The 54,698-nt window shown below is 69.3% G+C and carries 57 protein-coding genes and 1 pseudogene (2 of these 58 running past the window's edge); 32 read left to right on the forward strand and 26 right to left on the reverse strand.

Annotation, left to right across the window (positions count from 1 at the left end; translation table 11 throughout):
• Positions 1–875 carry the 3' portion of a carboxypeptidase regulatory-like domain-containing protein gene (locus BMZ45_RS11670; RefSeq protein WP_217643193.1) on the forward strand. It extends 979 nt beyond the left edge of the window, so 875 of the gene's 1,854 nt are visible here — the last part of the coding sequence; its start codon lies off the left edge, out of view; the stop codon is at positions 873–875.
• Here BMZ45_RS11670 and BMZ45_RS11675 read toward each other — a convergent pair.
• The 7 genes from BMZ45_RS11675 to asnS are packed head-to-tail and all read right to left on the reverse strand — an operon-like array spanning position 872 to position 5,270.
• A complete protein-coding gene (locus BMZ45_RS11675) occupies positions 872–1,399 on the reverse strand; it encodes a hypothetical protein (protein ID WP_091636615.1) in 528 nt (175 codons plus the stop codon). The genes BMZ45_RS11670 and BMZ45_RS11675 overlap by 4 nt on opposite strands.
• A gap of 13 nt (positions 1,400–1,412) precedes the next feature.
• On the reverse strand, positions 1,413–2,198 hold the full coding sequence (locus tag BMZ45_RS11680) for an SDR family oxidoreductase (protein ID WP_056174585.1): 786 nt from the start codon (positions 2,196–2,198) through the stop codon (positions 1,413–1,415).
• Between the two features lie 37 nt (positions 2,199–2,235).
• A complete protein-coding gene (locus BMZ45_RS11685; protein ID WP_091636618.1) occupies positions 2,236–2,859 on the reverse strand; it encodes an FMN-binding negative transcriptional regulator in 624 nt (207 codons plus the stop codon).
• Between the two features lie 7 nt (positions 2,860–2,866).
• Positions 2,867–3,175 carry a hypothetical protein gene (locus tag BMZ45_RS11690; RefSeq protein ID WP_175489075.1) on the reverse strand — a complete coding sequence of 103 codons (309 nt, stop codon included), beginning with the start codon at positions 3,173–3,175 and terminating at the stop codon, positions 2,867–2,869.
• Between the two features lie 14 nt (positions 3,176–3,189).
• Positions 3,190–3,495: a hypothetical protein gene (locus BMZ45_RS11695; protein ID WP_056174588.1), complete on the reverse strand. Its 306-nt coding sequence runs from the start codon at positions 3,493–3,495 to the stop codon at positions 3,190–3,192.
• Between the two features lie 7 nt (positions 3,496–3,502).
• Positions 3,503–3,856: a hypothetical protein gene (locus BMZ45_RS11700; RefSeq protein WP_091636625.1), complete on the reverse strand. Its 354-nt coding sequence runs from the start codon at positions 3,854–3,856 to the stop codon at positions 3,503–3,505.
• Between the two features lie 13 nt (positions 3,857–3,869).
• A complete protein-coding gene (gene asnS, locus BMZ45_RS11705) occupies positions 3,870–5,270 on the reverse strand; it encodes an asparagine--tRNA ligase (protein WP_091636628.1) in 1,401 nt (466 codons plus the stop codon).
• Between the two features lie 128 nt (positions 5,271–5,398).
• Here asnS and BMZ45_RS11710 point away from each other — a divergent pair, with 128 nt between their 5' ends.
• The 3 genes from BMZ45_RS11710 to BMZ45_RS11720 all read left to right on the forward strand — a co-directional run bounded on the left by BMZ45_RS11710 (position 5,399) and on the right by BMZ45_RS11720 (position 8,892).
• A complete protein-coding gene (locus BMZ45_RS11710; protein ID WP_217643194.1) occupies positions 5,399–6,484 on the forward strand; it encodes a DUF2891 domain-containing protein in 1,086 nt (361 codons plus the stop codon).
• 90 nt (positions 6,485–6,574) lie between these two features.
• Entirely contained in the window at positions 6,575–6,913 is a 339-nt protein-coding gene (locus BMZ45_RS11715; RefSeq protein WP_056174597.1) for a HesB/IscA family protein, read from the forward strand.
• A gap of 218 nt (positions 6,914–7,131) precedes the next feature.
• Positions 7,132–8,892: a DUF885 domain-containing protein gene (locus BMZ45_RS11720; RefSeq protein WP_091636633.1), complete on the forward strand. Its 1,761-nt coding sequence runs from the start codon at positions 7,132–7,134 to the stop codon at positions 8,890–8,892.
• Between the two features lie 153 nt (positions 8,893–9,045).
• On the opposite strand, the gene BMZ45_RS11725 is transcribed toward BMZ45_RS11720, so the two are convergent.
• From BMZ45_RS11725 to ykgO, 10 genes are all read right to left on the reverse strand, one after another.
• Complete coding sequence (locus BMZ45_RS11725) at positions 9,046–10,251, reverse strand: TraB/GumN family protein (RefSeq protein ID WP_091636634.1); 1,206 nt, start codon at positions 10,249–10,251, stop codon at positions 9,046–9,048.
• Between the two features lie 124 nt (positions 10,252–10,375).
• The gene (locus tag BMZ45_RS11730; protein WP_139215475.1) at positions 10,376–11,116 is read right to left on the reverse strand and encodes a hypothetical protein; all 741 of its coding nucleotides are present in this window, start codon (positions 11,114–11,116) and stop codon (positions 10,376–10,378) included.
• 173 nt (positions 11,117–11,289) lie between these two features.
• Entirely contained in the window at positions 11,290–12,216 is a 927-nt protein-coding gene (locus BMZ45_RS11735) for an alpha/beta hydrolase (RefSeq protein ID WP_091636639.1), read from the reverse strand.
• Positions 12,217–12,238: 22 nt separating this feature from the next.
• Entirely contained in the window at positions 12,239–12,850 is a 612-nt protein-coding gene (locus BMZ45_RS11740; RefSeq protein WP_091636642.1) for a TetR/AcrR family transcriptional regulator, read from the reverse strand.
• Positions 12,851–12,979: 129 nt separating this feature from the next.
• A complete protein-coding gene (locus tag BMZ45_RS11745; protein WP_254776618.1) occupies positions 12,980–13,528 on the reverse strand; it encodes a GNAT family N-acetyltransferase in 549 nt (182 codons plus the stop codon).
• A complete protein-coding gene (locus BMZ45_RS11750; RefSeq protein WP_091636644.1) occupies positions 13,525–14,412 on the reverse strand; it encodes a carbon-nitrogen hydrolase in 888 nt (295 codons plus the stop codon). The genes BMZ45_RS11745 and BMZ45_RS11750 overlap by 4 nt, the downstream gene beginning before the upstream one ends.
• A gap of 95 nt (positions 14,413–14,507) precedes the next feature.
• Complete coding sequence (locus BMZ45_RS11755; RefSeq protein WP_056174610.1) at positions 14,508–14,924, reverse strand: hypothetical protein; 417 nt, start codon at positions 14,922–14,924, stop codon at positions 14,508–14,510.
• Between the two features lie 26 nt (positions 14,925–14,950).
• On the reverse strand, positions 14,951–15,982 hold the full coding sequence (locus BMZ45_RS11760; protein ID WP_091636647.1) for an agmatine deiminase family protein: 1,032 nt from the start codon (positions 15,980–15,982) through the stop codon (positions 14,951–14,953).
• Between the two features lie 21 nt (positions 15,983–16,003).
• Entirely contained in the window at positions 16,004–16,339 is a 336-nt protein-coding gene (locus BMZ45_RS11765) for a hypothetical protein (RefSeq protein ID WP_056174615.1), read from the reverse strand.
• 185 nt (positions 16,340–16,524) lie between these two features.
• Positions 16,525–16,650, reverse strand: a complete 126-nt coding sequence (ykgO, locus tag BMZ45_RS11770; protein ID WP_010342887.1) for a type B 50S ribosomal protein L36 — start codon at positions 16,648–16,650, stop codon at positions 16,525–16,527.
• 189 nt (positions 16,651–16,839) lie between these two features.
• Here ykgO and cmk point away from each other — a divergent pair, with 189 nt between their 5' ends.
• The 8 genes from cmk (at position 16,840) to galU (ending at position 25,315) form a co-directional block, all read left to right on the forward strand.
• The gene (cmk, locus tag BMZ45_RS11775; RefSeq protein ID WP_091636650.1) at positions 16,840–17,526 is read left to right on the forward strand and encodes a (d)CMP kinase; all 687 of its coding nucleotides are present in this window, start codon (positions 16,840–16,842) and stop codon (positions 17,524–17,526) included.
• A 199-nt stretch (positions 17,527–17,725) separates the two neighbouring features.
• Positions 17,726–19,417, forward strand: a complete 1,692-nt coding sequence (rpsA, locus tag BMZ45_RS11780) for a 30S ribosomal protein S1 (RefSeq protein WP_056174620.1) — start codon at positions 17,726–17,728, stop codon at positions 19,415–19,417.
• 162 nt (positions 19,418–19,579) lie between these two features.
• Positions 19,580–19,882 carry an integration host factor subunit beta gene (locus BMZ45_RS11785; protein WP_091636652.1) on the forward strand — a complete coding sequence of 101 codons (303 nt, stop codon included), beginning with the start codon at positions 19,580–19,582 and terminating at the stop codon, positions 19,880–19,882.
• 185 nt (positions 19,883–20,067) lie between these two features.
• Positions 20,068–20,322: a lipopolysaccharide assembly protein LapA domain-containing protein gene (locus BMZ45_RS11790; RefSeq protein ID WP_091636654.1), complete on the forward strand. Its 255-nt coding sequence runs from the start codon at positions 20,068–20,070 to the stop codon at positions 20,320–20,322.
• A gap of 3 nt (positions 20,323–20,325) precedes the next feature.
• Positions 20,326–21,501 (forward strand): lipopolysaccharide assembly protein LapB, encoded by a 1,176-nt coding sequence (lapB, locus tag BMZ45_RS11795; protein WP_091636657.1) that lies wholly within the window; start codon positions 20,326–20,328, stop codon positions 21,499–21,501.
• Between the two features lie 4 nt (positions 21,502–21,505).
• A complete protein-coding gene (locus BMZ45_RS11800; protein WP_091636659.1) occupies positions 21,506–22,486 on the forward strand; it encodes a hypothetical protein in 981 nt (326 codons plus the stop codon).
• 16 nt (positions 22,487–22,502) lie between these two features.
• Positions 22,503–24,416 carry a polysaccharide biosynthesis protein gene (locus BMZ45_RS11805; protein ID WP_091636662.1) on the forward strand — a complete coding sequence of 638 codons (1,914 nt, stop codon included), beginning with the start codon at positions 22,503–22,505 and terminating at the stop codon, positions 24,414–24,416.
• Positions 24,416–25,315 (forward strand): UTP--glucose-1-phosphate uridylyltransferase GalU, encoded by a 900-nt coding sequence (gene galU / locus BMZ45_RS11810; protein WP_091636665.1) that lies wholly within the window; start codon positions 24,416–24,418, stop codon positions 25,313–25,315. The genes BMZ45_RS11805 and galU overlap by 1 nt, the downstream gene beginning before the upstream one ends.
• Before the next feature lie 187 nt (positions 25,316–25,502).
• On the opposite strand, the gene BMZ45_RS11815 is transcribed toward galU, so the two are convergent.
• Both BMZ45_RS11815 and BMZ45_RS11820 read right to left on the reverse strand, forming a co-directional pair.
• Positions 25,503–25,907 carry a YkvA family protein gene (locus BMZ45_RS11815; protein ID WP_091636668.1) on the reverse strand — a complete coding sequence of 135 codons (405 nt, stop codon included), beginning with the start codon at positions 25,905–25,907 and terminating at the stop codon, positions 25,503–25,505.
• Between the two features lie 120 nt (positions 25,908–26,027).
• The gene (locus BMZ45_RS11820; RefSeq protein ID WP_091636670.1) at positions 26,028–26,468 is read right to left on the reverse strand and encodes a hypothetical protein; all 441 of its coding nucleotides are present in this window, start codon (positions 26,466–26,468) and stop codon (positions 26,028–26,030) included.
• An 83-nt stretch (positions 26,469–26,551) separates the two neighbouring features.
• Here BMZ45_RS11820 and BMZ45_RS11825 point away from each other — a divergent pair, with 83 nt between their 5' ends.
• From BMZ45_RS11825 to BMZ45_RS11835, 3 genes are all read left to right on the forward strand, one after another.
• A complete protein-coding gene (locus BMZ45_RS11825) occupies positions 26,552–27,841 on the forward strand; it encodes an NAD(P)/FAD-dependent oxidoreductase (RefSeq protein WP_091636673.1) in 1,290 nt (429 codons plus the stop codon).
• 14 nt (positions 27,842–27,855) lie between these two features.
• Positions 27,856–28,197, forward strand: coding sequence for a tRNA-binding protein (locus tag BMZ45_RS11830; protein ID WP_091637229.1), 342 nt, complete (start codon positions 27,856–27,858; stop codon positions 28,195–28,197).
• Between the two features lie 211 nt (positions 28,198–28,408).
• Positions 28,409–28,696 (forward strand): hypothetical protein, encoded by a 288-nt coding sequence (locus tag BMZ45_RS11835; protein WP_091636676.1) that lies wholly within the window; start codon positions 28,409–28,411, stop codon positions 28,694–28,696.
• 172 nt (positions 28,697–28,868) lie between these two features.
• On the opposite strand, the gene BMZ45_RS11840 is transcribed toward BMZ45_RS11835, so the two are convergent.
• The 3 genes from BMZ45_RS11840 to BMZ45_RS11850 all read right to left on the reverse strand — a co-directional run bounded on the left by BMZ45_RS11840 (position 28,869) and on the right by BMZ45_RS11850 (position 33,213).
• Positions 28,869–30,074: an acetyl-CoA C-acyltransferase gene (locus tag BMZ45_RS11840; RefSeq protein ID WP_091636678.1), complete on the reverse strand. Its 1,206-nt coding sequence runs from the start codon at positions 30,072–30,074 to the stop codon at positions 28,869–28,871.
• 26 nt (positions 30,075–30,100) lie between these two features.
• Positions 30,101–32,476: a 3-hydroxyacyl-CoA dehydrogenase/enoyl-CoA hydratase family protein gene (locus BMZ45_RS11845; RefSeq protein WP_091636681.1), complete on the reverse strand. Its 2,376-nt coding sequence runs from the start codon at positions 32,474–32,476 to the stop codon at positions 30,101–30,103.
• Between the two features lie 116 nt (positions 32,477–32,592).
• Positions 32,593–33,213 (reverse strand): TetR/AcrR family transcriptional regulator, encoded by a 621-nt coding sequence (locus BMZ45_RS11850; RefSeq protein ID WP_091636684.1) that lies wholly within the window; start codon positions 33,211–33,213, stop codon positions 32,593–32,595.
• A 219-nt stretch (positions 33,214–33,432) separates the two neighbouring features.
• Here BMZ45_RS11850 and ndk point away from each other — a divergent pair, with 219 nt between their 5' ends.
• The 11 genes and pseudogenes from ndk (at position 33,433) to BMZ45_RS11905 (ending at position 44,654) form a co-directional block, all read left to right on the forward strand.
• A complete protein-coding gene (ndk, locus tag BMZ45_RS11855) occupies positions 33,433–33,858 on the forward strand; it encodes a nucleoside-diphosphate kinase (protein ID WP_055906769.1) in 426 nt (141 codons plus the stop codon).
• A gap of 108 nt (positions 33,859–33,966) precedes the next feature.
• Positions 33,967–35,148 (forward strand): 23S rRNA (adenine(2503)-C(2))-methyltransferase RlmN, encoded by a 1,182-nt coding sequence (gene rlmN, locus BMZ45_RS11860; RefSeq protein ID WP_091637230.1) that lies wholly within the window; start codon positions 33,967–33,969, stop codon positions 35,146–35,148.
• Between the two features lie 10 nt (positions 35,149–35,158).
• Positions 35,159–35,983, forward strand: coding sequence for a type IV pilus biogenesis/stability protein PilW (pilW, locus tag BMZ45_RS11865; protein ID WP_091636687.1), 825 nt, complete (start codon positions 35,159–35,161; stop codon positions 35,981–35,983).
• On the forward strand, positions 35,983–36,798 hold the full coding sequence (locus tag BMZ45_RS11870; protein WP_091637231.1) for a helix-turn-helix domain-containing protein: 816 nt from the start codon (positions 35,983–35,985) through the stop codon (positions 36,796–36,798). The genes pilW and BMZ45_RS11870 overlap by 1 nt, the downstream gene beginning before the upstream one ends.
• A 114-nt stretch (positions 36,799–36,912) precedes the next feature.
• A complete protein-coding gene (locus tag BMZ45_RS11875) occupies positions 36,913–37,542 on the forward strand; it encodes a YfgM family protein (RefSeq protein WP_091636690.1) in 630 nt (209 codons plus the stop codon).
• Between the two features lie 14 nt (positions 37,543–37,556).
• Positions 37,557–38,777, forward strand: coding sequence for an outer membrane protein assembly factor BamB (gene bamB / locus BMZ45_RS11880; protein WP_091636692.1), 1,221 nt, complete (start codon positions 37,557–37,559; stop codon positions 38,775–38,777).
• Positions 38,778–39,084: 307 nt separating this feature from the next.
• On the forward strand, positions 39,085–40,485 hold the full coding sequence (gene der, locus BMZ45_RS11885; RefSeq protein WP_091636695.1) for a ribosome biogenesis GTPase Der: 1,401 nt from the start codon (positions 39,085–39,087) through the stop codon (positions 40,483–40,485).
• 67 nt (positions 40,486–40,552) lie between these two features.
• Positions 40,553–41,161: a molybdenum cofactor guanylyltransferase gene (locus tag BMZ45_RS11890; RefSeq protein ID WP_091636698.1), complete on the forward strand. Its 609-nt coding sequence runs from the start codon at positions 40,553–40,555 to the stop codon at positions 41,159–41,161.
• 8 nt (positions 41,162–41,169) lie between these two features.
• Positions 41,170–42,384: a molybdopterin molybdotransferase MoeA gene (gene glp, locus BMZ45_RS11895; RefSeq protein ID WP_091637232.1), complete on the forward strand. Its 1,215-nt coding sequence runs from the start codon at positions 41,170–41,172 to the stop codon at positions 42,382–42,384.
• 52 nt (positions 42,385–42,436) lie between these two features.
• Positions 42,437–43,573 (forward strand): annotated as a pseudogene (gene moeB / locus BMZ45_RS11900) (molybdopterin-synthase adenylyltransferase MoeB); the annotation flags it as partial.
• Positions 43,574–43,649: 76 nt separating this feature from the next.
• Positions 43,650–44,654 (forward strand): DUF2272 domain-containing protein, encoded by a 1,005-nt coding sequence (locus BMZ45_RS11905; protein ID WP_175489050.1) that lies wholly within the window; start codon positions 43,650–43,652, stop codon positions 44,652–44,654.
• Here the strand turns inward: BMZ45_RS11905 and BMZ45_RS11910 are convergent.
• From BMZ45_RS11910 to BMZ45_RS11920, 3 genes are all read right to left on the reverse strand, one after another.
• Entirely contained in the window at positions 44,651–45,454 is an 804-nt protein-coding gene (locus tag BMZ45_RS11910; protein ID WP_254776619.1) for an alpha/beta hydrolase, read from the reverse strand. The two genes, BMZ45_RS11905 and BMZ45_RS11910, sit on opposite strands and share 4 nt — an antisense overlap.
• A gap of 119 nt (positions 45,455–45,573) precedes the next feature.
• A complete protein-coding gene (locus BMZ45_RS11915) occupies positions 45,574–46,644 on the reverse strand; it encodes a threonine aldolase family protein (RefSeq protein ID WP_217643195.1) in 1,071 nt (356 codons plus the stop codon).
• On the reverse strand, positions 46,641–46,952 hold the full coding sequence (locus BMZ45_RS11920; protein ID WP_091636710.1) for a DUF1244 domain-containing protein: 312 nt from the start codon (positions 46,950–46,952) through the stop codon (positions 46,641–46,643). The genes BMZ45_RS11915 and BMZ45_RS11920 overlap by 4 nt, the downstream gene beginning before the upstream one ends.
• 69 nt (positions 46,953–47,021) lie before the next feature.
• Between BMZ45_RS11920 and folD the strand changes: the two genes are divergently transcribed.
• From folD to guaA, 4 genes are all read left to right on the forward strand, one after another.
• Positions 47,022–47,897: a bifunctional methylenetetrahydrofolate dehydrogenase/methenyltetrahydrofolate cyclohydrolase FolD gene (gene folD, locus BMZ45_RS11925; RefSeq protein ID WP_254776620.1), complete on the forward strand. Its 876-nt coding sequence runs from the start codon at positions 47,022–47,024 to the stop codon at positions 47,895–47,897.
• A gap of 249 nt (positions 47,898–48,146) precedes the next feature.
• On the forward strand, positions 48,147–49,604 hold the full coding sequence (gene guaB, locus BMZ45_RS11930) for an IMP dehydrogenase (protein WP_091636714.1): 1,458 nt from the start codon (positions 48,147–48,149) through the stop codon (positions 49,602–49,604).
• Between the two features lie 3 nt (positions 49,605–49,607).
• Positions 49,608–49,931, forward strand: a complete 324-nt coding sequence (locus tag BMZ45_RS11935; protein WP_091636716.1) for a hypothetical protein — start codon at positions 49,608–49,610, stop codon at positions 49,929–49,931.
• The gene (gene guaA / locus BMZ45_RS11940; protein ID WP_091636718.1) at positions 49,928–51,496 is read left to right on the forward strand and encodes a glutamine-hydrolyzing GMP synthase; all 1,569 of its coding nucleotides are present in this window, start codon (positions 49,928–49,930) and stop codon (positions 51,494–51,496) included. Before BMZ45_RS11935 ends, guaA begins: the two co-directional genes overlap by 4 nt.
• A 247-nt stretch (positions 51,497–51,743) precedes the next feature.
• On the opposite strand, the gene BMZ45_RS11945 is transcribed toward guaA, so the two are convergent.
• Positions 51,744–53,279 (reverse strand): MFS transporter, encoded by a 1,536-nt coding sequence (locus tag BMZ45_RS11945; RefSeq protein ID WP_091636720.1) that lies wholly within the window; start codon positions 53,277–53,279, stop codon positions 51,744–51,746.
• Between the two features lie 272 nt (positions 53,280–53,551).
• Here BMZ45_RS11945 and BMZ45_RS11950 point away from each other — a divergent pair, with 272 nt between their 5' ends.
• On the forward strand, positions 53,552–54,433 hold the full coding sequence (locus BMZ45_RS11950) for a LysR family transcriptional regulator (RefSeq protein ID WP_091637234.1): 882 nt from the start codon (positions 53,552–53,554) through the stop codon (positions 54,431–54,433).
• Positions 54,434–54,495: 62 nt separating this feature from the next.
• A protein-coding gene (gene tadA / locus BMZ45_RS11955) for a tRNA adenosine(34) deaminase TadA (protein ID WP_256374554.1) crosses the window boundary here: on the forward strand, positions 54,496–54,698 show its beginning. Its footprint extends 277 nt past the window's final position; only the first 203 of its 480 coding nucleotides appear in the window; its start codon is at positions 54,496–54,498; the stop codon falls past the right edge of the window.

Here is a 54,698-nt window from a genome sequence, read left to right on the forward strand (position 1 = left end):
GCAACGGCCTGGGCGTGGCCCTACGCGCGACCGGGCCCTTGTCCGACGGCACGCGCGCGCAATGGCGCGCGCTGGGCTTCAGCGTCGACGCCGGCCGCGATGCCGCCAACGCCAAGCTCGCGCTGGACGGCGGCGCCGACGAAGACGCGATCCGCGCACGCCTCGGCCCCGGCAGCGCCGACGCGCCGCGCGCGCGCGACGAGGCCGTGCCGGAGACGCCAGTGCTGAGCCGGCGCGTGCTGCGACTGGAATCGCCGCAGACCCAGACCCTGCTGCGCGATGCCGGCGGCGTCGCCTTGGCGGTGTGGCGCGAGCAAGGGCGCGGCCGCGTCGCCCTGTGGACGCTGACCGACAGCTTCCGCCTGGCCCTGGCCGGCCGTGGCGATCTGCATGCGCGTTTGTGGAACGACTTGCTGGCCACGGTGGCGCGTGCGCAGAGCGGCGGCGCGCCGGACATCGATACCGAAGCGCGACCGCACCGGCGCATGCGCCTGTGCGGTCTGAGCGCGGGCGCGCGCGTGTCCGCGCCGGACGGCAGCGAGCTGGTGTTGCCGATCGATCCGGCCAGCGGCGCGGCGCGCTGCGCCGCTTACTGGCCGCGCCTGCCGGGCTGGCACACGTTGCGCCAGGGCGAGCGCGCCTGGCCGTTCGCGGTGCGCGCCGCCGACGAAGCGCCGGGCCTGCGCGCGAGCGCCTTGCAGGCCGATACGCTGGCGCTCGCCGCGCAGCCGTCTTCGCGCTCCGACGCCGCGGATGCGTCCGCGAACGCGCATCGCGGTCCGTCCTGGCCCTGGTTCCTGGCCTGGCTGCTGTTCAGCGCGGTGTTGTGGTGGTTCGAGCGTTCGCGCTTTGGACGCATGCAGGCGGCGGTCTAAGCGGGGTCGAGTATTTCGACGCCGTTGGATGCCGATAAACGAAAGGACTGCCAGCCACCGGGCGGATCCCACTCACCGCACCCGACGATCTCGGTAGCGGTCACGCTTTCCACGACGACGCCGTCGATGCCGAGCATCGCGCTGCGCCATTCCAGCACGCCGTCGCGATCGAAGCTGAAGAGGCGCTGCGCGGATGCGACGAGCAGGCGCGCCTCGCCGGCGCTCAAGTTGCCGAAGTAGCTGTCGAGCTCAAACTCGCTCGTGCTGCGATCGCGTAGATCGATGAAATGGACCCGGTGGCCGCTGCCGATTACGAGGTAGTGCGACCAGATCGCGTGAGCTTCGAAGCCGTAGTAGTCGTCCCGATGCTGATACAGATCGACGCGCGCGAACGGACGATCCTCCGCACAGACCACGAAGACTTTGTCGGCCTCATTCGCGGTTGTGCTCGTGCGACCGACGCGGATCGGCTCCATCGCCTGCCAGGGCGTATCGAGATGACGGCCGAGCGCAACGGAGTACATGTCGGGTCGCGGCTCAGATCGATTGCATGCGTCCGCCGTCCACCGCCAGGCTCACGCCGTTGACGTAGGCGGCGGCGGGCGAGGCCAGGAAGGCGATGCTGGCAGCGATCTCCGCGGGCTGGGCGAAGCGGCCGGCCGGCACGGTCTTGCGCATGGTTTCGATGATCGCCTCTTCGGATTGCCCCGAGCTGCGAGCTCGGTCGCCGATGATCTGGGTGATGCGGCCGGTCTCGGTGTAGCCGGGCAACACGTTGTTGACGGTGATGCCGAACGGCGCGAGTTCGCGCGACAGGGTCTTGGCCCAGCTCGCGACCGCGCCGCGGATCGTGTTGGACACGCCCAGGCCGACGATGGGTTCCTTCACCGAGGTCGAGATCACGTTGACGATGCGACCCCAGCGCGCCGACTGCATGCCGGCCAGTACCGCCGCGACCAGGGTCTGGTTGGCGAGCAGGTGGCGGTTGAAGGCATCCAGGTAGGCGTCGAGCTGGGCGCTGTGGGCGGGTCCGCCGGGCGGGCCGCCGCTGTTGTTGATCAGGATGTGCACCGGCCGACCGGCGGCGAGGGCTTCGACCTGCGCGCGCAGGCCCGCGGTGTCGGAGACGTCGGCGGCGATCCAGCCGTGCTGCTGCGCCGCGCGCGTGGGCAGTGCCGCGACCACCGCCTGCAGCGCATCGGGCCGGCGCGCAAGCACGGTGACGTCGGCGCCGAGCAGGGCCAGCTCGTGCGCGGCGGCGCGACCGATGCCGTCGGAGCCGCCGCATACCAGGGCGTGTTTGCCGGTGAGATCGAGGTCCATGGCGGTGCTCCGGTTGCGATACGGCGTGGGAGAGGGATCAGGCGTCGGGCAGGCCGGCGCGCATCAGCGCGGCGACCTCGGCCGCGTTCTCGCTGCCCAGCGCGTCCAGGCGCTCGGCCACCGCGACCCGGTTGGCGAGCGGGTGGTTCTGGCTGAGCTTGAACTTGAGCGTGGCGCGTTCGACCTCGAAACGGAAACCGACGATGCCGCGCAGTTGCCGGCGCAGCGCCTCGCGCTCGACCTCGAAGCGCCAGTCGCTGCCGACCTCGGCTTCGTGACGGACGCTGAGATCGTCGACCAGGCGCGCGAGCTCGGCTTCGTCGTCAAAGGTGTCCAGACGCCCCTGCAGATGCGCGACCGCGTAGTTCCAGGTCGGCACGCGCGCGGCTTCCTCTTTGTCGGTGTACCAGCCCGGCGAGATGTAGGCATGCGGCCCATGCACCACGGCCAATGCGGGCCCGGCGTGCTGGGATTGCGGATTCGGCTTGGCCCAATGGCCGCGCAACTGGATGCGCTGGCCGTCGCGGCGATAGAGCACCGGCAAATGCGACACCGTGGGCTCGCCGTCGCGCACGCTGATCAGGCTGACGAAGTTGTCGCGCGCGAACAGCGCGTCCAACGCGGCCAGGTCGGTCTCGGCGAAGGCGCGCGGCAGGTACATGCGCGGCTCAGTGCCGCTGCGGCAGCTTGCGCACCATCAACTCGCGCAGCGTCTCGTCGTCGTCGGCGCGCGGCGGGGTCAGCTCGTCCACCGCGAAACCGCGCTCGGCCGCATCTTCGTCGTCCAGACCGTCCAGCGACACGAACTCGGCGTCCATCAGGGCCGCGCGGGCCGTGTCCTCGCTGTCGTAGGCCAGGGTGTTGCCGTCGCTGTCGAAGACCTCGGCGGTGCCGGCCTCGCGCACGCGCAGGCGCGCCCAGATCACGGTGCGGCCCAGGGTGGCCAGCCACCACTCTTCGCGCAAGGTTTCGTTCATGGGATTCTCGTCGTTCATGGCAGCACCGTGGACAGCGCCCACAGCAGGCCGGCGCAGACCAGGCCGGCGATGATGGTCAGCAGCGACAGCCGGGCCGGATTGGCCAGGCCGTCGAGGTTGCGGTCGTTGGCGCTGCGATAGCCGCGACCCAACAGCCAGCGCCAGGCCGAGGGATTGGCGAACGCGCCCGCGCCGAGCTCGCGCTGCAGGTCCGGATGGCGGTCGCGGATGTGCACCAGCGACAGCGGCCAGAAAATCACGAAGGCGCAGAAGCCGGCGATGGCGACGGCGACGAACAGCAGGGCAAGAAACAGGATCACGGGCTACTCAGGATTGCGGTGCGCGGTATTCGCCGATGACTTCGATCGGCCCGACGATGTGGTCGTTGAGCTGCTCCAGCTCCTCGGCCGGTACCCACCATTCGGTGTGGTGCGCGCCGCCGACCTTCTGGATTTCGTAGCGCGCCATGAAATCCGCATCGACTTCGAAACGGGTCACGTAGCCGACGCCGCTGTCCTTGATGTTCCACTGGGTGGCGATGTCGATCGCGTACTGCTCGTTGGTCACCGGATAGAAGATCGGCTGCTCGGGCAGGCGCGGCGGCCAGCGCCGGAAGCCGCTGGCCTCGACCAGAGCCAGTTCCTTCGGGCCGGTCGGGCGATACAGGGTCACCGTGGTCATGGCGCGCGGTGGCTCAGAACTCTGCGCTGCCCGGCGCGCGCGGGTAGGGGATCGCGTCGCGGATATTGCTCAGGCCGCAGACGTAGACCACCAGGCGCTCGAAGCCGAGGCCGAAGCCGGCGTGCGGCACCGTGCCGTAGCGGCGGAAATCGCGGTACCAGCCGTAGTGGGCCGGGTCCAGGCCGAACTGGGCCATGCGCGCGTCGAGTACGTCCAGGCGTTCTTCGCGCTGGCTGCCGCCGATGATTTCGCCGATGCCCGGCGCCAGCACGTCCATCGCGGCGACGGTCTTGCCGTCGTCGTTGAGGCGCATGTAGAAGGCCTTGATGTGCTCGGGGTAGTTGGTCACCACCACCGGGCGGCCGACGTGCTGCTCGGTCAGCCAGCGCTCGTGCTCGGTCTGCAGGTCCAGGCCCCATTCGACCGGGAAGTCGAACTTCTGCCCCGACTTCTGCAGCAGGCCGATCGCATCGGTGTAGTCGATGCGCTCGAACGGCGCGTTGACGAAGGCTTCCAGGCGGGTGATCGCATCGGGCTGGACGCGCTCGGCGATGAAGGCCAGGTCGTCGCCGCGCTCGTTGAGCGCCGCGCGGAACATGTACTTGAGGAAATCCTCGGCCAGGCGCGCGTTCGCGGCCAGGTCGTTGAAGGCGACCTCCGGCTCGATCATCCAGAACTCGGCCAGATGGCGGGTGGTGTTGCTGTTCTCGGCGCGGAAGGTCGGACCGAAGGTGTAGACCTTGCTCAGCGCCAGCGCGTAGGCCTCGGCGTTGAGCTGGCCGGACACGGTCAGGAAGGTTTCCTTGCCGAAGAAATCGCGCGAGAAATCGACCTCGCCGTCCTTGCCGCGCGGCAGGTTGGCCAGATCCAGCGTCGAGACGCGGAACATCTGGCCCGCGCCCTCGGCGTCGGACGTGGTTATGATCGGGGTGCTGATCCAGTTGAAGCCGTTCTCGTGGAAGAACCGGTGCGCGGCCTGGGCCAGGCTGTTGCGGATGCGGGTGACCGCGCCGAACAGGTTGGTGCGTGGGCGCAGGTGGGCGAACTCGCGCAGGTATTCCAGCGTGTGCTGCTTGGGCTGCATGGGGTAGGTCAGCGGCTCTTCGACCCAGCCCACCACCTCCAGCGCGCTGGCCTGGATCTCGTAGCTCTGGCCCTGGCCTTGCGAGGCCACCAGGGTGCCGGTGGCGATCACCGAGCAGCCCGTGGTCAGGTGCTTGACCTCGCTGTCGTAGTTGGCCAGCGTCGCCGGCGCCACCACCTGGATCGGCGCGAAGCAGGAACCGTCGCTGACATTGACGAAGCTGAGCCCGGCCTTGGAATCGCGACGGGTCCGCACCCAGCCGCGCACCGTGACTTCACCGCCCGCCGGGACCTTGCCTGCGAGTGCCTGTTCGACGCTGACCACCGTCATGGGATTCCTGCCTCGGAACGCTGTTCGATAAGAACCGGGGATGATAGCGGATCGGCGCGGCCCGAAGCGCCGGCGGCGCCGCTACACTCGGCCCAGAATCGGGCCCGGATCGGGCAGGGGAGCGGGACATGGGACGTGGCTGGATGGGGGCGCTGCTGTGGCTGTGCGCCGCGAGCGCGTGGGCGCAGGCGCCGGTGGCGCTGGACGAGACCCGCGCCGCGCGCTTCGCCAAACTGGCGCTGGACTGCGTGCAGCGCGAGTATCCGAACAAGCTCTCGCACCAGTTGCGCAGCGACGCCGACGCGTTGCCGCCGCGCACGCTCTATCCGGCCTTCTACGGCTGCTACGACTGGCACTCCTCGGTGCACGGGCATTGGCTGCTGGCGCGGCTGCTGCAGCGCTATCCGCAGGCCGAGTTCGCCGCGCCCGCGCGGCGCGCCCTGGCCGCCAACCTGACCGCGGCCAACATCGCCGGCGAACTGGCCTATCTGCGCGCCGGCAGCGACGAATCCTTCGAGCGTCCCTACGGCCTGGCGTGGCTGTTGCAACTGGGCACGCAGCTGCGCGGCTGGGACGATCCGCAGGCGCGGCAGTGGGCCGCGGCGCTGGAGCCGCTGGAGCGCGAGGCCGCCGGGCGCCTGCTGCGCTGGCTGCCCAAGCTGACCATGCCGATCCGGGTCGGCGAGCATTCGCAGACCGCGTTCGCGTTCGGCCTGGCCCTGGACTGGACCCAGGCCAGCGGCGATGCGCGGCTGCGCGAGGCGCTGCTGGCGCGCGTGCGCCAGTTCCATCTGAACGATCGCGACTGTCCGATCGCCTACGAGCCCTCCGGCCAGGACTTTCTCTCGCCCTGTCTGGCCGAGGCCGATCTGATGCGACGTGTGCTGCCGCCAGCCGAATACGCGCGTTGGCTGAAGGCTTTCCTGCCCGGCATCCCGCGCAAGGCCGACGCCGGCTGGCTGACCCCGGGCGTGGTCCTGGACCCCACCGACGGCAAGCTCGCGCACCTGGACGGGCTGAACCTGAGCCGGGCCTGGATGCTGGAAGGCATGGCGCGCGGCCTGCCGCCGGGCGACCGCCGCATACCGGCGCTGCGCGCGGCCGCCGCGCGCCATCGCGACAGCGGCCTGGTCGCGGTCAGCGGCGCGCATTACGCCGGCGCGCACTGGCTGGGCAGTTTCGCGACTTATCTGCTGGCTCCGCCCGAAACTTGAAACGCTGCGTCCCGGGGCCATATCGGTAGGGCCCAGGCCGTCGCCACGGCCTGCCTGTTACCATGACCGCCTAGCAACGAGAGTCCCCCGATGTCCGTCAGCCTCGCCCCCGCCGCCCTCGAACGCGTCCGCCATTTCCTGGCCGAGGCGCCCGATGCCCTGGGCCTGCGTTTCGGCGTGACCCGCACCGGTTGCTCGGGCTGGCAGCACATCGCCGACCTGGCCCGCGACCAGCGCCCGGGCGACACCGTGTTCGAACAGGACGGCGTGCGCATCTACGTCGATCCGATCAGCCTGCCGCTGGTCGACGGCACCCGCATCGAGTTCATGAAGCAGGGCCTGGGCGAGCAGTTCGTGTTCCAGAACCCGAACGTGAGCGCCGAGTGCGGCTGCGGCGAGAGCTTCACCACGGCCGCCGACGCGGCCTGAGCCTGCGCGGCCCGGCCGGGTCGCGACCTCCCCCTGACGGTTCCGATCCCGCGCCGTGCGCGGCGGGTCGCGTCGTCTCGACCGCGACTGAAACCTCGCCCGCCCGCGCGGAGACCCGGCCTGTCCGAATCGGTCCGATAGTGCCGACATTGACTTTCGGCCTAGCGCCGATGCGCAAGTCGCGGGCTAGACTCGGGATCCGCTTCCAGGGGATCGTCATGTTCCGCAAGCTCGTGTTCGCCGCGCTCGCCGCGGCCGTGTTCGTGGTCGCGCCGGCGCGCGCGCAGACCGCCGACGCCCGCCTCAAGGCCTATTTCGAGGCCGAATGGGAGCGCGGCCTGGTCGAGAGCCCCGAAGGCGCCAGTTACAACGGCGACAACCGTTTCAACGACCGCTGGACCGATCGCAGCCTGGCCGCGATCGCCCAACGCGAAGCCGCCGATCGCGAGGCCTTGACCCGCCTCAAGGCGATCGACCGCGCCGCCCTGTCGGCCGACAGCCAGCTCGATTACGACACCTACGCCTGGAACCTGGAGCGCAACATCGAGCGCCAGAAGTTCCGCGAGTACCTGCAGCCGGTCGGCCACCAGGGCGGCGTGCAGACCGCCGACGGCATCGCCGAGGTGCTGCCCTTCGCCAGCGTCAAGGACTATCGCGACTGGCTGGCGCGCTTGAACGCGCTGCCGGGCGTGATCGATCAGACCAGCGTGCTGATGCGCGAAGGTCTGAAGCAGGGCAGCACGCCGCCGCGCGTGCTGATGCAGCGCGTGCCCGCGCAGATCGCCTCGCAGATCGTCGACGATCCCGCCAAGAGCGCGTTCTACCGCCCGTTCCTGCGTTTCCCGGCCACGGTGCCCGAGTCCGAACGCGCCGCGTTGCAGGCCCAGGCCAAGCAGGCGATCGCCGAGCGCATCGTGCCCGCGTACCGCAAGTTCGCCGCCTTCTTCAACGACGAGTATCTGCCCAAGACCCGCACCGGCATCGCCGTGGCCGAGCAGCCCGACGGCAAGGCCTATTACGATTTTCTGGCGCGCTACTACACCACCACCGACCTGAGCGCCGAGCAGATCCATCAGACCGGTCTGCAGGAAGTCGCGCGCATCCGCGCGCAGATGGAGCAGGTCAAGGCCGAGGTCGGCTTCAAGGGCACGTTGCCCGAGTTCTTCGCCTATCTGCGCAGCGATCCCAAGTTCTTCTACAAGACGCCGCAGGATCTGTTGACCGCGTATCGCGCGCTCTCCAAGCGCATCGATCCGGAGCTGGTGAAGGTATTCCACACCATCCCGCGCCAGCCCTACGGCGTGCGCCCGATTCCGGACAATATCGCGCCGGATACGACCACCGCCTACTACCAGCCCGGCGCCGTCGACGGCAGCCGCGCCGGCTTTTACTACGTCAATCTGTACAAGCCGGAGGTGCGCCCGAGCTGGGAAATGATGGCGCTGTCGCTGCACGAGGCCGTGCCCGGGCATCACTTCCAGTTCGCACGCGGCCTGGAACTGCCGGAGCGGCCGATGTTCCGCCGCACCGCGTACTTCGTCGCCTACGGCGAAGGCTGGGGCCTGTACGCCGAGCAGCTCGGTTACGACATGGGCCTGTACGACGACCCCTACGATCGCTTCGGCCAGCTCACCTACGAGATGTGGCGCGCGGTGCGCCTGGTGGTCGACACCGGCATGCACGCCAAGGGCTGGAGCCGCGAGCGCGCGATCGCCTACTTCAAGGACAACGCCGCCAAGACCGACCAGGACATCGTCAACGAGGTCGATCGCTACATCGGCACGCCGGGCCAGGCGCTGGCTTACAAGATCGGCCAGCTCAAGATCTCGGCGCTGCGCGCCAAGGCCAAGGCCGCGCTGGGCGAGCGTTTCGACCTGCGCGCGTTCAACGACGAAGTGCTGGCGACGGGCTCGGTGCCGCTGCAGGCGCTGGAGGCGCATATCGACGCGTGGATCGCGGCGGAGCAGGGCAGGCGCTGAGCTCGCTGGCTACTGGGGAAGAGCAAATCCCCCTCTATCCCCCTTTTTCAAAGGGGGAAGGCGAACCGGTGCGATACGGGGCGCTCCGAAGTTGATGGTTCCCCCCTTTGAAAAAGGGGGCTAGGGGGATTTGCTCCACCCGCTCTCAACCGATCAACCGATGAGCTTGCCCAACATCCGCAACCCGCCCGTCCACACGCCGATCGCGGTGCCCAGGCTGGTCAGGAAGAAGTTCAGCAGCACGCGCGCGACCCGATTGCGCCACCAGCCGCGCCAGGTCTGGACGTCGTCGCGCAGGGCCATGAAGTCGGCGTAGGTCGGCTTGCGTACCCAGGCCTCGGTGAGCGCGCTGAGCGTGCCCGAGGCCAGGGCCGGATGCAGCGGGGTGATCGGCGAGGCCACGAACGCGACCAGGATGCTGAGCGGATGGCCGCCGGCGACCGCGCAACCGATCGCGCCGAGCACGCCGGTGGCCAGCACCCACTGCAGCAGCAGGTCGGAGCCGACGTCGATGCCGCCGCGCCAGAAGCCCCAGGCGAAGCCGCCGAGCACGAACGCGGACAGGAAGATGGTGAACCAGGGCACGCTGCTCTTCTGCGGCAGCGACTCGAGTTCCTCGCGCACCGTCGCCGGCGCGCGGGTTTCCTCGCGCAGATGCTGGGCCAGGCCCTGCAGGTGGCCGGCGCCGACCACGGCCAGCACTTCGCGCGCGTCGCCGTGCGATTCGCGCAGACGCGCGGCCATGTAGCGGTCGCGCTCGGCGATCACGCTTTCGTACAGCTGCGGGCTTTCGCTGGCGAATTCGCCGAAGCTGGATTCGAGCATGTCGCCCTGCTTGAGCTTCTCGATCTCCTCCTCGCCGACTTCCTCATCGACGAACAGCGCCGCCAGCAGGCCGCCGCCGAGCTTGGCCCGGCCCCACCAGCCCAGCTTGCTGGAGGCCCGCTTGAAGGTCAGACCGACCTCGCGGTCGATCAGGTGCACCGGCAGCTCGCGCTGGCGCGCTTCCAGCACCGCGCGCTTGAGCTCGGCGCCGGGCTCGATGCCGAGCTGCTCGGCGAGCCGGCGCTGGTAGGCGGCCAGGGCCAGGTTGGCGGCGAACAGCGCGGTCTTGCCGGTGCGCAGGACCTGGATCAGGTCCAGGCGCGCGAGCGCGTCGGGGTCGGTGAGCGCCTGCAGGCGCTGCGGGTCCAGCTCCACCGCGACCGCGTCGTAGGCGCCGCTGCCGATCGCGTCGCGCACCGCGTCCACGCTGGCCTGCGATACGTGCGCGGTCCCGAGCAGGGTGTAGCGGACGCCGTCGCGTTCGACGATGGCATGGGGTTGGCCGTGCAGGCCGTCGCTGATCGGTGCATTCATTCGGTGATTGGGCGCCGTACGGGGGCTGGCACAGGAAGGCCGGCAGGATAGAGGCTGGGGGGAATAGCGGCAAACTGCGTAGGTCCGACCGCGGCCGGGCCGGGAAGTGCCCGGCCCGGCGCGATCATTGCTCGCGCGCGGCGAACGGCGCCCGGTACCAGAACACCAGGCCCAGCGCGAGCAGGGCCGCGCCGATCCAGCGCAGCCAGCGCGGCCAGGCCGGCGCCGGCCGCAGCAGGTCGAGCTGGTCCACGAACAGGGTCTCGCAGGCGCCGTTGCCGGTGTCGTCGCGCGACAGCGAGGTGCCGCGCACGAAGTTCATCCCGGCCTGGTGCTTGTACACCGCGAGCTGGCCGCGCAGGCGCACCTGATCGCCCACGCGCAGCGCGCGGATGCGCTCGGCGATGTCGCTGCGTTCGGTCAGCAGATGATTGTTGGACAAGGCGCGGGTGTGCGCGGGCCCGATCGCGGCGTCGCCGCTGTAGCGGAAATTGCAGGTCCACTGGCCGTTCCAGAACGCCATGCGCTCGTAGGCGCCGTCGCTGGCGTTGGCGCCCCACACCAGGCACAGGTCGGCGACGTTGAGATGGTCGTTGGCGCGGGCGTGGAAGCTGTCCCAGAACGTGTCCGAATCGTGCCGGCTCACCACCAGGCCGGTGATGTCGTAGTCGGCGACCGGTTCGATGCGGTAGTCGACGTCGCCGGCGCGCACCGAGAACGGCGCCTCCTCGACCGCGCGTTGCCGCGGTTCGGTCAGGACCTCGGGCAGCAGCAGGCCGTGCTCGGGCACGGTGTCGCGCTTGAGGTAGCCGAACGCGAGCAGGCCGGCGCCCAGGATCAGCATCAGGCGGACCGGGGAGATCACGGGCGCGCGCTCCTGCGTGCGTCCGAGCGCGCGCGCCGGGCGTGGGTGTGCGTAGCCGAATTCACCGCGTCTTCCCCTGGTTTCGCCGCGGCCTGCGGCCGCCAGCGCGCAGAGTAGAAGCAAGCGCGGCGCCGGAACAAGAGCGGCGCCGCGACCGGCCCGCGGCGAGGCGCTCAGGCCCAGCCGTAAGGCAGATTGGGGCTGGACACCATGCGATCGCCGACGCATTCGCCGTGCAGGAAGCGCAGGCCGGCCTCGATCACGCTGCGGTCTTCGAGCACGCGCTTGTGGCCCAGGCCGCTGGTGCTGAGCAGGCGCGAGTCGGGCCAGTAGCGTGCGTAGCGCTCGCCCTCCGACCAGGGCACTTCGCGGTCGCCCAGGTCGTGCACGATCAGGGCCGGGCTGGCGATCGCCGGCGCGTTGAGATGGGCCTGCTGTTCCTCGAAGCCGATGCCGATGCGCGCTTCGAAGTAGGCGAACATGCGCCGGCACAGGTGCTCGCCGATCCAGACCAGATCGGCGAAACGGTAGGCGGCCGCGACCGGATCGGCGGCGGGCGCGATCAGCACCGCGCGTTCGGCGCGCAGGCCGCGCGCCATCGCCAGCAGGGTCGCCGCCCCGCCCAGCGAATGGCCGATCACCGCCGCCGCCGGGCCGTAGTGGCGGCCGACCGCGAGCAGGTGGTGGGTGAAGTCGGGCAGGGTGCTCTGGCGGCCGGGGCTTTTGCCGTGCGCGGGCTGGTCGAACGCGACCACCGCGTAGCCGTCGCCGCGCAGGCGCTCCAGCCAGGGCGCGATGCGGGTGCCGTGGCTGGACCAGCCGTGCGCGAACAGCACATAGGGCTGACGCTGCGGGTCGCCCCAGACGTAGGTGACGATGCGGTGGCCGTCGACCTCCAGCTCGCCTTCCTGGGCGCCATTGCTGGGCGCGGCCAGCGCACGGCTGCGCGAGGACGCGAACGGGGTGCTGAACAAGCGGGCGGCGCGCTGCACGGCCGCCTCGGGCGCGAACCGGCTGCCGATCAGGAAGCCCAGGCGTACGCCGTAGAGCTTAATAAAACTACGAACGGTCGTGCTAATTTTAGAGATGAGCGGGTACATGGCGGAGCCTCTCTGCGCGAGCTCAGGCGGTGGGGGAGGAGTAGGAACGGATCAGGCGTTCGAACGCGCGATGGCCGCGCTCGACGCTGGCTTCGAAGCCGAACAGGCCGGCGTCGTGGTGCACGACCAGGGCCAGCCCGTAGATCTCGAACGCCAGCTGGTGGGCGTCGGTGCCGGCTTGCAGTTCGCCGGCGTCGACCGCCATCTGCACTGCGCGCGCGATGTCGTTGCGCCAGCGGGTTTCGTGTTGCAGCACGCGATCGCGCAGCACGCCGGGGCGGTCGTCGTACTCGTTGACCGCCGACAGCAGCACGCAACCGCCGGAGGTGTGGCGGGCCCAGTCGAACCAGGCGGCGATGATCGCGCGCAGGCGCGGCAGGCCGCGCTTGGCCTTCAGCGCCGGCAGCAGCACGTACTCGAGGAAGCGCTGGCCGGCGGCGTCCAGCACCGCCAACTGCAGGTCCTCGCGCGAGCCGAAGTGGGCGAACACGCCGCTCTTGGACATGCCCACGGCCTGCGCCAGCGGACCGATCGACAGGCTCTCCAGGCCACCGCCAATGGCGATGCTGTAGGCCCGGTCGATGATCGCGTCGCGGGTGGCGGCGCCTTTGCCGGTGGCGGTCAGATTGGACATGGCCTAGAAAATAGCACGTTCGTTCGTTTTATGCCTACCGCTCGTCGGCAAGCTTAGGCCCAAACGGCACGTTCAGAGTGTGCCGATCGGCGGGGTTCGAACCGCGCGGCTCGGCTCGGCCGGCCCGGATCAGGCCGATTCCGGCGGCGCGGCGCCATCGCCCGGCCCCAGCGGCCGCAGCATCTGCACCGTGTCCAGCCAGCGCCCGTGCTTGCGGCCCAGGCCCTGGAACACGCCGACGGTGCGAAAACCCAGGCGCTCGTGCAGCGCCACCGAGGCGGCGTTGGAGCCGTCGCCGATCACCGCGACCATCTGGCGGTAGCCGCGCGACTCGCAGTCGGCGATCAGCGCCTGCAGCAGGGCGCGGCCGACGCCGCGGCCCTGGCAACCGGGCTGCACGTAGACCGTGTCCTCGACCGTCCACCGGTAACCCTCGCGGCTGCGGTAGCTGCTGGCGTAGGCGTAGCCGGCGAAGGCGCCGTCGAGTTCGGCGACCAGATAGGGATAGCCCTGGGCCAGCAAGGCCTGCCAGCGCCGCGTCATCTCGGCCAGGTCGGGCACGGCGTATTCGTAGGTGGCCACGCCTTCGCGCACTTCCAGCGCGTAGAGGGCGGCGATCGCCGGCAGATCGCCGGCGACGGTGGCGCGGATCAGCGGCGCGGCGGCCACCGCGCTCAATCGCGGTAACGCTTGAGCAGGTCGCCGTAGGCGTCGATGCGGCGGTCGCGCAGGAACGGCCAGATCCGGCGCACGTGTTCGCTGCGCTGCATGTCGACCTCGGCCATCAGGATCTCGGGCTCGGCCTGGACCGACTGGGCCAGGAACTCGCCCTGCGGGCCGAGCACGTGGCTGGTGCCCCAGAAGTCGATGCCGGCCGCGTCCATCGGCGAGCGCTCGTGGCCGACCCGGTTGCAGCTCAACACCGGCAGGCCGTTGGCGACCGCGTGGCCGCGGTGGCTGAGCACCCAGGCGTCGCGCTGGCGGTCCTTCTCGGCCTGCTCGTCGCTGGGGTCCCAGCCGATCGCGGTCGGATACAGCAGCAGCTCGGCGCCGGCCAGGGCCATCAGACGCGCGCCTTCCGGGTACCACTGATCCCAGCACACCAGCACGCCGAGGCGGCCGACCGAGGTCTGGATCGGCTCGAAGCCGATGTCGCCCGGGGTGAAGTAGAACTTCTCGTAGAAGCCCGGATCGTCCGGGATGTGCATCTTGCGGTACTTGCCGGCGGTGGAGCCGTCGGCGTCGAAGACCACCGCGGTGTTGTGGTACAGGCCGGCCGCGCGGCGCTCGAACAGCGAGCTCACCAGGACCACGCCGTGCTGCTTGGCCAGCGCGCCCAGGCGTTCGGTACTGGGGCCGGGGATGGTCTCGGCCAGGTCGAACTCGGCCACCGACTCGTGCTGGCAGAAGTAGGGACCGTTGTGCAGTTCCTGCAGCAGCACCAGCTTGGCGCCGCGCTTGGCGGCTTCGCCGACGCGGTCCTCGATGTTGGCGAGGTTGGCCTCGCGCGAGCCGTGGTCGCGGTCCTGGATCAGGGCGACGGGGAGGGTGGTCTTCTTCATGGGCGGATTCGTATGGGCGGGCCCGGCAAGCCCGAGCGGCGGCGTAGCCTGGCATTGTAAGGCTTGCGGGTCTGCGACAGCCCGAGTAGCGGTCGCTATTGCTGGGCCGCCTCGGGCGGCCAGAGGGCCGGACGCCCCGCACGCAGGAAATCCAGCAACTCGTCTTGCGATACGCCCTGATTGACCCAGCGTAAAGGCTGGGCCCGCAGCACGGAGTGCGCATAGGCCAAGGCCTGCGCCGGCTCGTCCGCGACCATCGTCGGCTCAGGCTGTGCCTCGTAAAGGTCGTGCAGATCGCACAGCGCGTAGAGGTCCAGAGATGTTTCGCTGAGCGATCCGCCGACATCGGCGGCGTGATACTCGCGGACTTCGATCCCGGCCTTTGTCGGGCACAACTCGATCCAGCGCACCGATCGTTCGCCGAGTGGGCCGACGCTGCCGCCCATGAACTGTTCCAGCGTCGCACCCCGTCTCAGGGTCGACTCCAGGAAGGCCGGCGCGAGGTGACGCATTCCGCGGCGCCGGCTGCCGGAATCGCTTAGACCAGCCCGGCCGGCAGCTGCATGGTGATGCAGTGCAGGCTGCCGTTCTGCCAGATCAGCGGGCGGCAGGGCACCGCCACGATCTCGCGGTCGGGGAAGGCCTGGGCCAGCACCGCCTGGGCGTCGGCGTCGGCGGCATCGCCGTAGGCCGGCATCAGCACGGCTCCGTTGACGATGAGGAAGTTGGCGTAACTGGCCGCCAGCCTTCGGTTTTCGTCGATGATCGGCTGCGCCCACGGCAGCGCGAACAGGCGATAGGGCTCACCGTCGCGGGTGCGCAGCGCGGCCAGCTCGGCGGCCATGGCCTGCAGTTCGGCGTAGTGCGAGTCGCTCCGGTCGTCGCAGCCCTGGTAGACGATCGCGTCCGGGCCGGCGAAGCGGGCCAGGGTGTCGATATGGGCGTCGGTGTCATCGCCCTCGAGGTAGCCGTGGTCCAGCCACAGCACGCGGTCCTGGCGCAGCCAGTCGGCCAGCTTGGCGGTGATCTCTTCGCGGCTGGCGTCCGGATGACGCTCGTGCAGGCACTGCCAGGTGCTCAGCAGGCTGCCCGCGCCGTCGGTTTCGATGGCGCCGCCTTCCAAAGCAAAATCAATGCTTTGGCGATCACTCTTCGAGAATATTCCCAAGTCGTGCAGGCGCTCGACCAGCAGATCGTCCTGGCTGGCGTCGAACTTGCCGCCCCAGCCGGTGAAGCGGAAATCGAGCAGGCGGAAGCCGTCGCCGGCGCGCAGGCTGATCGGGCCGGAGTCGCGCAGCCAGGTGTCGTCGTAAGGCGCTTCGACGAAGCGCACCCGGTCCATGTCGATACGGGCCGAGGACAGGCGCGCGCGCGCATAGGCCTGCACGTCGTCGTCGGCGACACAGACGATCGCCGGCTGGAAGCGGGTGATCGCCGCGACCAGGGCGATGTAGGTCTCTTCAACCTCGCCCAGGCGATCGGCCCAGTCGGTGTCGGCGTTCGGCCAGGCGATCAGGACCGCGGACTGGGGTTCCCACTCCGCGGGGAAGCGCAATGCTTGCTCGGTCAAAACACGGTCTCGTTCGGCGGCTCAGCGCACGGGCGGCTTGGGCCCGATCTCTTGCGCGTCGGCCTTGTTGGCGACCACGTCGACCACCTTGTTCTTCTCGAAGTACACGGTGAACGCCGGGTAGACCCAACGGTTGATGGTGGGCCACTGGCGCTTCTGGCCGCCGCGCGGGTCCAGGCGTTCGGCCGGGGCGCCGTAGCGGGCCTCGACCTGGGCCATGGTCTGGCCGCGGACGGGCATGGCCGCCTTGTTCTCTTCGGACACGCGCTCGATCAGCAGGGTGTCGGCGGAGGCGGCGGTGGACAGGAGCAGCAGGGCGGCAAGCGCGAGTACGGCAGGAGCGGTGCGGGACGTCATGGGTGCAACCTCGCTGGAGGACGCGAGATTGTACGCACAAGCCCCGATGCCACGGCAGCACGCGGCCGTCACGTTTTCGCGATTCGGCCGGGCCGGCGAGGGCGCCGGCGCGCAACGCAGAAAGGCCGCCTCGCGGCGGCCTTCCAGTCGAGCGGTTCGAGGCGCGAACGCCGCGAACGGGCTTCTTAGCGCTGACGCGCCTTGAAACGCGGGTTCGACTTGCAGATCACGAAGACCTTGCCACGGCGGCGAACGACTTTGCAGTCGCGGTGACGGGCCTTCGCCGACTTCAGGGAGGACAGGACCTTCATGACAGACCTCGGCAACAGGATTGGAATAGACAGCCCGCGATCATAGCGGGTAAATCCCACTACGATCAAGTGTTTGCGCGAAATAAATTGCAGCCGGGCCGAATCGGGCCCTGGCGCGCGCCCGGATCGGGGCGGTTTCCGCCGCCGCGATGAACAGGGAAGGGGCGGCGTCCTTGCATAATAGCCGGCATGACGACCCCTCACGACAGCAGTATCCCCGTCCTCACCATCGACGGTCCCTCCGGTTCCGGCAAAGGCACCATCAGCCGCCTGGTCGCCCAGGCCCTGGGCTGGCATTACCTGGATTCCGGCGCCCTCTACCGCGCGGTCGGCGTGGCCGCCGGCTGGGCCGACCTCGACCTGGCCGACCCGGCCGCCCTGGTCCGCTGCGCCTTCGACACCCGGATCGGCTTCCGCGACGACGAGCGCGGCGAGCTGCGGGTGCTGGTCAACGACCAGGACGCCACCGACGAACTGCGCACCGAGACCGCCGGCGCGGCCGCCTCGGCCATCGCCGCCATCCCCGAGGTCCGGGCCGCCCTCAAGGACCGCCAGCGCGCCTTCCGCCAGCCGCCGGGCCTGGTCGCCGACGGCCGCGACATGGGCACGGTGATCTTCCCGGACGCCCCCTACAAGGTGTTCCTGACCGCCAGCGCCGACGAAAGGGCGGAAAGGCGCTATAAGCAGTTGAAAGACAAAGGGGTTTCCGTTACTTTAGACGGTCTGCTGCGGGAGATTCTCGCCCGCGACGCCCGCGATGCACAGCGAGCGGTGGCACCGCTGCGCCCGGCCGACGACGCCGTGCGCATCGACACCACCGGCCTGGGCATCGCGCAGGTGGTCGAACGCGTGCTGGCCTTGTTGCCGGCGCGCTGACGTTTCCGCAAACGCGGATCGAACGCGGCAGTACGCAACAAAAACCAGCCCCGTCGCATCCGCGACGGGATCCACAACGACACATGGTGCAGACCATCGCGCCACATAACGGGTGGGTCGACCACGTGCTGCTTGCGTCGCTACGACAGCGACGATGCCAGCCGGTGCGGCCCGTGTGTTCAACCGAGTAAATCAACCAATGACCGAATCATTTGCCGAGCTGTTCGAATCTAGCCAGCAATACCTGGCCAAGCTGAAGCCGGGCGCTATCGTCGTCGGCGTAGTCGTGGAAGTCCGCGGCGACGTCGTGGTGATCAACGCCGGCCTGAAGTCCGAAGGCATCGTGCCGATCGAACAGTTCCGTAACGACGCCGGCGAGATCGACGTTGCCGTTGGCGACGAAGTCAAGGTCGCCCTCGACTCGATCGAGAACGGCTTCGGCGAAACCGTGCTGTCCCGCGAGAAGGCCAAGCGCGCGATGGTGTGGGACGAGCTCGAAGAGGCGCTCGAAAAGAACGAAACCATCACCGGCCGCATCAGCGGCAAGGTCAAGGGTGGTTTCACCGTCGACATCAAGGATGTCCGCGGCTTCCTGCCGGGTTCGCTGGTGGACGTGCGCCCCGTGCGCGACTCCGCCTACCTGGAAGGCAAGGAACTCGAGTTCAAGCTCATCAAGCTCGATCGCAAGCGCAATAACATCGTCGTCTCCCGCCGTGCGGTGGTCGAGAGCGAGTACAGCGTCGAGCGCGAGCAGCTGATGGAGAAGCTGCAGGAAGGCGCGATCCTGAAGGGCGTCGTCAAGAACCTCACCGATTACGGTGCGTTCGTCGACCTCGGCGGCATCGATGGCCTGCTGCACATCACCGACATGGCGTGGAAGCGCGTGCGTCACCCGTCGGAAGTCGTGGAAGTCGGCCAGGAGCTGGACGTCCGCGTGCTCAAGTACGACCGCGAGCGCAACCGCGTCAGCCTCGGCCTCAAGCAGCTGGGCGAGGATCCGTGGGACAACATCGCGCGCCGCTACCCGGCCGACACCCGCGTGTTCGGCAAGGTCAGCAACGTCACCGATTACGGCGCGTTCGTCGAGATCGAGCCGGGCGTCGAAGGCCTGGTCCACGTCTCCGAAATGGATTGGACCAACAAGAACGTCAACCCGTCCAAGATCGTGCAGGTCGGCGACGAAGTTCAGGTCATGGTGCTGGACGTCGATGAAGAGCGTCGTCGTATCTCGCTGGGCATGAAGCAGGTCACCTCGAACCCGTGGGAGACCTTCGCGGCCATCCACAAGAAGGGCGACAAGGTCGAAGGCCAGATCAAGTCGATCACCGACTTCGGCATCTTCATCGGCCTGGACGGCGGCATCGACGGCCTGGTCCACCTGTCCGACATCAGCTGGAACACCACCGGCGAAGACGTGGTCCGCAACTACAAGAAGGGCGACACGCTCGAAGCCGTCGTCCTGGCCGTGGATCCGGAGCGCGAGCGCATCAGCCTGGGCGTCAAGCAGCTGGAGCAGGACCCGATGGGTCAGTACGTCGCTTCCAACGCCAAGGGCTCGATCGTCAAGGGCGTGGTGAAGGAAGTCGACGCCAAGGGCGCCACGATCGAACTCGCCGACGGCATCGAAGGCTACGTCGCCGCGCGCGACATCGCCAAGGAGCGCGTCGAGGACGCCAGCCAGTACCTCAAGGTCGGTCAGGAAGTCGAAGCCAAGATCGTCGGCACGGACCGCAAGGGCCGTTCCATGCAGCTGTCGATCAAGGCCAAGGACGAAGCCGAGCAGCAGGAGGCCCTGGCCGACTACAACCGTTCGGCTTCGGATGCCTCCAGCGGCACCACCAAGCTGGGCGCGCTGCTGCGCGAGCAGCTGAGCGGCAACAAGTCCGAGTAATACCAGCGTCGAGGCGCGCCGTTCCGGGCAACCGGATCGGCGTCGCCGCAGTACCGCGGAGGCGGCCCGGCCGAGCCGGGTCGCCTTCGATTTGTGGCACCGTCGCGGCGCCGTCGTCTCGGCACCGTCCCGACATCCCAGTACAGAGCTTGCGCAGCGCCCATGACCAAGTCCGAACTCATCGAGATCCTTTCGCAGCGTCAGGCCCACCTGAAGGGCGACGACGTGGATCTGGCGGTGAAGGCCTTGCTCGAAATGATGGGCGGCGCGCTGTCGGTGGGCGAACGCATCGAGATCCGCGGCTTCGGCAGCTTCTCCTTGCACTTCCGTCCGCCGCGCCTGGGCCGCAACCCCAAGACCGGCGAGTCGGTGGCATTGCCCGGCAAGCATGTCCCGCATTTCAAGCCCGGCAAGGAACTGCGCGAACGCGTCAGCGGCGTGGCGCCGCTGGACGACGACGCCTAAGAGCGAGAAACGAGCTTGGAGGAGTGAGTAGAGAGAGTAGGGCGACCGCGCCCGCTCGCCGCTCGCCTGTTGATTTCGTTTGGCTGGCCCCGGTGCCCGCTGCCGCTCTGTCTCGCCACTTACTCCTCTCCGCTCACTTCTGGCCTTAAGCTAGAGCGACATCGCGGACGTTGGACCCATCCCCCATGCGCCTGATCCGTTTCCTCATCGCCTTCGTCTGCCTTGCGGCCGGCGCCACCGTCGGCGCGCTCAATCGCCAGATCGTGCCCATCGACCTGGGCTTCGGCACCTTTCCGACCACCTTGGGCGTGGCCCTGATCGTGTCGCTGCTGATCGGCGTGCTCGCCGGCGGCCTGGCGATCACCGCCAGCCTGGTGCTGCCACTGCGCCGCCGTCTGGCGCGCGCCGAGCGCGCCGTCGCCACCCCGCGCGAGACCTGACGCATGGAATTCATCAGCGAGTGGTTCTGGTTTTTCCTGCTGCTGCCGATCGCCGCCGTCAGCGGCTGGGTGATCGGCCGTCGCGGCGGCGAACGTCACAGCGACAACCAGGTCAGCCATCTGTCGACCACCTATTTCCGCGGCCTGAACTACCTGCTCAACGAGCAGCCCGACAAGGCCATCGAGATCTTCCTGCACATCGCCGAGCTCGATAAGGACACCTTCGAGACCCAGGTCGCGCTGGGCCACCTGTTCCGGCGCCGCGGCGAAGTCGACCGCGCGATCCGCCTGCACCAGGCGCTGGTGCAGCGCCCCGGCCTGAGCGACCAGCAGAAGGTCCAGGCGTTGCTGGCGCTGGGCGAGGACTACATGCGCTCGGGCCTGCTCGACCGCGCCGAGACCGTCTTCAGCGACCTGGTCGCGCTGGACATGGCGCCGCTGGCGCTGCGCCACCTGATCGGCATCTACCAGTCCGAACGCGATTGGGACAAGGCGATCGAGAACGCGAGCCGCTACGAGGCCGCCACCGGCGAGCCCATGGGCAAGCTGATCGCGCAGTTCGAATGCGAACTGGCCGACCGCCACCGCGCCGCCGGCGACGTCGAAGCCGCGCGCGGCGCGGTCAAGCGCGCCTACGAGGCCGACGCAAACTCCGTGCGCGCCGGCATGCTCGAAGGCCGCATCGAAGTCGAGGCCGGCAACGACGCCGCTGCGATCCGCGCCTTCGAGCGCGTCGCCCGCGCCGATCCCGACTATCTGCCCGAAGTGCTGCCCGCGCTGCTGAGCTGCTACGAACGCGACGGCGATCCGACCGGCGCGCGCGCCTTCCTGGCCGAGATGTGCGAGCACTACCGCGGCATCGCGCCGGTGCTGGCCCTGACCCGTATGGTCGAGGCCGAGGACGGCGTGCCGGCCGCGCGCAGCTACCTCGCGCGCCAGCTCAAGGACCGGCCCTCGGTGCGCGGCGAAGCCGCCCTGATCGACCTGACCCTGGCCGAGGGCGCCGATCCGCTGGCGACCCTGCACGACCTCAAGCACATCACCGACCAGTTGCTGGTGCGCAACCCCAGCTACCGCTGCAACCGCTGCGGCTTCGGCGCGCGCAGCCACCATTGGCAATGCCCCAGCTGCAAGGAGTGGGGAACGGTCAAGCCGCTGCTGAACTACGCGGTGGTCTGATCCCATGGCGAGTTGGCTGCTCATCCACCTGCTGATCGGAGCGGTCGGCACCTGGCTGGCGCGCCGCTACGCGCTGCGCAACGAACTGATCGACCAGCCCGGCGAACGTCGCAGCCACGTCGTGGCGACCCCGCGCGGCGGCGGCATCGCCCTGGTGATCGCCTTGCTGGTCGCCACCCTGGCCCTGGCCGTGCGCCTGCCCGGGCAGGCCCCCTTGCTGGCCGCGTTCGGCCTGGGCCTGGCCCTGGTCGCCGGGGTCGGGCTGATCGACGACCACCGCCCGCTGTCGGCCTCGCTGCGGCTGGCGGTGCACGCGGTGGCCGCGGCAGTGCTGGCCTACGCGGTCTGGCACGTGCTGGACGCGCCCTGGCTGGCCCTGGGCGCGTTCGTGGCCGCGCTGGCGCTGACCAACGTTTGCAACTTCATGGACGGCATCAACGGCCTGGCCGCCAGCCAGGCTGCCCTGATCGCCGTCGCCCTGGGCTGGCTCGCAGGCGCGCCGGGACTGTGGCTGGGCTTGGCCCTGGCCGCCGCCTGCCTCGGTTTCCTGCCCTTCAACTTCCCCAAGGCCCGGATTTTCATGGGCGACGTGGGCAGCGGGGCGCTGGGTTATGCCCTGGCCGGGCTGATGGTACTGGCCGCGACCGTGCTGGGCAGCCGATCAGCGGTCGTCCTGATGCCGCTGTCGGCGTTCCTTATCGACGCGGGCTTGACACTGTTGCGCCGCATGCTGCGTAGAGAAGCGTGGTGGACGGCACATTCTCAGCACGCATATCAAGTCTGGGCCAGGAGGATAGGGCACACCAAAGTCACCATCGCCTACGCCATGCACACCCTCGCAGCTGTGCTGGCGCTCCCAGTCCTGCTGCAAACGAGAATGGCTTTCATGTTGTGTACGGTTGCGGCGTGGTATATGTCCGGCGCTTTTTTATGGTGGTGGTTACAGCGCGCCGGCTCCGAGCCGGCGTTGAATTCTCCCGGCTAAGGTATAGGGGCATGGAATGAGCTCATGGCGCGATCGTCTTAAAGGTGCACTGCCGCGTATGGCGGTAGTCGCGCACGATCTCGCGATGGTGTGGTTGGTCTGGCAGGCCCTGTACCGTTTGCGTTTCGGCATCATCCCCGCACCCGTTCCGCTGCCGCTGTGGTCGACCGAGATCGCGTTGGTGATGGTCGCCCAGGGCCTGGTGTTCTGGCAGGTCGGTCTGTATCGCGGCCTGTGGCGCTTCGCCGGCGTCCCCGATCTTTGGAACATCTTCAAGGCCTGCATGCTCGGCCTGTTCGCGATCGTGCTGGTGCTGTTCCTCTACAACCGCCTCGACACCACCATGCCGCGCACGGTGCTGGTGCTGTACCCGGTGGTGCTGGTGGGCATGCTGGGCGCGCCGCGTCTGTTGTACCGCGCGTGGAAGGACAGCCGCGTCGAGCGCGCCAACACCGCTTCGGTGCGCATCCTCATTCTCGGCGCCGGCCGCGCCGGCGAAGCGCTGGTGCGCGATCTGCGCCGCTTCGGCACCTACGAACCCGTCGGTTTCCTCGACGACGCCGCGCGCCTGCGCGGCAGCAAGGTGCAGGGCGTGCCGGTGCTGGGACGCGTGCCCGAAGTGGCCGAGATCGCGCGCGAAACCGCGGCCAAGCTGCTGGTGATCGCGATGCCGTCGGCCGACGCCAACGCGCTGCAGCGCGTGGTGATCGCCTGCGAACGCACCGGCCTGCCGTTCCGGATGGTGCCGCGCCTGCAGGACGTGCTGGAAGGCCGTTCGCTGCCGGGCGAATTGAAAGAGGTCGCGATCGAGGATCTGCTCGGGCGCAAGCCGGTGCTGCCGGATTGGAAGGCGATCCGCGGCTGGTTGGGCGCGCGTTCGGTATTGGTGACCGGCGCCGGCGGCTCGATCGGCTCGGAGCTGTGCCGCCAGTGCGCGCGCCACGGCGCACGCCGCATCGCCCTGATCGAAATCGACGAGCTTGCGCTGACCCAGACCGAGGCCGCGCTGCGCCGCGACTTCCCCGATCTGGAATACATCCCGATCCTGGGCGACTGCGGCGATCCGGCGGTGATCGCGTTCGCGCTCGGCCAGTCCGAACCCGATGCGGTCTTCCACGCCGCCGCCTACAAGCAGGTGCCGCTGCTGGAAGCGCAGCTGCGCGAGGCGGTGCGCAATAACGTGCTGGCCACCGCGACCGTGGCCAAGGCCTGCCGCGAAGCCGGTGTCGGCACCTTCGTGCTGATCTCCACCGACAAGGCGGTCGATCCGGTCAACGTGCTCGGCGCGACCAAGCGCCTGGCCGAGATGACCTGCCAGTCGCTGGCCGACCAGCGCTCGACCCGTTTCGTGACCGTGCGCTTCGGCAACGTGCTCGACTCGGCCGGCAGCGTGGTGCCGCTGTTCCGCGAACAGATCCGCAGCGGCGGCCCGGTCACGGTCACCGATCCGGAGGTCACGCGCTTCTTCATGACCATCCCCGAAGCCTGTCAGCTGATCCTGCAGGCCTCGGCGATCGGTACGCACGAGGCGATCTACACCCTCGACATGGGCGAGCCGGTGCCGATCCGCCTGCTCGCCGAACAGATGATCCGTCTGGCCGGCAAGCAGCCGGGCCGCGACATCGCGATCATCTACACCGGCCTGCGTCCGGGCGAGAAGCTGCACGAGACCCTGTTCCACGCCGACGAGCGCTATCGCCCGACCCAGCATCCCAAGATCCTGCAGGCCGAGCCGCGCGACGTCTCCGCCCACGCGATCGAGTCGGCGATCGCGCAGCTGCGCGAAGCCTCGGCGCGCTACGACCGCGAACTGCTCAACCAGCTGCTGCGCATGGCCGTGCCCGAGTTCGCGCCGGTCGGCGAGCATCCGGACTATGTCGAATCCGCCACCGTGGTGGCGTTCCCCGCACGCAACGCCAGGAAGGTTTGATGGCCGCTCGTATCCGCAAAGCCGTGTTCCCGGTCGCAGGGCTGGGGACCCGGTTCCTGCCCGCGACCAAGACCGTCCCCAAGGAAATGCTGCCGATCGTCGATCGGCCCCTGATCCAGTACGCCGTCGACGAAGCCATCGAGGCCGGCTGCGACACCCTGATCTTCGTCACCAACCGCTACAAGCACGCGGTCGCCGACTACTTCGACAAAGCCTACGAGCTGGAGCAGAAGCTCGAGCGCAGCGGCAAGCTGGAGCTGTTGGAGCTGGTGCGCAACGTGCTGCCCGAGGGCGTGCGTGCGGTGTTCGTGACCCAGGCCGAGGCCCTGGGCCTGGGCCATGCGGTGCTGTGCGCCAAGCCCGTGGTCGGCGACGAGCCGTTCGCGGTGGTGCTGCCGGACGATCTGATCTGGAACCGTGGGCCGGGCGCGCTGCGCCAGATGGCCGACGCCGCCGAAACCTCCGGTGCCAGCGTGATCGCGGTGCAGGACGTGCCTCGCGAGCAGACCGGCAGCTACGGCATCGTCGCCACCGACAGCTTCGCCGCGCGCCAGGGCCGCATCCGCGCCATCGTCGAGAAGCCTTCGCCCGAGGTCGCGCCCAGCAACCTGGCCGTGGTCGGCCGCTACGTGCTCAACCCGCGCATCTTCTCCCTGCTGGAGAACACCACGCCCGGCGCCGGCGGCGAAATCCAGCTCACCGACGCGATCGCGGCGCTGCTGGAAGAGGAAACCGTCAACGCCTACCGCTTCCAGGGCACGCGCTTCGACTGCGGCACCCACCTGGGCCTGATCGAAGCGACGATCCGCTTCGCCCTGGACCACGAAGTGCTCAGCGATTCGGCGCGCCAGCTGATGCAGAACGCCTTGGCCGAGCTGGGCGTGGCGGATCTGGAGTGAGGCGGTAACCAGTGTGAAGTAACTGGTGACGAGTGGAGGCCGGCGGCCGTTTCACTCGTTGCTACCTACACGTTCCTGCTGCTCACTCGCGGTACCAGAACGTCCTGTCGCCATCGCCGCGCGCAACGCAGCCAGCGCAGTCGCCTGTGCGGCCATGCTGCCGACCCGGCGTATCCAGGGCCGCGGCTCAATCGGGCGTGCCGCGATGCGCCCGATAGGCCAGCACCGCGCACAGCGCGGCGAACCCGATCCAGAGCGCTACGATCACAGCGGCCGCAATGCGGCCTGCCAGGCCGCCCTCCGGACCGGCGGCCTGCGCGGCACGCGCGCGGCATTCGATCAAGACGGCCGCCGGAATCAGGCGGATCGCCCAGGCGATGCCTAGCGGAAGCAGAAGCAGATCGTCCAGATAGCCCAGGATCGGGATGAAGTCCGGAATCAGGTCGATGGGGCTGAGCGCATAGGCCACGATCGCCACGACCAGCAGCTGGGCGTACCACGGAGTGAGCGGGTGCCGCGCCGCGAGGTAGAGCGCATGGATCTCGCGCTTGAGTTCGCTTGCGCGTTGCCGCAGTGCATCGATCCATCGCATGGTCACGACCTCGGCGGCGCCCGGTGCATCACGATGTACGCCAAGTCGGGGCAGGGCAATAGCGCCCGCCCCGCATCGGCGTCGCCGAAGGGCTCGCACGGCTCGGTGCTGGCTCCCGGTTTAGCGGTAGTACCAGAACGTCGCCATCGCCAGGGCCGCGCACAGCACGGCCAGCGCGCTCGCCGCCGCGGCCATACGGCCGACCCGGCGGGTCCAGCGCAGCGCCACCGGCCCGCGCAACACGCGTACGTCGCGCAGGGTGCGCCAGGCGCGCGGCGGAAAGCGCTGTTCGACGCGCGCGGCCGCGGCCAGCCGCCGCAGGCTGCGCCCCAACAGCCACAAGGGCACGCTAGGCAGCAGCGCCAGCGCCACCAGCAGGCCACGCAGCCAGCGTCGCGTGCGCTCGCTGTCGCCGGCCTGGGCCAGTTGCCGCAACAGCTCGCTCAGCCAGGCATCGAGCTGCCACAGCGCCACCACGCACACCAGCGCGATCGCGACGATGATGCGCAGGCTGCGCCTGCGATAGGCTAGGTCGGCTGGGTGGATTTCCGTGTCGCGCACCGTGCGTCGCTCTCGCTGGCGTCCTCTGGCTCCGTCGCATTTCAGCAAACCCCGTCGCCGTATTCCAGATCCGCCCGCCGCCCATGACCGTCGCCAGCTACTACCGCGCCACCTTGCCGCCCATCGCCGAGCGCGCGGCCGTGCAGGGCCGCGTTGAAGCCGAGGTCTGCGTGATCGGCGGCGGCTACGCCGGGCTCAACACCGCGCTGGGTCTGGCCGAACGCGGCGTCGCCGGCGTCGCCCTGATCGAGGCCCAGACCCTGGGCCATGGCGCCTCGGGCCGCAACGGCGGTTTCGTGTTCGGCGGCTATTCGCGCGGCGAGGACGCGCTGCTGCGCGAGCTCGGCCCCGAACGCGCGCGCGCCCTCTACGCCGGCACCACCGACGCGGTCGAGCTGATTCGTTCGCGCATCCATCGCCACGGCTTGGAGTGCGACGCGGTCGAGGCCGGGGTGATCTGGGCCAACTGGTTCCGCGACCCCGAAGTGCTGCGCTCGCGCCAGCGCCTGCTGGCCGAGCGCTACGGCGCCGACTGGCGCTGGCTGGCGCAGGAGGATCTGCGCGCTCTGGTGCGCAGCCAGCGTTACCACGACGGCCTGTTCGAACCGCAAGCCTTCCATTTCCATCCGCTCAAATACGCGCACGGGCTGGCCTCGCTGGCCGAGCGCGCCGGCGTCGCCGTGCACGAGCGCACCCCGGCGACCGCGCTGCGCCGCGAGGGCGCGCTTTGGCGGGTGACCACGCCGCAAGGCGAGATCGCCGCGCGTCAGGTCGTGCTGGCCTGCGGCGGCTACCTGGCTGGCCTGAGCGCGCGCGTGGACGCGGGCGTGATGCCGATCGCGACCTACGTCATGGTCACCGAGCCTCTGGGCGCGCGCCTGGACGAAGCCCTGCGCACGCGTGCGGCGGTCTACGACACCCGTTTCGCGTTCGACTACTACCGGCCGCTGCCGGACACGCGCCTGCTGTGGGGCGGGCGCATCTCGGTGCTGGACCGTTCGCCGGCGGCGGTGGAACGCCTGCTGCGGCGCGACCTGCTCAAGGTGTTTCCGCAACTGGAGGGCGTGCGCGTCGAGCAGGCCTGGTCCGGCCTGATGAGCTATGCGCGCCATCAGATGCCGCAGATCGGTCAGGTCGAGGACGGCCTGTGGCTGGCCCAGGCGTTCGGCGGCCACGGTGTGGCGCCCACCACCCATGCGGGCGAGGTGCTGGCCGCGGCGATCGCGCACGGCGATCCGCGCTGGCGCGAGTTCGCGCCTTACGGCCTGGTTTCGGCGTTGAAGCCGGCCGGTCTGCTGGGCGCGCAGCTGAGTTACAGCTGGGCGCAGTTCAAAGACCTTTGGAAGGATTGGAGCGAGGGGAAGCGCGCGTGAGCGAAAACGACACCATGATCGCCGACGGCGATCTGAGCTGGAGCGAGTTCGAGCGGGTGATGCTGTGCGCGGGCACGGTGCTGCGGGTCGAGGAATTCCCGGAGGCGCGCAAGCCGGCCTGGAAACTGTGGGTGGACTTCGGCCCGCACGGCGTGCGCAAGACCAGCGCGCAGGTCAAGCAGCTGTACACAGCCGAGGAATTGGTCGGCCGCCAGATCGTCGGCGTGATCAACTTCCCGCCCAAGCAGGTCGGCCCGTTCCGCTCCGAGTTCCTGCTCACCGGGTTTCCGACCGACGAAGGCGTGGTGGTCACCGCGATCGAACGGCGCGTGCCGAACGGAACGCGCCTGGCCTGAGCTACCCGCACTGCTTTGGGGTAGGAGCGGCGTAAGCGCGACCCGCCATCGCAGCAGCGACGCCAGCGTGTGGCGCGGTCGTGGCTTACGCCGCTCCTACACAAGAGCTGCCGGATTAAAAATGTTTAATCCCACGCCCAGCCGGCCGTAGTCTCGCCGCGCCTAGCCTGCGAACGCGATCGCACCGATCGCGTCTTCGGGAGAGGCCGCCATGTTCCGCACATCTTTGCTACCGATCGTCGCCGCCTTGCTGTCGCTGAGCCTGGCCGCCGGCGCCGCGCAACCGGCGACGGCCGCGCATGCGACGCCCGCCGCCAAGCCCGCGCCCGCGCGTGCCGCCGTCCAACCGATGGCGGCCGCGGCCAAACCGGCGTCGGCCAAAGCGACCGCGGCGAACCACTGCCGCGATCCCCAGGGCAAGTTCGTGTCCTGCGACAAGCAGGCCGCCAGCAAGCGTTGCCGCGACGCCCAGGGCAAGTTCACCGCCTGCCCGAAGTAGTGCGCGCACGACGCCGGCTACCGTGGGCCGGGCGTCGCGCGCCCATCGTGGTGCGAGGCGAGGGCAGCTCCGGCTGCCCTCGCTTTTTTTGTGGACCGCAAACGCATCGGGGCGGCCGTAGCCGCCCCGACGATTCGATGCGAAGGCCGCGGCCTTCGCTCGATGGCCGAACTCAGAGCGCCTCGAACACGCCCGCCGCGCCCATGCCGGTGCCGATGCACATGGTCACTAGGCCGTACTTCTGCTGACGACGGCGCAGGCCGTGCACGATGGTCGCGGTGCGGATCGCACCGGTCGCGCCCAGCGGATGGCCCAGCGCGATCGCGCCGCCCAGCGGGTTGACCTTGGACGGGTCCAGGCCGCTGTCGCGGATCACCGCCAGCGCCTGCGCGGCAAAGGCTTCGTTGAGCTCGATCCAGTCGATCTGGTCCTGGCTCAGACCGGCCTGCTTGAGCGCCTTCGGGATCGCCGCGATCGGGCCGATGCCCATCACTTCCGGCCGCACGCCGGCGACCGAGAAGCTGACGAAACGCGCGAGCGGGGTCAGGCCGTAGTCCTTGACCGCCTGGCCGGAGGCCAGCAGCACTGCGGCCGCGCCGTCGCTCATCTGCGAAGCGGTGCCGGCGGTGACCGTGCCGCCGAACTGGCCGTTGCGGAACACCGGCTTGAGCTTGGCCAGCGCTTCCAGCGAAGCGTCGGCGCGCGGGCCTTCGTCCAGCTCGATCAGGCTCTTGCGCAGCTTGATCGTGTTGCCGCTCAGGTCGGGCTGGTGCGACAGCACCTCGTAGGGGCTGATCTCGGCGGTGAACTCGCCGGCCTGCTGCGCGGCGATCGCCTTGCGGTGCGAGGCCAGCGCGAACGCGTCCTGGTCCTCGCGCGAGATCTTCCATTCCTCGGCGACCTTCTCGGCGGTGATGCCCATGCCGTAAGCGATGGCGACGTGGTCGTCCTTGAACACGCTGGGGCTCAGCGCGACCTTGTTGCCCATCATCGGCACCATCGACATCGACTCGGTGCCGCCGGCCAGGACCAGGTCGGAGTTGCCCAGGCGGATCTCGTTGGCGGCCAGGGCCACGGCCTGCAGGCCGGAGGAGCAGAAACGGTTGATGGTCTGCGCGGCGATGGTGTTGGGCAGGCCGGCCAGCAGCACGCCGATGCGCGCCACGTTCATGCCTTGCTCGCCCTCGGGCATGGCGCAGCCGATGATGGCGTCGTCGATGCGGTTGAGGTCGATGCCCGGGGCCTGCGCCACCACCGACTTGAGCACGTGGGCGAGCATGTCGTCGGGACGGGTGTTGCGGAATACGCCGCGCGGGGCCTTGCCGACCGGGGTACGGGTGGCGGCGACGATGTAGGCGTCTTGAACTTGCTTGGTCATGTCTGTGAGTCCTATGTCGTCGGCGCTTAGTTACGGAGCGGCTTGCCGGTCTTGAGCATGTGCGCGATGCGCTCCTGCGTCTTGGGCATCTGCGCCAGGGCGACGAAGTGTTCGCGCTCCAGCTTGAGCAGCCATTCCTCGTCGACCAGCGCGCCGCGGTCGACTTCGCCGCCGCAGATCACGGTGGCGATGCGGGTGGCGATCTCGTAGTCGTGCGGCGAGATGAAGCGGCCTTCCAGCATGTTGACCAGCATCATCTTGAAGGTCGCGATGCCGACGTCGCCGGCGACCTGGACGCGGCGGCCGGGCAGGGGCGGACGGTAGCCGCTCTCGGCCAGGGCGCGGGCCTGGGCCTTGGCCACGTGCAGCAGTTCGAAGGCGTTGAACACCACCGCGTCGCCGTCGCGCGCCAGCTTGAGCTCGCGCGCCTCGAAGGCCGAGCTCGAGACCTTGGCCATGGCCACGGATTCGAACGCGGGCTTGAGCTGGGCGAACACGTCGCCGCCCGGGCCGGCCGCTTCGGAGGCGCGCACCGCGAACTCCTTCAGACCGCCGCCGGCCGGCAGCAGGCCGACGCCGGCCTCGACCAGGCCGATATAGCTTTCCAGCGCGAACACGCTCTTGGCCGCGTGCATCTGGAACTCGCAGCCGCCACCCAGGGCCAGGCCGCGCACCGCCGCGACCACCGGCACCAGCGAATACTTGATGCGCTGGCTGGTGGCCTGGAAGTTGGCGACCATGGCCTCGAAGCCCTTGAGGTCGCCGGCCTGCAGCAGGCCGAGCGCGCCGGACAGGTCGGCGCCGGCCGAGAACGGCTCCTTGGGCTGCCAGATCACCACGCCCTTGAACTTCTTTTCGGCGATGCCGATCGCTTCCTGGATGCCGTTGAGCACGTGGTCGTTGACCGTGTGCATCTTGGTCTTGAAGCTGATCACCGCGATGTCGTCGCCGTCGTCCGCCCACAGGCGGATGCCGTCGTTCTCGAACACGGTCTGGCCTTGCGAGAACTTCTCGCCGAGCAGGGCGTCGGGGAAGCGCTGGCGCGCATAGACCGGGTTGGACGAGCGCGCGACCTTGGCGTTGCGGCCCGGGCTGTAGCTGCCGTCGGCGCCGTGCACGCCGTCGCGGCCGTCGAACACCCAGTTCGGCAGCGGCGCGGGCGCCATCGCCTTGCCGGCCACGATGTCCTCGGCGATCCAGTCGGCGACCTGCTTCCAACCCGCGGCCTGCCAGGTCTCGAACGGGCCCAGCGACCAGCCGTAGCCCCAGCGCATCGCGAAGTCGACGTCGCGCGCGGTGTCGGCGATCGATTCCAGGTGGAAGGCGCTGTAGTGGAAGCTGTCGCGGAACACCGCCCACAGGAACTGCGCCTGCGGATGGCTGCTGGCGCGCAGGGCGGCGAACTTCTTGGCCGGATCGCGCTCCTTGAGCAGGGCGGCGACTTCGGCATCGGGCTCGCCGGCCGAAACGCGGTAGTCCTGGGCCTTCAGGTCCAGCACCAGGATGTCCTTGCCGCGCTTGGTGTAGACGCCGGCGCCGGTCTTCTGGCCCAGCGCGCCCTTTTCGATCAGCGCGGCCAGCCACTTGGGCGCCTTGAAGTACTGATGCCACGGGTCGTCGGGCAGGGTGTCGGCCATGGTCTTGATGACGTGGGCCATGGTGTCCAGGCCGACCACGTCGGCGGTGCGATAGGTCGCCGACTTCGGGCGCCCGATCGCCGGACCGGTCAGGGCGTCGACGGTGTCGAAGCCCAGGCCGAACTGCTCGGTGTGGTGCATGGCGGCCAGCATCGAGAACACGCCGATGCGGTTGCCGATGAAGTTCGGGGTGTCCTTGGCGATCACCACGCCCTTGCCCAGGGTGGTGGTGAGGAAGGTTTCCAGGCCCTCGAGCACGCTGGCGTCGGTGCCGCGCGCCGGGATCAGCTCGGCCAGGTGCATGTAGCGCGGCGGATTGAAGAAGTGCACGCCCAGGAAGCGGTGGCGCAGTTCCTCGGGCAGCACCTCGGCCAGCTTGTTGATGCCCAGGCCGGAGGTGTTGGAGGCCAGCACGGTGTGCGCGGCCACGTAGGGCGCGATCTTCTTGTACAGGTCCTGCTTCCAGTCCATGCGCTCGGCGATGGCCTCGATGATCAGGTCGCAGTCGCGCAGCTGTTCCAGGCCGGTTTCGTAGTTGGCCGCGCCGATGCGCTCGGCCAGGCCCTTGCTGGCGAGCGGGGCGGGGCTGAGCTTGCCCAGGTTCGCGATCGCCTTGGCGACGATGCCGTTGGGGTCGCCCTCCTTGGCCGGCAGGTCGAACAGCACCGTGTCGACGCCCGCGTTGGTCAGGTGCGCCGCGATCTGCGCGCCCATGACGCCGGCGCCCAGGACCGCGGCACGGCGGACAAGCAATTTATTAGACATCGTCTGCAACTCCTTGGATTGATTGCATTTTTATTGCCGCGCCAAGGCGGAAACGGAGGCGGAGCCGCCGATGGGGTCGCCCGGACGCGCTAGGAAATAAAGACGTGGCGCCGCGCTCAGCTCTTGAAGCCGGCGGCGGCGAAACGAATCAGTTCGCGGCCCGCGCGCTCGCGATGCGCCGCCTCGCTGACGCCGGCGGGGCGCTTGATCAGGCCGAAGTCGGCCATGGCATAGGTCAGGGCGCCGGCCAGGAAGTCCAGGCGCCAGTACAGCTCTTCCTTGCTCAGGCCCGGCACCGCGGCCGCGATCGCCTTGGCGAACTCGCGCAGCACGTGGCCGTAGTGGTCGGACAGGAACTTGCGCAGGCTGTCGTTCTTCTCGGCGTAGGCGCGGGCGACCACGCGCACGAAGGCGGCGCCGCCGTGGCGGTCCTGGGCCAGGGCCAGGGCCGGCTCCACGAACGCGGCCAGGATCGGCTCCAGTTCGCCCGGATGCTGTTGCACAGCCTCCTGCAGGGCGCTCAGGCGCTGCCGGCTCATGTCGTCCATGCGTCGGCGGAACACCTCGTTGACCAGGTTTTCCTTGCTGCCGAAGTGGTAGTTGACCGCCGCGATGTTGACGTCGGCGCGGCTGGTCACCTGGCGCAGCGAGGTGCCGGTGAAGCCGAATTGGGCGAACAGCTCCTCGGCGGCGCCGAGAATGCGGTCCTTGGTGGAGAAATGCGCGGTGGCGGCCATGGGGCTCCGGGGCTGGGCTGAATCAAACGCTTGTTTGATCCTAGTCCCGCCCCGGCCGGATCGTCAACGGATTTTCAGCACAACCGTGCAAATCGCCTGACCGATCCGGTAGAATTACCGTAGCCATATTGGCTAAACCCGCGTCCTGTCGCGGGTTTTTCTGTTATTCTCGGGCCCTCGCAAGGAAGCAGCAGCGGCCCGCCTACCCGGAGAATTTCCATGGCGCTGGAGCGCACCCTGTCCATCATCAAGCCCGACGCCGTCGCCAAGAACGTCATCGGTGAGATCTACACGCGCTTCGAGAAGGCGGGCCTGAAGGTCGTCGCCTCCAAGATGAAGCACCTCTCCAAGCAGGAAGCCGAAGGTTTCTACGCCGTGCACCGCGAGCGTCCGTTCTTCGCCGCCCTGGTCGAATTCATGATCAGCGGCCCGGTGGTGATCCAGGCGCTGCAGGGCGAGAACGCCGTGCTCAAGCACCGCGACCTGATGGGCGCCACCAATCCGAAGGACGCCGCGCCGGGCACCATCCGCGCCGACTTCGCCGACAGCATCGACGCCAATGCCGTGCACGGCTCGGACAGCCTGGAGAACGCCGCGATCGAGATCGCGTACTTCTTCCCGGCCACCGACGTCTACGCGCGCTAAATCGCCGTGACCGAGCTGCGCGCCACCACGAACGATCTTCCGCACGCCGGCGATGCGCCGGCGTCGGCTACGCCCGTGAGCGCGCAAGCCCTCGCCAACGACGTCGCGATCGCGGCGACGCAGCCGGCCACGCCCGGCTACGTCGCCGTCGATCCGAGCAAGACCAATCTGTTCGATCTCGACCGCGTCTCGCTGGAAGACTTCTTCGAGCAGACCCTGGGCGAGAAGCGCTTCCGCGCGCACCAGGTGATGAAGTGGATCCACCACCGCTACGTCACCGACTTCAACGACATGACCGACCTGGGCAAGGCGCTGCGCGCCAAGCTCGAGCAGCACGCGCAGGTGCGCGTGCCGCAGGTGGTGTTCGACAAGGCCTCCGCCGACGGCACCCACAAGTGGCTGCTGGGCATGGACCCGAAGAACGCGATCGAAACGGTGTTCATTCCCGACAAGGGCCGCGGCACCCTGTGCGTGTCCTCGCAGGTCGGTTGCGCCTTGAACTGCCAGTTCTGTTCCACCGCCACCCAGGGCTTCAACCGCAACCTGTCGACCGCCGAAATCATCGGCCAGGTCTGGGTGGCGGCGCGCCATCTGGGCAACGTCCCGCATCAGCAGCGCAAGCTCACCAACGTGGTGATGATGGGCATGGGCGAGCCGCTGGCGAATTTCGACAACGTCGTGCGCGCCATGAGCATCATGCGCGACGACCTGGGCTACGGCCTGGCCAACAAGCGCGTGACGCTGTCTACCGCCGGCATGGTGCCGATGATCGACAAGCTCGGCGAGGTCAGCGACGTCTCGCTGGCGGTCTCGCTGCACGCGGCCAACGACGAGTTGCGCAGCGAGCTGGTCCCGCTCAACAAGAAGTACCCGATCGCGCAGCTGATGGAAGCCTGCGTGCGTTACGCGCTGCGCAAGCGCGGCACCTCGGTGACCTTCGAGTACACCCTGATGAAGGGCGTCAACGATCAGCCTCAGCACGCGCGTCAGCTGCTGCGTCTGCTGCGTCAGTTCGATAACGCGGTGCAGATGAAGGACGCGGCCAAGGTCAACCTGATCCCGTTCAATCCGTTCCCGGGCACGCGCTACGAGCGCCCGGACGACGCCGCGATCCGCAGCTTCCAGAAGCTGCTCAACGACGCCGGCATGATCGCGCCGGTGCGCCGCACCCGTGGCGACGACATCGACGCGGCCTGCGGCCAGCTCAAGGGCCAGGTCATGGACCGGACCCGGCGCCAGGCCGAATTCCGCAAGAAACTCGAATCTCAAGGGCTGGGCGATGCGGCTTGAAGGACGCGCGATGTGGGCCAGGTGGCCGTTGTGGGCGGTGCTGTTGGCGCTGGCCGCGACCGGCTTGTCCGGCTGCAAGCGCCTGACCTTCGTGCGGCCGAACTTCGACAAGACCAATTACGAGCACACCGGCCCCGATTACGCGGTGCGCGACGATAAGCGCACCAAGGACGCCTCGGTCGCGCGTACCCGGGTCCAGCTGGCTCAGGCCGCGCTGCGCAACGGCGACCTCGACGGTGCCGAGCGCGACGCTCGCACCGCGCTCAAGGCCGACCCGCGTTCGGTCGAGGCCGTGACCATCCTGGGCGCGGTCGCCGAACGCCGCGGCGACATGGCCGGGGCAGGGCAGCACTACAAGAAGGCGGTCGAGCTAGCGCCCGAGCGCGGCGCCTTCCTCAACAACTACGGCGCCTGGCTGTGCGCCAGCGGCCACGCCGCCGAATCGCTGAGCTGGTTCGACCGCGCCCTGGCCGACAGCGCCTATGCCACCCCGACCGCGGCGCTGGCCAATGCCGGCAGTTGCGCCGCCACCGCCGGCCAGACCCAGCGCGCCGAGCGCGACCTGCGCACCGCGCTGGCCCTGGACGCCAACAACGCCCTGGCCCTGGGCGGCCTGGCGCGGATCGAGCTGCAGAAGGGCAATGCCTTCGAGGCCCGGGCTTTTTCTGAACGCAGGCTGGCTGCCGCCCCGGCGGATCCGGACGCGCTGGTGCTTGCGTCACAAATCGAACAAAAACTCGGCGACACGGCTGCCGCCGCAAGATACGTTCAGCGTCTACGGGCGGAGTTCCCTGACGCGCAGGGCTCCGGGACAGGGGATGACGGTAAGCGATGATGCTTTCTAACGAAGTCGCGCCTGACGGCGGGGGTAGCTGTGGCGCGCGCCTGAAACTTGCCCGCGAACGGGCCGGTCTGTCGCACGCGGACGTGTCCGCGCGCCTCAAGATGCCGACCCGCGTGGTGCAGGCGCTGGAAGAAGACGATCTGCAGCGCATCGGCGCGCCGGTGTTCGTGCGCGGCCAGCTGCGCAGCTATGCGCGCCTGCTCGGGGTCGATCTGGAACCCGAACTCGACCGCGTCGCCGTCGCCCAATTGGCGCCGTCGCAGCTGGTCAGCCACACCCACACGCCGCGCTACCGCCGCGTGTTCGAACAAGCCACCCGTCGCGCGATCTACATCGTGCTGACCGCCGCGATCGCGGTGCCGGTGTGGCTGGCCACGCGTCCGCACCTGGACAGCAACTTGGCCGTGCAGTCGCTGGACGTGCCGGCCAGCGCGCTGAGCGCCGGCGCCACGCCCTCCACCGAACCCGCCGCCGCGGCGCAGCGCACCCCGCTGATCGCCTCGATGGCGCCGCTGCCGGCCGCGCCGGCGGCGCAAGCGCAGACCGCCTTGTCGCTGAACTTCACCGGCGACAGCTGGGTGCAGGTCTACGCGACCGACGGCAGCACCCTGGAGCAGGGCTTGCTCGGCGCCGGCGAACGCCGCAACTACGCCGCCGGCGAAGTCGCGCGCGTGGTGCTGGGCAACTCGTCCGCGGTCGAAGTGCAGCAGGCGGGTCAACCCGTCGATCTGGCGCCGTTCAGCCGCGCGAACGTCGCGCGCTTTACGCTATCCTCTGACGGTTCCCTCGCGCCGGTCTCCGACTGACCCGCGACGCGGGTCTGCGCATGCCCCGGTAATCCGGCATGTCCCTCACTGGCCCGCACCGCGGGCCGGTCATATTCCTTTGGGCTCCAGCCGGTCGGCGGAGCGAGATGAACGATGGCGATCGACGATCTGGCTGACGAACACGAACAAAGCGAACGCGTACTGGAGTGGCTGCGCCGCAACGGCGCCGGACTGATCGGCGGCATCGCCCTGGGTCTGGCCGCGATCGGCGGCTGGAAGTGGTGGGAGAACCATCAGGTCCAGCAGCAGGCGCAAATCGCCAACCAGTATCAGGCCGCGCTCGACGCGATCGAGGCCAAGGACAAGGGCGCCGAAGCCAAGGTCAAGGCGCTGGGCCAGAACACCTATCACACGCTCGCCGCGCTGCGCCTGGCGCAGTCGCAGGTGGTCGCCAACCAGCGCGACGCGGCGATCGCGACCCTGCGCTCGATCCAGTCCGAGGATCCGGCCATCGCCGAGATCGTCAATCTGCGCCTGGCGCGTCTGCTGATCGACGCCAAGCAGGCCGACGCCGCGCTCAAGCTGCTCGCCAACGCGACCACGCCCACCGCCATCGCGGTGCGCGGCGACGCCCAGCTGGCCCTGGGCCAGCGCGCCAAGGCGCAGGAAGCGTATACGCAGGCGATGACCAAGCTGGACGTGGCCTCGCCGCAGCGCCGCCTGCTCGAACTCAAGCTCACCGAAGCCGGCGGTTCCCCGGTCAAGCCCGAGGCCAAGTCTTGATGAAGGTTGCAGCCATGACCCCCAGCCGCACCGCAGTCCGCGTTTCCGCCGTCCTGATGTGCGCCTTCGCGCTGGCCGGCTGCTCCACCGTCAAGGGCTGGTTCGGCGGCAGCAAGAAGGACGACGGCAAGCCCAACGAGCCGGTCGAACTGACCGACATCACCCCGACCGCCAACGTCGCCAAACTGTGGTCGACGCACGCCGGCAAGGGCGAGGACCGCATGGGCGTGCGCCAGGGCCCGACCATCGCCGACGGCCGCGTCTACGCCGCCGCGATCGAAGGCGGCGTGCACGCCTTCGATCTGCAGACCGGCAAGTCGATCTGGGACTACCTGCCGATGCGTCAGGGCGAGGACGCCAAGAAGAAGGACAAGGACATCCGCCTCTCCGGCGGCCCCGGCGTGGGCGAAGGCCTGGTCGTGGTCGGCAGCCTGGAAGGCGACGTGATCGCGCTGGATGCCGCCAGCGGCGCCGAGAAGTGGCGCGCCAAGGTCGGCAACGAAGTCATCGCCGCGCCTGCGGTGGGCATGGGCCTGGTGTTCGTGCGTTCCAACGACGGCCGCCTGAGCGCGTTCGACGCCGCCAGCGGCGAGCGCCGCTGGTTCTGGACCCGCGACGTGCCGATGCTGTCGCTGCGCGGCAACGACGCGCCGGTGCTGGGCCCGGGCTTCGTCTTCGTCGGCAACGACGACGGCACCGTGGTCGCGCTGTCGGCCACCGACGGCCGCCCGATGTGGGAACAGGCCGTGTCGCAGCCGGAAGGCCGCACCGAGCTGGACCGCATGGCCGACATCGACGGCACCCCGGTGCTGGAAGGCAGCACGCTGTACGCGAGCAGCTTCAAGAAGCAGACCGTGGCGATCGACGGTCCCAGCGGCCGCCCGATGTGGAACAGCGAGCACGGCGGCGCCGGCCGCATCGGCGTCAGCGCCGACCGCCTGGTGGTCACCGATCCCACCGGCACCGTGTTCGGCCTGGACAAGGCCGGCGGCAGCGCGATGTGGCAGCAGGCCGGCCTGGCCCGCCGCAACGTCACCGGCGCCGCGATCCAGGGCGATTACGCCGTGGTCGGCGACTTCGACGGCTACGTGCATTGGCTGAAGCTCGACAACGGCGAGTTCGCCGCGCGTCAGCGCGTCGGCGGCAAGGCCCTGCGCGCTGCGCCGGTGGTCTCCGACGGCGTGCTGGTGGTGCAGAACGTCGAAGGCGAGCTGACCGCGTTCAAGCTGCAGTAAAGGCAAGGCGGGTCCGGACGGCGTAGACGCCGCCGGATCGCCCGACCGCAGGTACCCGCGGCCCGGGTCGGCTGATCGCCGAGCCGGGCCGTTCGTTTGATCTTTCGGGGCTGGCCCAGGCCGCCCTGGACGGCGCCGCCACGCGGCGCCCGCAGTCGCGTCCCGGCCGCCGAAGGCGCCATCGCGGCCGCTCTGGCACTATGTCGGCCTGTCGCAGCCCTGCATTCGCGCGGGCGCCGGCCACCGAACCCGTATCGCGGCGGTCTTCCGCCCGGTCCCATCCCGTTCCTCTTTCCGGCTTCACATCATGCTTCCGTTAGTTGCCCTCGTTGGCCGCCCCAACGTCGGAAAATCCACCTTGTTCAACGCGCTCACGCGCAGCCGCGACGCCCTGGTCCACGACCAGCCCGGCGTTACGCGCGACCGTCACTACGGCGTCTGCCGTCCCGAGGGCCTGCGCCCATTCGCGGTGGTCGACACCGGCGGCATCGCCGGCGAGGACGAAGGGCTGGCCGGCGCGACCGCGCGCCAGGCCCGCGCCGCCGCCGAGGAAGCCGACCTGGTGCTGTTCATCGTCGACGGCCGCGAAGGCGCCTCGGCCCTGGACGACGACATCCTCAAGTGGCTGCGCAAGGCCGCGCGTCCGACCTTGCTGGTGGTCAACAAGACCGACGGCATCGACGTCCAGGCCGCGCTCAACGATTTCGCGCGCTACGGCTTCAGCGACCGCGTCGCGGTGTCCTCGGCGCATCGCCAGGGCATCGACCGCCTGCTCGAGGAAGTGCTGGCCAAGCTGCCGGAAGAGGGCACCCAGGCCGAGCTCGACAGCGATCCCTCGCGCATCCGCGTGGCCTTCATCGGCCGCCCCAACGTGGGCAAGTCGACCCTGGTCAATCGCCTGCTCGGCGAAGAACGCATGATCGCGTCCGAAGTGCCGGGCACCACCCGCGATTCGGTCGCCATCGACATGGAACGCGACGGCCGCCTCTATCGCCTGATCGACACCGCCGGCCTGCGCCGCAAGTCGCGCGTCGAGGAAGCGGTGGAGAAGTTCTCCATCATCAAGACCCTGCAGGCGATCGAGCAGTGCCAGGTCGCGGTGGTGATGCTGGACGCGGGCGAGGGCGTGACCGACCAGGACGCCAGCGTGCTCGGCTATGCGCTGGACGCCGGCCGCGCGCTCGTGGTCGCCGTCAACAAGTGGGACGGTCAGACCGACTACCAGCGCCAGCAGACCGAAAACCTGCTGGTGCGCAAGCTCGCGTTCGTCGATTGGGCCGAAGCGGTGCGCATCAGCGCCAAGCACGGCTCCGGCTTGCGCGAGCTGTTCAACGCCGTGCATCGCGCGCACGACTCGGCGACCCGCGAGTTCGCCACCGCCGAAGTCACCAAGGCCCTGGAAATCGCCTACGAGACCAACCCGCCGCCGGTGGTGCGCGGTCACGTCGCCAAGCTGCGCTACGCCCACCCGGCGGCCAGCAACCCGCCCACCTTCGTCGTCCACGGCACCCGCCTGCGGACCCTGGCCGACAGCTACAAGCGCTACCTGGAAAACTTCTTCCGCAAGCGCTTCAAGCTGGTCGGCACGCCGGTGCGTTTCATCTTCAAGGAAGGCACCAACCCTTACGAGGGCAAGAAGAACGTGCTGACCGAGAAGCAGGTGGCGAAGAAGCGGCGCTTGATCCGGCATGTGAAGCGCGGGAAGTGAGATTGGGCGCGGGTGCGTTGCGCTCGCGTTGTATGCCTACGTTGGCGGGAATGACGAGCAGAAGCTCATGCAAGCGCATCCTCCCGCCAGCCACATACCCCCCGCCGACCTAAGCCTGGGCCTCCTGGCCGGCGGCCGCGCCACCCGCCTGGGCGGCCTCGACAAGGCCTGGCTCGAACGCGACGGCCTTGCCCAGGTCCTGCACCTGAGCCGGCGCTACGCGGCGCAGACCGGCGCGATCCTGATCAGCGCCAATCGCGAGCTCGAGCGCTACGCCAGCCAAGGCCTGCGCGCCGTCCCCGATCTGCACCAGGACCGGGGCCCGCTCGGCGGTCTGGAGGCGCTGGCGACGGCCGTCTCGACGCCCTGGCTGCTGACCCTGCCGGTCGACGCCTTGCACCCGCCCGCGGATTTGCCCGCGCGCCTGGCTGCCGCCGGCGCCCACGGCGCTTGCGCGATCGACGAAGACGGCCTGCAGCCGCTGTTCGCGCTATGGCGCGTGGATGCGCTGCGCCCGGCCCTGCGTGCGGCGCTCGCACAGGGCCGCCTCGCGGTGCAGCAGTTGCAGACCGAACTGGGCATGGCGCGCGTGCGCTGCGATGGCCTACGCTTCGGCAACCTCAACACGCACGACGATCTGGCCGCGGCCGGGATCGTCGCGCCCGCACGCGATTGATCGAAGCCATGCATGAGTTCCCGACCGGCCTGAGCTACGACGAAGCCATCGCCATCGTCGCCGAGGTCGCGGCCGCGCATCGCCTCGATACCGAGAACCTGGCCCTGCCGCGCTGCCACGGCCGCGTGCTGGCCCAGGACGTGGACGCGCCGCTGGCGCTGCCGCCGTTCGACAACAGCGCGATGGACGGCTACGCCTTCCGTCATGCCGATCTGGCCGGGCAGGGCGCCGGCCTGCGCCTGGCCGGCGAGCAGTTCGCGGGCGCCGCGCTCGCGCCCGCGCTCGCGGCGGGCCAGTGCCTGCGCATCACCACCGGCGCCCCCCTGCCGGCCGGCGCCGACACCGTCGCGATCAAGGAAAACGTGCAGCTCGACGGCGAGCGCGTGCGCATCCCCGCCGACACCGCCCGCGGCGCGAACGTGCGCTACGCCGGCGAAGACGTGCGCGTGGGCGAGCGAGTGCTGCACGCGGGTCAGGCGCTGACGCCGGCGCGGGTGTCGCTGGCCGCATCGCTGGGGCTGCCCTCGCTGAGCGTGGCGCGGCGCCCGACCGTGGCGGTGTTCACCACCGGCGACGAACTGGTCGAACCCGGCTTGCCGCTGGGCCCGGGCCAGATCCACGACAGCAATCGCGACCTGCTGATGGGGCTGCTGCGCGCCGACGGCCTGGAGCCCACCGCCTGGCCGCGCCTGCCCGACGATCCGCGCCAGGTCGAGATCGCGCTGCGCGACGCCGCCTGCGCCTTCGACCTGATCCTGACCTGCGGCGCGGTCTCGGCCGGCGAGAAGGATCACGTGCCGGCAGTGCTGGCCGCGTTCGGGCGCACGCATTTCTGGAAGGTGCGCATGAAGCCGGGCATGCCCTTGCTGTTCGGTAGCCTGGACCAGGCCCGCTTCCTCGGCCTGCCGGGCAATCCGGTCTCGGTGATGGCGACCTATCTGACCTTCGGACGCGCCCTGATCGACGGTCTGCAGGGCCGCGGCGAAGCGCGGCCGCGCTGGCGCGCGCGCCTCACCGATGCGATCGACAAGACCCACCCGCGTCGCGAGTTCATTCGTGCGCGTCTGTCCGCGGGCGAGGACGGCAGCCTGTACGCCGATCCCAATCCGGCCACCGGCTCGCACCGTCTGCGCGCGGCCGCCGATTCCAATGCCCTGATCGTGATCGGCGAAGGCCCGCAGACCCTGCCCGCCGGCGCGGTGGTCGAGGTGCTGGCGTACTGATGCGCGCAACGCTGCGTCGCCGCCGGCGCCGCACAGCGCCACCGCGAAGGCGGATAATCGCGACATGAGCATCGAACGCATCACCCCGGCCGAAGCCCTGCGCCGGCAACGCGCGGGCGCGGTATTGATCGACGTGCGCGAAGCCCACGAACGCGCCGCCGGCCGCGCCGAGCGCGCGCTGGGCGTGGCCCGCACCGAATTGGAAACCGACCCCGCCAGCGTCGCCGACCGCGACGCCGAGGTCCTGCTGATTTGCCAGTCCGGCGCGCGTTCGCTGCTGGCCGCGCAAGCGCTGCTCGAGGCCGGCTACGCGCGCGTGGCTTCGGTCGACGGCGGCACCGCGCGTTGGATCGCCGAAGGCCTGCCGCTGGCGCCGCCGGATGCGCAGGCCGATTTCTACGACCGCTATTCGCGCCATCTGCGTCTGCCGGAAGTGGGCGAGGACGGGCAGCGCCGGCTGCAGGCCGCGCGCGTGGCCATGGTCGGCGCGGGCGGGTTGGGTTCGCCGGCCGCGTACTACCTGGCGGCGGCCGGCATCGGCACGCTGGTGCTGGCCGACGACGACCGCGTCGATCGCAGCAACCTGCAGCGCCAGATCCTGCACACCGAAGCGCGCATCGGCACCCCCAAGGTCGAGTCCGCGCGGATCGCGCTGACCGCCTTGAATCCGCACATCGAGGTGATCGCGTTTCCCGAGCGCATCGATTCGGGCAACGTCGAGCGCCTGATCGCCGACGCCGATGTGGTCATCGACGGCGCCGACAATTTCCCGGTGCGCTATCTGCTCAACGACGCCTGCGTGAAGCTGGGCAAGCCGCTGATCTACGGCGCCGTGCATCGCTTCGAAGGCCAGACCAGCGTGTTCGATGCCGGCCGCCAACGCGGCCAGGCGCCGTGCTACCGCTGCCTGTTCCCGGAGCCGCCGCCGCCGGAAGCCGCGCCCAACTGCGCCGAGGCCGGCGTGCTCGGCGTGCTGCCGGGGGTGATCGGCCTGTTGCAGGCGACCGAGGCGATCAAGCTGATCCTGGGCGTGGGCGAACCGCTGCGCGGACGCTTGCTGCATTTCGACGCGCTGGGCATGCGCTTTCGCGAAACCCGCCTGCGTCCCGATCCGGGCTGCGCGGTGTGCGCGCCGGGCCTGGCCTTCCCTGGTTACATCGACTACGCCGCGTTTTGCGCCGCGCATTGAGCGCGACGATGTGAAAACGGCCGACACACGGACTGTGCGACGTTCGCTCCATCGGGGATAGCCGATGGAGCGGAGCATGCGGGCAGGGTGGGCGACGATAGCGCTGTGGCTGGCCATGGCCCTGCTACCCGCACACGCCAGCGGCGTCTGCGTTCCCGCCGCCGGGCCCGACAGCTACGCCAACCGCATCGCCGCGATCGCCTGCCAGGAGAACGCGCTGTGGTTCGGCGCCTTCATCGACGGCGACGGCCGCCTGGCCAGCACCACCGTCGCCGAAGCCGAGACCTCGCGCCTGCGCGATGCCAGCACCCCGGCCTGGCGCCGCGTCGCCGACTACTGGAAGGGCAGCGGCCTGCTGTGGCAGATGAGCGGTTTCGCCGGCGCCAGCGAATGCGGCTATTCGCCGGCCGCCGATCCCGACCAGATGCGCGTCGCCAACGCCTCCTGTCGCGCCTTCCTGATCGACAACCCCTGGTCGGCGGTATTCGTGTCCTACGTGATGAACCGCGCCGGCGTGCCCAACTTCCGCGCCTCGGCCAGCCATATCGATTACGTGCGCGACGCCTACCTGCATCCCGACAGCAGCCCGTACACCTTCGCCGATCCCGACACCACCGCGCCCGCGCCGGGCGACCTGCTGTGCTTCGTGCGCGCCTCGGCCACGAGCTACGGCCACGCGGGCCTCAAGGCCTTCCTGGATCGCGACCAGGGCGCCTTGAACATGCATTGCGACATCGCCGCCAGTATCGACCGCGGCAAGCTCTATCTGATCGGCGGCAACGTGCTGCAGAGCGTGACCCTGCGCGAACTCAACCTCAATGCCAGCGGTCTGCTATGGGGGCTGCCGCGCCGCGGCGGTGCGTCCGCGGACTGCCGCCCCGGCCACGAGGCGGGCTGCAGCTTCAATCGTCAGGACTGGGCCGCGCTGCTCAAGCTCAAGACCATGGTGCCGACCACGCCCGCGCCGACCCTGACCCCGGTACGCAACTGCTGCGAGGTCTGTCCGCTGCCGATCCCCGCAGGCATGCAGCGCTGCCCGGCCGCGTCGCCGCTGCCGCAGGCGCCCGCGCCGGCGAACTAACGCGCCGCGTCGGCGACCGCGAAGAACTCGCGCAAGGCCTGCTCGAACGCGGGCTGCGCGCCGATGCTGCTGTGGTCGGCCTGCGACAGCGCCACCACTGTCGGCGGCGTCGCCAGCGCGGCGATCAGGCGATCCGTATTGCCGGCCGGGATCACCTGGTCCAGGCCCGCGCGCACCACCAGGGTCGGTCCGCGATAGCCCGCCAACCAACGCGCCGATTCGAAACGATCGCGCACCAGCCAGCCCACCGGCAGCAGCGGATAGTGCGACTGCGCGACCGAAGCCAGGCTGTCGAACGGCGTCACCAGGGCCAGCCGCGCCACCGGCCGTTGCGAGGCGACATGGCTGGCCACGCCGCTGCCCAGGCTGCAGCCGATCACGTCGATGGGCTGGCCCGGATGGGCGGCGCGCACGCGGTCGTAGAAGCTCAGCGCGTCGCCGAACAGGGCCGCCTCGCTGGGCTGGCCGTCGCTGGCGCCGAAGCCGCGGTAGGCGAGCAGGTAGACGCTGCGATCGGGGAACAAACGCGCAAGCTGGTCGCGACGCGCCTCGATGCGCTCGGCGTTGCCGCCGAAATAGAGCAGCGGGCGCGGCGCGTCCGGATTCACCGCCCAGCCGCGCAACTGCAGGCCCTCGCGTTCCAGCACGAAATCGGTGCTGGCCGGATCGACGCGCGTGTGTTGGCCGTAATAGATCAGGTCGCGCTGCTTGGCGTACATCAGGCCGCAGATGCCGGCGTAGACCACGGCCGGCAGCCCCAACATCGCCATCAAGGCATGCCTCGAGACTTTGAGCGCCATCGTCTCCCCCTGGCCGATACCGCGGTTGCGAACGGTTACGACTATGACCAACGTCGAACGCGTCTGGCAACGGGCGTCCGACCGCTGCCAGTCTCGGAAAGCCGGCGCGAAGGCCGCGTCTAGGCCGCCGCGACCACCGCGTCGATCTGCTCGGGCGTGGTCGCGTAGCTGGTCACCAGGCGCAGGAAACGCTGCTCGGCGGCGATCGCGAAACCCTCGGGCAGGCCGCGGCTGGACCAGCCCGCGCAGACGATGCCGGCCTCGCGCCAACGCGCGTCCAGCGCCGCCGGCACCACCGCGAACACCTCGTTGGCCTGGGTCGGCCAGGGCTGGCGCACGCCGGGCAGGGCGGCCAGCGCCGCAGCCAGGCGCGCCGCCATCGCATTGGCGTGCAGGGCGTTGTCGCGCCAATGCCCGTCCTGCAGATAGGCGGCCATCTGCGCGCCGAGCAGGCGGCTCTTGGACAGGGTGTGACCGGCGCGCTTGCGCTGGAACGGCAGCGACGCGGCCAGCTCCGGCTCGAACATCAGCACCGCCTCGCAGGCCAGCGCGCCGTTCTTGGTCGCGCCGAAGGTGATCGCGTCGAAGCCGGCCTGCCAGCTCATCGCGGCGGCACTGCAGTCCAGCGCCACCAGGGCGTTGGCGTAGCGCGAGCCGTCGAGGTGGCAGCGCAGGCCGTGCTGGCGCGCCAGCGCGGTCAACGCCTGCAGCTCGTCCAGGCTATAGAGCGTGCCTGCCTCGGTGACCTGCGACAGCGACAGCACCGCCGGCTGCACGCTGCGCGCGACGCCGGGGCTGAGGCGGGCGAGGGCGTCGGTCAGGCCCTGCGGGGTGATCTTGCCGGCCACGCCGGGAATGCCGATCAGCTTGGCGCCGCCGCTGTAGAACTCCGGCGCGCCGCATTCGTCCTCGAGGATATGGCTCTCGGCATGGCACAGCACCGCGCCCCAGGGCGGGCACAGCGCGGCCAGGGCCAACGCGTTGGCGGCGGTGCCGGTGGCGGTCAGGCAGACCTGCAGCGGTCGCTCGAACAGTTCGGCCAACGCGGCCTCGGCCTGGGCGCAGTAGCGGTCGGCGCCGTAGGAGGGCTCGGCGTCGGCGTTGGCGCGCACGATCGCGTCCAGCACCCGGGTGCTGGCGCCGACCACGTTGTCGCTGGCCAGGTTGATGCGCACGGCGGGCCCGCTCATCGCGGATGCGCGCGCTGCGCGGCCTCGAACGCGGCCAGCTGCTCGGGCGTGGCCTCGGCCTGATGCTGGGCCTTCCATTGCGCGAAGGGCTGGCCGTAGACCGCCTCGCGCGCTTCGTCGCGGGTCATGCCGATGCCGCGCGACTCGGCGGCCTCGCGGTACCAGTCGGCCAGGCAGTTGCGGCAGAAGCCGGCCAGGATCATCAGGTCGATGTTCTGCACGTCCGGGCGGTCCTGCATCAGGTGCTGGCGCAGGCGCCGGAACGCGGCGGCCTCGATGGCGATGGTGTCGTGATCGATTTCGTTCATGGCGGTTCGGCCGGTACGTCGTGAATGGGGGATAATGCGCGGCCCAGAACCCGACGCCAATCCCGCCTCATGACGTCCGCTCCGACCCCGGCCCGCATCCTCGACGGCAAGCGCATCGCCGAAGACCTGCTCGACAATCTCAAGGCCCGGGTCGACGCGCGCGTGGCGGCCGGCCTGTCGCGGCCCGGCCTGGCCGTGGTCCTGGTCGGCAACGACCCGGCCTCCAGCGTCTACGTCAAGAACAAGCGCCGCGCCGCGCAGAAGGTCGGCATCCGCGCGATCGACTACGACCTGCCGGCCAGCACCAGCGACGCCGAGCTGCTGGCCCTGGTCGACCGCCTCAACGCCGATCCCGAGGTCCACGGCATCCTGGTCCAACTGCCGCTGCCGGACCGCCGCGACGGCACCGCCCTGATCCACCGCATCGATCCGCGCAAGGACGTCGACGGCTTCCACCCCGAAAACGTCGGCCACCTCGCGCTGCGCCAGTTCGGCCTGCGCCCGTGCACCCCGCGCGGCATCACCACGCTGCTGGGCTATACCGACCGTCCCGTGCGCGGGCAGAGCGCCACCATCGTCGGCGTCAGCAACCACGTCGGCCGGCCGATGGCGCTGGAGCTGCTGATCGCCGGTTGCACCGTCACCAGCTGCCACAAGTTCACCCCGCCCGAAGTGCTGGAAGCCTCGGTGCGCGGCGCCGACATCCTGGTGGTGGCCGCCGGCCGCCCGGGCCTGATTCCGGGCGAATGGGTCAAGCCCGGCGCGGTGGTCATCGACGTCGGCATCAACCGCCTCGACGACGGCCGCCTGGTCGGCGATATCGGCTTCGAGGCCGCCGCCCAGCGCGCCAGCTGGATCACCCCGGTCCCCGGCGGCGTCGGCCCGATGACGGTCGCCACACTGATGCAGAACACCCTGGAAGCGGCCGAAGCGTCCGGCGGCTGAGCTCCGCGGCTTCGGGGTAGGAGCGGCGTCAGCCGCGACCGCGAAGCCACGGCAAACCTGCGCGAGTCTCGGCTCAGGCCGCTGCTCCCCCAAGGCGGGGCACCCAACCCGCATCTGGTAGCCCGGATCGGGACCGCACCCAGCCCTAGTGGCGCATCCGCCCGCGGAACGCCGAATTCCACCCGTCGCCCCAGCGTCGCGGCTCCGGTTCGGGTTACAATGACGCGCTTCATCCTCCCGGGCCCGCCCATGCTGCGCATCCAGGCTGAAGCGCTTACCTACGACGATGTGTCTCTCGTCCCCGCGCATTCGAATGTCCTGCCTAAGGACGTAAACCTCTCCACGCGCCTGACCCGCGACCTGTCGATTCGCCTGCCGATCCTGTCGGCGGCCATGGACACCGTCAGCGAGGCCCGTCTCGCGATCGCGCTGGCCCAGCTCGGCGGCATCAGCATCCTGCACAAGAACATGAGCCTGGAAGCCCAGGCCGCGCAGGTCGCCAAGGTCAAGAAGTTCGAGGCCGGGGTGATCCGCGAACCGTTCACGGTGGGCCCGGCGACCACGATCGGCGAAGTGCTCAAGCTGACCCGCGCGCGCAACATCTCCGGCGTGCCGGTGGTCGACGGCGGTCAGCTGGTCGGCATCGTCACCAGCCGCGACATGCGCTTCGAGACCAAGCTCGACGATCCGGTCCGCCACATCATGACCAAGCAAGATCGCCTGGTCACCGTGCACGAAGGCGCCAGCGACGAGGAAGTGCTGCAGCTGCTGCACAAGCACCGCATCGAGAAGATCCTGGTGGTCAACGACGGCTTCGAGCTGCGCGGTCTGATCACGGTCAAGGACATCCAGAAGAAGTCTGACAACCCCAACGCCGCCAAGGACAGCGCCGAGCGCTTGCTGGTCGGCGCCGCGGTCGGCGTCGGCGGCGACACCGAGGCGCGCGTGGAGGCTCTGGCCACGGCCGGCGTGGACGTGATCGTGGTCGATACCGCGCACGGCCATTCGCAGGGCGTGCTGGACCGGGTCCGCTGGGTCAAGAAGAATTTCCCGCAACTGCAGGTGATCGGCGGCAACATCGTCACCGGCGACGCCGCGTTGGCGCTGATGGATCACGGCGCGGACGCGGTCAAGGTCGGCGTTGGCCCCGGCTCGATCTGCACCACGCGCGTGGTCGCCGGCGTCGGCGTCCCGCAGGTCACCGCGGTGGCGATGGTGGCCGAGGCGCTGCAGGACCGCATCCCGCTGATCGCCGACGGCGGCATCCGCTATTCCGGCGACATCGGCAAGGCGCTGGTCGCCGGCGCGTCCACGGTCATGGTCGGCGGCTTGTTCGCGGGCACCGAGGAGGCGCCGGGCGAAATCGAGCTGTTCCAGGGCCGTAGCTACAAGAGCTATCGCGGCATGGGCAGCCTGGGCGCGATGGAGCAGGGCTCCAAAGACCGCTACTTCCAGGACGCCTCCGACGCCGACAAGCTCGTGCCCGAAGGCATCGAAGGCCGGGTGCCGTACCGCGGCTCGCTGGGCGGCGTGGTCCACCAGCTCGCCGGCGGCCTGCGCGCCACTATGGGCTACGTGGGCTGCGCGACGATCGAGGACATGCGCAAGAAGCCCAGCTTCGTGCGCATCACCAACGCCGGCGCCCGCGAAAGCCATGTGCACGACGTCCAGATCACCAAGGAACCGCCGAATTACCGGACGAGCTGATAGATGAGCGGCTATGAGATCGCGACGTTTTCGATCATCGCGGTTTCATGCTTCGTTGCGTTCGTTTTCACGCCAACGTGGCTGCTCTGGACGACAACGGCATCGATGACCGAGCGTAGATTTCTACGCTTGGCCATAACGACGGGATTGCCGGCTTTGATCGTCGCCGGCTTCGGATGGTGGCTGTCCAGCATGTCTTCCGATGAGATCTCGCCGCCGACCTGGTGGGATTCGATGCTTTTCTCGCTCCCGTTAGTCATCGCATCGGCGACGACGACACTGGGTATCTGCCTCGCGCTCGAATGGCTCCATAAGAAGCAACCATGACCGACATCCACAGCGACAAGATCCTGATCCTCGACTTCGGCGCGCAGTACACGCAGCTGATCGCCCGCCGCATCCGCGAGATCGGCGTGTATTGCGAGATCTGGGCCTGGGACCACGACCCGGCCGAGATCGCCGCGTTCGGCGCCAAGGGCATCATCCTGTCCGGCGGCCCCGAATCGACCACCGAAGCGGGCGCGCCCAGCGCGCCGCAGCAGGTGTTCGACGCCGGCCTGCCGATCCTGGGCATCTGCTACGGCATGCAGACCATGGCCAAGCAGCTCGGCGGCGACACCGAAGCGGCCGACCAGCGCGAGTTCGGCCACGCCGAAGTGCAGCTGGTCGCGCACGACCGTCTGTTCGACGGCCTCAAGGACCATCCGGGTTCGCCGCCGCGCCTGGATGTGTGGATGAGCCACGGCGACCACGTCTCCAAGGCCCCGGACGGCTTCGTCGTCACCGCCAAGACCGACCGCATCCCGGTCGCCGCCTTCGCCGACGACGCGCGCCGCTGGTACGGCGTGCAGTTCCACCCCGAAGTCACCCACACCAAGCAGGGCCAGACCCTGCTGCGCCGCTTCGTGGTCGATATCTGCGGCTGCCAGACCTTGTGGGACGCGGCCCACATCATCGAGGACCAGATCGAGCGCGTGCGCGCCCAGGTCGGCAGCGACGAGGTCATCCTCGGCTTGTCCGGCGGCGTCGATTCCTCGGTGGTGGCGGCGCTGCTGCACAAGGCCATCGGCGACCAGCTCACCTGCGTGTTCGTCGACACCGGCCTGCTGCGTTACAACGAAGGCGACCAGGTGATGGCGATGTTCGCCGAGCACATGGGCGTCAAGGTGGTGCGGGTGAATGCCGCCGACCGCTATTTCGAGCGCCTGGCCGGCGTCAGCGACCCGGAAGCCAAGCGCAAGATCATCGGCAACCTGTTCGTCGAGATCTTCGACGAAGAATCGCACAAGCTCGCCAACGCCAAGTGGCTGGCGCAGGGCACGATCTATCCCGACGTGATCGAGTCGGCCGGCAGCAAGACCGGCAAGGCCCACGTCATCAAGAGCCACCACAACGTCGGCGGCCTGCCTGAAGACATGAAGCTGGGCCTGGTCGAGCCGCTGCGCGAATTGTTCAAGGACGAAGTGCGGCGCCTGGGCGTCGAACTCGGCCTGCCGCGCGAGATGGTCTACCGCCATCCGTTCCCGGGCCCCGGCCTGGGCGTGCGCATCCTCGGCGAAGTGAAGCGCGAGTACGCCGACCTGCTGGCCAAGGCCGACCACATCTACATCGACGAACTGCGCAAGGCCGGCCTGTACGACAAGACCAGCCAGGCCTTCGCGGTGTTCCTACCGGTGAAGTCGGTGGGCGTGGTCGGCGACGCGCGCGCCTACGAATGGGTGATCGCGCTGCGCGCGGTCGAGACCATCGACTTTATGACCGCGCACTGGGCGCACCTGCCTTACGACTTCTTGGGCACGGTTTCTAACCGTATTATCAATGAGTTGCGTGGTGTTTCTCGCGTCGTTTATGACATCAGCGGCAAGCCACCGGCGACGATCGAGTGGGAGTAGTCGACCTGCGAGCCACTGGCTCGCAGGTCGACTACTGACCGGCCATGGATGGCCGGGCCGGACCAGCCGAAGCCGAAATGTCGCGCCATGGACGGCAGCCGCGTCTTCGCGAGCCACTGGCTCGCAGGTCGACTACTGACCGGCCATGGATGGCCGGGCCGGACCAGCCGAAGCTGAAGTGTCGCGCCATGGACGGCAGTCCCATGGCTGCCGGGCGCTAGCGCCTCCCTGCTAGCCGCACAGCCGGCTAGGCGGTCGCCAGTTCGCTGCGTTTCGCCAGCCCGAACACCAGCAAGCTCAGCGCTGCGAGCACGCAGACGCCCAGGCCGCCGAACAGCATCACCCACCCGAAGCCGTGCACCAGCGCGGCATGCCCGACGGCTTCGATCGCCGCGGGCGACAGCTCGCCGGCCGCGCCCGGCAGCGAGGCCGGATGGCCGGCCGCGATCCGCTGCGCCATCGCCTGCAACTGAGTCGCGTCCACGGAGGCGGGCAGGGCGCGCTTGAGATAGGACGCGATGCCCGCCAGCAGCAGGAAGCCCATCAGCGCGATGTTGATCGCCAGGGTGATCAGGCGCGCGCTCATGTCGATGCCCGAGGCCATGCCGGCGCGATCGCTGGACACCGCGCCGGTCGCAGTGTTGGTCACCGGTGTGTTGGTCAGTCCCAGCCCGATGCCCGCGATCAGGGCGCCGGGCAGCATGCTCAACCAGCTCGGCTGTTCGACGGCGCTGCCGTAGCGCATCGCCACGAAGCCGATGCCGATCGCGAACAGTCCGCTGGGGATGACCAGGCCCGGGCGATAGCGCAGGGCCAGTCGCTCGGCGATCGGCGGCACCACCAGGGTCGGCAGGGTGTAGGCCAGCAAGGCCAGTCCGGTGGCGACCGCGTCGTAGCCCAACGCGCCCTGGAAGTAGATCGGCAGGTAGATCATGAACGGCCAAAAGCTGAAATTCATGCCGACCGAGCCGACCAGCGCACCGGAAAACTCGCGCGACTTGAACACCGAGAAGTCGAACATCGGGTGCGGCGTGACGCGTTCGACTACCCAGAACGCGACCAGGGCCGCGAACGTCGCCACGACGATGCCGATGCCGGCGGGGCTGGCGTAGCCGAGTTCCGGCCCCTGGGTGATGTAGTAGGTCAGGCCCAGCACCGACAGGGACAGGGTGAGGATGCCGAGCACGTCGAGTCGCTGCGCCTGCGAATCGCGCGACTCCACGATGCCGGCCAGCGCCAGCAGCACGGTCAGCAGGCTCAACGGCGCGTGCACCAGGAACACCCATTGCCAGTTCGACAGCGCCACGATCGCGCCGCCGATGATCGGGCCGAAGCCCAAGCCGATGCCGAACACGATGCCCCAGACCGCGAAGGCCTTGCTGCGCTCGGGGCCCGGCTGGAACTGATGCGAGAGCACGGCGGTCTGGCAGATCAGCATCGCGCCCCCGCTCATGCCCTGCAGGAAGCGCGCGACGATCAGGACCTGCACGTCCTGCGCCAGGCCGCAGATCAGCGAGGTCAGGCCGAACAGGAGCAGGCTGATCAGCAGGATGCGCCTGCGGCCGTAGCGATCGGCGAGGGTGCCGGCGGCCATCAGCACCGTGGTGCAGGCGATGGTGTAGGCATTCATGATCCACTGCATGTCGTTGAAGTCGCCTTGCAGCAATTTCTCCAGCGTCGGCAGGATCACCGGCACGCTGGAAATCTCCAGGCCGAACATCAGGGCGGATAGGGATACGGCGGCCAGCGCGATCGTGTTCTTGCCGGTAGCGGGTGAGTTCATGCGGGGTACTCGGTAATCGAAGCGCGCACGCGTCCGCGCCGCGGGCGACGCGGTGGGGCATCCGGGGCAGAGGAAGGAAACGACCGCCCGGGCGTGCGGAGTCCAGGGCGGCTTGCATGGCCGGTGCCTTGTGCGGCCCAGCCGGTTGCGAGGTCGCTGGCACGTTGGCCGTCGTGCCGAGCGATGCAGGCCATTCTCGGGTCAGTAGTTTCATGATGGAAATGATTTAATTTTGTAGAATTAATTAATTCACATCATGGGTGCTGGCGGCCGTGGACTTCGATCCGACCCTGTTGCGCGCTTTCGTCGCTGTCAAACACTGCGGCGGCTTCACCCGCGCGGCGCAGCGCCTGCACCTGACCCAGTCCGCGGTCAGCCATCAGATACGCCGGCTCGAAGAACAAGTCGGCCGCCCGCTGCTGCATCGCACGACGCGCAGCCTGACCCTGACCGAGGACGGCGAAGACTTCCTGCGCTACGCCGAGCAGATCCTGGAATCGCTGGATGCGTTGAGCCGGCGTTTTCTGCCGTCGCCGGTGTCGGGCATCGTGCGCTTCGGCGTGCCGGAGAACTTCATGGGCGAACGCCTGCCGACCCTGCTGTGCCAGTTCGCACGCGGCTATCCGGCGGTGCGAATGGACGTGAGCGTGGGCATGAACTTCGATCTGCACAGCATGATCGATGCCGACGATCTCGACCTGGCCGTGGTGATTTCCGTGCCCAAGCACGAGCGCGGCACCGTGCTGCGGCGCACACGCCTGGTCTGGATCGCCGCGGACGGCTTCGACCCCGCGCCCGGCGCTTCTTTGCCGCTCGCGTTCTATCCGCCGCCCTGCGTGTACCGGCGCGAAAGCCTGGCCGCACTGGGCCGCACCGACATCGAATGGCATGTGATCTTCACCTCGCCCAGCCATCAGGGCCTGCGCGCGGCCGTGCTGGCCGGGCTGGCGGTGACCGTGCTGACCGTGGACGACCTGGAGCCGGGCATGAAGATCGTCGACGGCCTGTACGGTCTGCCGTCGTTGCCGAAGGCGGATTTCGCCCTGATCTGCGGCGCCGGCGGCAAGACTCCGGCCGCGCTGGAGTTCGGCCGCTTGATCCTGGACATGCCCGAGCCGTCGACGGCCGCGAAACGCGCGAAGGCGAAAGCCTGAATCGCCGTGCGCAGGCGACGCGGCTCGGGGATAATCGCGGTTTACGCGTACGGGTCAGCGGTGTGAGCGAACAGGACGACATCGACGAACGCTGGATGCGCTACGCCCTGGCACTGGCCGAGCGCGCCGAACGCGAGCACGACGAGATCCCGGTCGGCGCGGTGCTGGTCTCGGCCGCGGGCGAGGTCCTGGGCGAGGGCGGCAACCGCAACATCGGCGACCGCGATCCCAGCGCCCACGCCGAGATCGTGGCGATGCGCGAGGC

Origin of the sequence: Lysobacter sp. cf310, assembly GCF_900114355.1 — a bacterium.
Taxonomy (GTDB): domain Bacteria; phylum Pseudomonadota; class Gammaproteobacteria; order Xanthomonadales; family Xanthomonadaceae; genus Lysobacter.

Excerpts from the sequence above, each read along its gene's own strand:
- folD (WP_254776620.1), top strand. The coding sequence starts at position 47,022 with ATGACGTCCGCTCCGACCCCGGCCCGCATCCTCGACGGCAAGCGCATC.
- BMZ45_RS11690 (WP_175489075.1), bottom strand. The coding sequence starts at position 3,175 with ATGAACGAAACCTTGCGCGAAGAGTGGTGGCTGGCCACCCTGGGCCGC.
- BMZ45_RS11870 (WP_091637231.1), top strand. The coding sequence starts at position 35,983 with ATGCTTTCTAACGAAGTCGCGCCTGACGGCGGGGGTAGCTGTGGCGCG.
- BMZ45_RS11815 (WP_091636668.1), bottom strand. The coding sequence starts at position 25,907 with ATGCGATGGATCGATGCACTGCGGCAACGCGCAAGCGAACTCAAGCGC.
- pilW (WP_091636687.1), top strand. The coding sequence starts at position 35,159 with ATGTGGGCCAGGTGGCCGTTGTGGGCGGTGCTGTTGGCGCTGGCCGCG.
- BMZ45_RS11680 (WP_056174585.1), bottom strand. The coding sequence starts at position 2,198 with ATGGACCTCGATCTCACCGGCAAACACGCCCTGGTATGCGGCGGCTCC.
- BMZ45_RS11825 (WP_091636673.1), top strand. The coding sequence starts at position 26,552 with ATGACCGTCGCCAGCTACTACCGCGCCACCTTGCCGCCCATCGCCGAG.
- ykgO (WP_010342887.1), bottom strand. The coding sequence starts at position 16,650 with ATGAAGGTCCTGTCCTCCCTGAAGTCGGCGAAGGCCCGTCACCGCGAC.
- lapB (WP_091636657.1), top strand. The coding sequence starts at position 20,326 with ATGGAATTCATCAGCGAGTGGTTCTGGTTTTTCCTGCTGCTGCCGATC.
- BMZ45_RS11715 (WP_056174597.1), top strand. The coding sequence starts at position 6,575 with ATGTCCGTCAGCCTCGCCCCCGCCGCCCTCGAACGCGTCCGCCATTTC.
- cmk (WP_091636650.1), top strand. The coding sequence starts at position 16,840 with ATGACGACCCCTCACGACAGCAGTATCCCCGTCCTCACCATCGACGGT.
- BMZ45_RS11935 (WP_091636716.1), top strand. The coding sequence starts at position 49,608 with ATGAGCGGCTATGAGATCGCGACGTTTTCGATCATCGCGGTTTCATGC.
- BMZ45_RS11945 (WP_091636720.1), bottom strand. The coding sequence starts at position 53,279 with ATGAACTCACCCGCTACCGGCAAGAACACGATCGCGCTGGCCGCCGTA.
- BMZ45_RS11725 (WP_091636634.1), bottom strand. The coding sequence starts at position 10,251 with ATGAATGCACCGATCAGCGACGGCCTGCACGGCCAACCCCATGCCATC.
- BMZ45_RS11735 (WP_091636639.1), bottom strand. The coding sequence starts at position 12,216 with ATGTACCCGCTCATCTCTAAAATTAGCACGACCGTTCGTAGTTTTATT.
- guaB (WP_091636714.1), top strand. The coding sequence starts at position 48,147 with ATGCTGCGCATCCAGGCTGAAGCGCTTACCTACGACGATGTGTCTCTC.
- BMZ45_RS11685 (WP_091636618.1), bottom strand. The coding sequence starts at position 2,859 with ATGTACCTGCCGCGCGCCTTCGCCGAGACCGACCTGGCCGCGTTGGAC.
- BMZ45_RS11790 (WP_091636654.1), top strand. The coding sequence starts at position 20,068 with ATGCGCCTGATCCGTTTCCTCATCGCCTTCGTCTGCCTTGCGGCCGGC.
- BMZ45_RS11800 (WP_091636659.1), top strand. The coding sequence starts at position 21,506 with ATGGCGAGTTGGCTGCTCATCCACCTGCTGATCGGAGCGGTCGGCACC.
- BMZ45_RS11720 (WP_091636633.1), top strand. The coding sequence starts at position 7,132 with ATGTTCCGCAAGCTCGTGTTCGCCGCGCTCGCCGCGGCCGTGTTCGTG.
- asnS (WP_091636628.1), bottom strand. The coding sequence starts at position 5,270 with ATGACGGTGGTCAGCGTCGAACAGGCACTCGCAGGCAAGGTCCCGGCG.
- guaA (WP_091636718.1), top strand. The coding sequence starts at position 49,928 with ATGACCGACATCCACAGCGACAAGATCCTGATCCTCGACTTCGGCGCG.
- BMZ45_RS11785 (WP_091636652.1), top strand. The coding sequence starts at position 19,580 with ATGACCAAGTCCGAACTCATCGAGATCCTTTCGCAGCGTCAGGCCCAC.
- rpsA (WP_056174620.1), top strand. The coding sequence starts at position 17,726 with ATGACCGAATCATTTGCCGAGCTGTTCGAATCTAGCCAGCAATACCTG.
- BMZ45_RS11700 (WP_091636625.1), bottom strand. The coding sequence starts at position 3,856 with ATGACCACGGTGACCCTGTATCGCCCGACCGGCCCGAAGGAACTGGCT.
- BMZ45_RS11740 (WP_091636642.1), bottom strand. The coding sequence starts at position 12,850 with ATGTCCAATCTGACCGCCACCGGCAAAGGCGCCGCCACCCGCGACGCG.
- der (WP_091636695.1), top strand. The coding sequence starts at position 39,085 with ATGCTTCCGTTAGTTGCCCTCGTTGGCCGCCCCAACGTCGGAAAATCC.
- BMZ45_RS11755 (WP_056174610.1), bottom strand. The coding sequence starts at position 14,924 with ATGCGTCACCTCGCGCCGGCCTTCCTGGAGTCGACCCTGAGACGGGGT.
- BMZ45_RS11710 (WP_217643194.1), top strand. The coding sequence starts at position 5,399 with ATGGGACGTGGCTGGATGGGGGCGCTGCTGTGGCTGTGCGCCGCGAGC.
- BMZ45_RS11890 (WP_091636698.1), top strand. The coding sequence starts at position 40,553 with ATGCAAGCGCATCCTCCCGCCAGCCACATACCCCCCGCCGACCTAAGC.
- galU (WP_091636665.1), top strand. The coding sequence starts at position 24,416 with ATGGCCGCTCGTATCCGCAAAGCCGTGTTCCCGGTCGCAGGGCTGGGG.
- ndk (WP_055906769.1), top strand. The coding sequence starts at position 33,433 with ATGGCGCTGGAGCGCACCCTGTCCATCATCAAGCCCGACGCCGTCGCC.
- BMZ45_RS11915 (WP_217643195.1), bottom strand. The coding sequence starts at position 46,644 with ATGAGCGGGCCCGCCGTGCGCATCAACCTGGCCAGCGACAACGTGGTC.
- BMZ45_RS11675 (WP_091636615.1), bottom strand. The coding sequence starts at position 1,399 with ATGTACTCCGTTGCGCTCGGCCGTCATCTCGATACGCCCTGGCAGGCG.
- BMZ45_RS11850 (WP_091636684.1), bottom strand. The coding sequence starts at position 33,213 with ATGGCCGCCACCGCGCATTTCTCCACCAAGGACCGCATTCTCGGCGCC.
- BMZ45_RS11910 (WP_254776619.1), bottom strand. The coding sequence starts at position 45,454 with ATGGCGCTCAAAGTCTCGAGGCATGCCTTGATGGCGATGTTGGGGCTG.
- BMZ45_RS11920 (WP_091636710.1), bottom strand. The coding sequence starts at position 46,952 with ATGAACGAAATCGATCACGACACCATCGCCATCGAGGCCGCCGCGTTC.
- BMZ45_RS11835 (WP_091636676.1), top strand. The coding sequence starts at position 28,409 with ATGTTCCGCACATCTTTGCTACCGATCGTCGCCGCCTTGCTGTCGCTG.
- bamB (WP_091636692.1), top strand. The coding sequence starts at position 37,557 with ATGACCCCCAGCCGCACCGCAGTCCGCGTTTCCGCCGTCCTGATGTGC.
- BMZ45_RS11805 (WP_091636662.1), top strand. The coding sequence starts at position 22,503 with ATGAGCTCATGGCGCGATCGTCTTAAAGGTGCACTGCCGCGTATGGCG.
- BMZ45_RS11765 (WP_056174615.1), bottom strand. The coding sequence starts at position 16,339 with ATGACGTCCCGCACCGCTCCTGCCGTACTCGCGCTTGCCGCCCTGCTG.
- glp (WP_091637232.1), top strand. The coding sequence starts at position 41,170 with ATGCATGAGTTCCCGACCGGCCTGAGCTACGACGAAGCCATCGCCATC.
- BMZ45_RS11840 (WP_091636678.1), bottom strand. The coding sequence starts at position 30,074 with ATGACCAAGCAAGTTCAAGACGCCTACATCGTCGCCGCCACCCGTACC.
- BMZ45_RS11905 (WP_175489050.1), top strand. The coding sequence starts at position 43,650 with ATGCGGGCAGGGTGGGCGACGATAGCGCTGTGGCTGGCCATGGCCCTG.
- BMZ45_RS11750 (WP_091636644.1), bottom strand. The coding sequence starts at position 14,412 with ATGAAGAAGACCACCCTCCCCGTCGCCCTGATCCAGGACCGCGACCAC.
- BMZ45_RS11875 (WP_091636690.1), top strand. The coding sequence starts at position 36,913 with ATGGCGATCGACGATCTGGCTGACGAACACGAACAAAGCGAACGCGTA.
- BMZ45_RS11845 (WP_091636681.1), bottom strand. The coding sequence starts at position 32,476 with ATGTCTAATAAATTGCTTGTCCGCCGTGCCGCGGTCCTGGGCGCCGGC.
- BMZ45_RS11830 (WP_091637229.1), top strand. The coding sequence starts at position 27,856 with ATGATCGCCGACGGCGATCTGAGCTGGAGCGAGTTCGAGCGGGTGATG.